The organism is Nannocystis pusilla (assembly GCF_020073745.1).
Taxonomy (GTDB): domain Bacteria; phylum Myxococcota_A; class Polyangia; order Nannocystales; family Nannocystaceae; genus Nannocystis; species Nannocystis radixulma.
Genome location: NZ_JAIRAU010000006.1, coordinates 1 through 56,576 on the forward strand (window position 1 = coordinate 1; position 56,576 = coordinate 56,576).

Here is a 56,576-nt window from a genome sequence, read left to right on the forward strand (position 1 = left end):
AAGACTGCCCTGACCTACGCCGCCCTGTTCAGCGTGGGCGCCGTGACCTCGGTCGCGTGCTTCGAGCCGGAGCTCAGTATCCCCTCGTTCCGCTGCAACCCCGCGCAAGCGCTCAAGAACGGCGACAACGGCTGCCCGGGCGAGGAGACCTGCTGCTCGGACGACCCGGCGGCCGTCGGCGGCAAGCTGCCCAACTACCACATGCCCGGGACCAACAACGACGTCTATGGCGCGCCGCTGTTCTCCGACAACAACAACGCGCTCAGCACCCAGGGCATGTGCGTGCAGACGGGCTTCGTGAGCCCGCTCGTCAACGGCTGCCCCATCCCGTGCAACCCGAAGTGGAGCGCGGGCACGATCGCCGAGATCTGCCAGGGCCAGCAGTGCTGCCAGACGCAGGAGCTCGACGCAGCCCGCGACTGCATCATGGTCGACGGCAAGTGGCGCGCCGCCAACGGCTCCGACATCCTCGCCAAGCGCACCGGCTGGGGCCCGCAACACGCCACCAACCAGGACCCGTTCGCCGAGGGCTGCACGGTCTTCTCCCAGGGCAACAACGACAGCCTGGTCGACTGCATCGAGCAGCTCGGCGTCGCCAGCTCGCGCGGCTTCTGTTTCGACGGCTGCCCCTGCATCGAAGACGTGTGCGAGCAGAAGAACCCGGACTACCAACTGCGCTGCGTCGGCGCGCCCGCGCCGGGCGTGTGAGCGCGTGGATGGGTGCGCGCCGCGCCCGTCGCTCGTCGGCGCAGCTCGCGAGAGCTGCGCTCTGCATTTTCGGGGCGTGAGGGCTCGGCGATCCTCGCCGACGAGATCCGCGCGCCGAAATCGCACGAACAGTTCCGCGCAGCGAGATCTTGCATCTCCGCTCGAGGGACCCAATGCTCCAGTCCTGGACCTGAACTCGCGCTCGGACCGCCGCCCGCGCTCGCCGCCTCCATGGCGTCGCATCTGCGTCTCGCTGGCGCCGCCGTGAGGCTTCTATTAAAGAGGTAGGCTCCGGTGGACCTGGCGGTGCCAGGTCCGGGGCTTTTTTATTGCCCCTCCTTCCTGTATCTCGTCTCACACGTGACCCCCATGGCGCGAGCTTCCTCTGCAGACGGCACCAAGACCGACGCCCCCACCAAGACCCGCAAGGTCGCCAAGGTGAAGGCGAAGGCGACCGAGGAAGCGGCCACAGCGGCAAAGCCAAAAGCCAAGCCGAAGGCCGCGGAGGGCGCCGCCAAGAAGGCCGCCGCCAAGAAGACGACCAAGGCCGCGAGCTCGAAGGCCGCGACCGCGAAGCCGGCCAAGGCGCCCAAGGCGACGAAGGCGCCCAAGGCCAAGGAGGCGGACGCGGCGGTCGAAGCGCCGGAGGACGGCGAGGAGGCCGGCACGGAGGGCGCGTCGGCGCGCGGCAAGCAGCTGGTGATCGTCGAGAGCCCCGCGAAGGCCAAGACGATCAACAAGTACCTCGGCTCGAACTTCGTGGTGCAGGCGTCGGTCGGTCACATCCGCGACCTGCCGACCAAATCGGAGAAGGGCGCCAAGCAGCCGGTGCCGGGGGTCGATCTCGAGCACGGCTTCCGCCCGACGTACGTGGTCCTGACCAATAAGAGCAAGACGGTCGCCGACCTCAAGCGCCTGGCGAAGAGCGCGTCGCAGGTGTGGTTCGCAACGGACTTGGACCGCGAGGGAGAGGCGATCGCCTGGCACCTCGCGGAGGAGCTCAAGATCCCGCCGCAGGCGGCCCGCCGGGTGGTGTTCAACGCGATCACGCAGCAGGCCGTGCACCGCGCGTTCGCCAACCCGCGGCCGATCGACGTCAACAAGGTCAACGCCCAGCAGGCGCGCCGCATCCTCGACCGCATCGTCGGCTACCAGGCGTCGCCGCTGCTGTGGAAGAAGGTGGCGCGCGGCCTGTCGGCCGGGCGCGTGCAGTCGGTCGCGGTCAAGCTGATCGTCGAGCGCGAGCGCGAGATCGCCGCCTTCGTGCCCGACGAGCGCTGGGAGGTCACCGTCCGCCTGTGCGTCGACCCCGGCCAGGCCGGCCCGCTGACGAACGCGTGGGCGCAGTTCCTCGCCACCGTCGACGAGAAGGGCAAGGGCCCGACCCTCAAGGCGCAGAACACCTGGATGTCGCAGCACGCCTCGATCGAGTCGGAGCTGGTCGAGCTCGGCGGCGAGAAGTTCGCGCTCACGGCCGCCTCCACCGCGCCGCGCGACCTGTCGGCCGACGTCACCCGCGTGGTCGAGGCCGTCGGCCTGCACGACATCAAGGTCACCGCGCGCGACAACCCGGAGGGCAAGGGCCCGCAGAAGACGCTGCGCACGGTCACCGGCGCGGTCGACCCGGCGGTGCGCTACCGCGTGAAGTCGGTCGAGACCAAGCGGACCACCTCGCGCCCGCTGGCGCCGTTCATCACCTCGTCGCTGCAGATCGCCGCGGCCAACCAGCTCGGGTTCACGACCCAGCGGACCATGCGGGCGGCGCAGCAGCTGTACGAGGGCATCGCCATCCCGAACGAGGGCCAGGTCGGTCTCATCACGTACATGCGCACCGACGCGACGGCGCTGTCGGCCGAGGCGATCACGCAGCTGCGCGGCTTCATCGGCTCGCGCTACGGCGAGCCGTACCTGCCGGAGAAGCCCAACATCTACACGTCGTCGAACAAGGACGCGCAGGAGGCCCACGAGGCGATCCGGCCGACCGACATCAACCGCCGCCCGGAGGACCTGCGCGAGGCGCTGACCGACGAGCAGTTCAAGCTCTACTCGCTGATCTGGGCCCGCACGGTGGCGTGCCAGATGACGCCGGCGCAGTGGGACGCGACCGCGGTGATGTTCGAGCGCAGCGACAAGCCGACCGGCGCGGTGGTGCGCGCGACCGGCCGTACGCTGGTGTTCGACGGCTTCCTCAAGGTGCTCGGGGTCCAGGCCACCGACGAGCAGACGCTGCCGTCGCTCGGCGAGGGCCAGGGGCTCGGGGCGTTCTCGATCGAGCCGGCGCAGAAGTTCACGAGCCCGCCGCCGCGCTACACCGAGGCCTCGCTGGTCAAGACGCTCGAGGCCGAGGGCATCGGCCGGCCGTCGACCTACGCGTCGATCATCTCGGTCATCCAGGAGCGCAAGTACGTCGAGCAGCTCGACCGCCGCTTCTACGCCACCGACCTCGGCGAGGTCGTGACCGACAAGCTGGTCGAGGCGTTCAAGGACCTGATGGACGTCGGCTACACGCGGGCGATGGAGGCCCAGCTCGACGAGATCGAGGACAAGGGCGCCGACTGGCAGAAGATGCTCGAGCGGTTCTACGGCGGCTTCCGCCGCTCGCTCGACATCGCCAGCGACACGATGACCCACGCCAAGGCCGAGGCGCAGCCGGCGATCTACAAGTGCCCGAAGTGCGGGTCGCCGACCTGCTACCGCTTCGGCAAGAACGGCCGCTTCCTGTCCTGCACGACCTACCCCGAGTGCGACTACGCGGCGCCGATCACCCGCGACGGCCGGCCGCTCCTGCCCGAGCGCGTCGACATGGTCTGCCCCGAGGACGGCTCCGACATGGAGCTCCGCAACAGCCGCTTCGGACCGTTCCTCGCCTCGGTCAACTTCCCGCACACCAAGTTCGTCATCAACCTCGACAAGAAGGAGGGCGTCAAGCTGCCGACGCCTCCGGCGCTCGAGGTCGACGTGCCCTGCCCCAAGTGCGGGGCGCCGCTCAACCTGCGCATGGGCAAGCGCGGGCCGTGGCTCGGCTGCTCGAAGTTCCCCAAGTGCCGCGGCCGCCTGGCCTGGACCTCGCTCGAGGACGACAAGCAGGCGACCCTCGGCAAGCAGCTCGCCGCGCACGAGAAGGCCCACCCGCCCGTCGTGCTCAAGCGCCGCGACGGCCGCGTGATCGCCGAGGGCACCCCGGTGGCCGAGCTGCTGATCCCCGGCGGGCTTGCCGAGCTCGAGATCCACCCCGACGCGCTCGCCAACAAGGCCGCCGCCGAGGCCGGAGCCGCGACGCCGCCCCCGCCGGCCGCGGCGCCCGAGAAGGCGCCGGCGCTGCGCAATTAGCGGCGGCCTCGTCGCTCTGCTTTGAAGAGCATGCTCGAAAGAGCATGCTCTTCAAAGCATGTTCGAGATGACATGCCCGAAAGAGCAGGTCTTCAGGGCCCTGCTTTTCCGGCCAGGTCATCGAGCAGCGCGGCGCAGGCGCGAGCGATCTGCTGGTAGGCGGCGAGAAAACCTTCGGGGCCGGAGCGGACGGGATCGGCGACGTCGAGGTCGGCGCCGCGCGCGGCGGGTGCGGCGACGGCGGCGAGCAGGCGGATCCGCGCGGGCCGACCCGGGCCGGCGATCGGGCCGAACGCCGAACCGGCGGTGAGGCGGCGGATCTCCGCGGCCACCAGGCGGTCGAGCACCAGGACCTCGTCGAAGTCGAACAGGTCGTCGCGGCGGAGCGGGCGGCTCGAGTGGACCAGCGCGAGCCCGTGGTCGGCGGCGACGCGGATGCTGCCGGCGTGCGCCGGGTTGCCGGGGTCGGCGGCGACGCCGGCGCTGTCGATGCGGAAGCGCGAGGCGAGCCCGCGCGCCGCCGCGAGCCGGGTGAACACGGCGGCGGCCAGCGGCGAGCGGACGATGTTGGCGTAGCAGACGAACAGCACGCCGACGGGGCGCTCGCTCATTTGATCAGCTTCTGGACCTCGGTGTCGTCCTTGACCACCTCGAACGTCGGGTCGAAGCCGACCTGCTTGAGCAGCGTCTTGCCGCCGCGCTTCGACACTTCCTTGAGCAGCTCGACGGTCGGCGCGACGTCGCCGGCGTTGGCGCTCTGCTTGGCGAGGTTGAACACCGGGTCGGGGTACGTGGTGTCCTTGTCCTTGGCCCACGTGAAGAACGCGGCCGCGCGCTCGGGGTCGTCGAACAGCGCGACGCCGCGGGCGTTGGCGGCCTCGGCGAGCTCGCGCGCGGTGGCGCCGCCCTTCTCGGCCTCCTCCAGCGCCTTCTTCGCGCGCGCGTCCGAAGTCTTCTTCGCCTTGGCCTCGTCGAGCAGCTTCTTGGTGGCTGCGGCGGCCGCGGCGGGATCGGCGGCGGGCTCGGACGGCGGCGGTGTCTCGCCGGCGGTCGCGGCTGCAGGCGGCGGCGTCTCGCCCGGGGCGGCGGCGGCGTCATCGCTCTTGGTGTCGCCGGACGGCGGCGTCACGGGGTCGCCAGCCGTCTTCGTCTCGGCAGATGGGGGCGGCGTGGCGCTCTTGCCGTCGGCGGGCGTCGGAGTCTGGATCTCCGGGGCGTCGGTCTTTCCTGCCACGACCGGCGCATCCTTCGTCGCCTTCTCGGGGTTGGAGTTGCACGCGAGGAGCGTCAGCGACGCGAGTGCGAGCCGGGTGAAAGCTGGGCGCATGGCGCGGATTTTATCGGAGAGTTTGGCGCCGCGCATTGTGGTAACACTCACGGTTGACGCACCGCCATGCTCGCGCCTCCACCACTCGTTCTAGCTGTCGTTACGGCGCTCGCGCCGGCCCCTGACCTCGAGGCGAAGGTCAAGGCGATCCTCGAAGACAGCTGCACCGCCTGTCACGACGACGGCGCCGACGAAGTGTCACTCGAAGGTCCGCCATCACGGCTCACCTCGGTGAAATCGAAAGCGACCGGCAAAGCCATGGTTGTCGCCGGAGACCCCGACGCCAGCTACCTCTACGCCAAGATCGTCGGCGCCAAGGGCATCGCCGGCGAATCGATGCCGCCCGGCGACTCGCTCGCCGCGGCGCAGAAGAAGACGATCAAGGACTGGATCGCCGGCATGAAGCCCGCGTCGGCGCCCGCCCCGGCGGCGACGCCGACGCCGGCCGCACCTGTCCCTTCGGGCAGCAGCGGCGGCGCGGCCGGCAACAAGAAGGCGGCCGACCTCGAGGTCAAGGTCCGCAAGCTGTTCGACGACAAGTGCAGCGCCTGCCACGAGGCCGGCGGCAGCGAGGTCGTGCTGGTCGGCGACCTCGGGCACCTGTCGCGCGACAAGTCGAAGGACGCGAACAAGCGCTTCGTCGTCCCCGGCGACCCGGACAGCAGTTACCTGGTCAACAAGCTGACCGGCAAGAACATCAAGGGCGACATCATGCCCATGGGCGACGACCCGCTGAAGGCCGGCGAGATCGAGCTGGTACGCTCGTGGATCGCGGCGCTCGGCGAGTCGTCGGGCGCGGGCGAGGGCGCGGCGGTCGAGACGCCGCCGCCCGCCGAGGGTCCGGAGACGGGCGGCGGCGCGGCCGACGGGGGCGAGGGCGACGAGCCGGCGCCCGAGCGCGGCAAGCCGCCGTTCCACGGCACGTTCCAGATCAACCTGCCGACCACGACGACGCTCGGCCGCCGCAGCTTCGAGTTCCGCATCGACCACCGCTTCGGTCAGGTCGGCACCGAGCGCGGCGCGTTCGGCCTCGACGCCGGCGCCAACATCTCGTACGGCTTCGCCTACGGCATCCTGAACGGCTGGGACGTGCTGATCCGGCGCACCAACTCGCGCAAGGGCTACGAGCTCGGCACCAAGTACATCCCGATCCGCCAGGAGGACGGCAAGAAGCTGAGCTTCGGCGGCTACGCGTCGGTCGAGTACCTGCGCGACTTCCCCAGCAACACCGCCAACCCGTGGGCCGGCAACTTCCAGCTGCTGCTCAGCCGGCTGTGGTTCGACCGCTGGAGCACGCAGCTGACGGTGGGCTACCACCTGCGCACCAACCACTCGGCGAACGTGCAGGTCGACCTGCCCGACGACGACGTGAACGGTCCGGTCAAGGTCCGCGACAAGCGCGGCACGCTCGGCATCGGCATCGCCTCGACGGTGTGGCTGGGCCAGAAGAAGCGCTGGGGCATCGACCTCGAGTACCACCTGCCGATCCCCGCCGACGTGTTCTTCTACCGCGGCGGCAACGCCGACCGGAACGGCAGCAACATCGGCTCGTGGGCGATCGGCGGCTCCGTCAACACCGGCAAGCACTTCTTCCAGATCTTCATCACCAACACCCGCGAGATCCACACCAACTTGTACGCCCCCGGCGGTCAGAGCAAGAACCCGTTCACCGACCGCGGCAACTTCTTCTTCGGCTTCAACCTCAGCCGCAAGTGGAGCCTTTAAGACATGTCCCGGAAGACATCCAAGTTGTACCTCGCCCTGGCGCCGACGCTCGCGCTCGCGGGCTGCAACCAGCTCGAGGCGATCGAGACCGAGGGCGGCGCCAGCGGCGGCGGCGGCGGCGGGGTCCCGCCGGCCGTGCGCATGGCCTTCGAGGGCAGCTGCGGCAAGGGCGGCTGCCACTCGCCCGGCGCGACCCTGCCGGTGCTCGCGGGGGACGAGCTCGACGGCATCCTCACCGGCGAGATCAACGGCGTGCCGCTCGTCACGCTCGGCGACACCGCGAACTCCTACCTGGCGCTCGTGATGCTGCCCAACGAGGTGCTGACGAGCCTCGACCTGTCCCGCACCGTGCCGCGCATGCCGGCCGACAACGACTTCTTGAACCCGAACAACCAGGTCATCCTGTCGTGGATCGCGGGGGCGGAGTTCGAGGGCGGCGGGCCGGTCACCACCGGCGGCGACGACACCGACACCGACACCGGCGGCACCGACACCACCGGCGCCCCGGAGCCGACGTTCGCCGCCGTGCAGGCGATCCTCGACGCCAACTGCTCGTGCCACTTCCTGGCCCCGTCCCCGGGGACCAACGGCAGCTTCACGATGACGATGGGCGACTCGTACGCCGAGATCGTCGGCGTGCCGGCGCCGTCGGTCCCGGTCAACCTGATCGAGCCGAACGACCCCGAGGCCAGCTACCTGTACCTCAAGATGGCCGGCGGCTTCGAGGGCGTCGGCGGCGCGGGCACGCTGATGCCGCCGGCGATGGGCCTGATGGACGACGCCAAGATCGCGCTGATCGAGGCGTGGATCCTCGCCGGCGCGCTCGACAACTGAGGACATGTCACCGAGGACAGGACCCATGGGACAGGAGCTCGAGGTGGTCCAGGCGCTCGTCTGCGTCGACGGGCGCGTCCAGGGGGTGTACTACCGCGCCAGCGCGCAGGCCCGAGCCCAGGCGCTCGGCCTGCGCGGGTGGGTCCGCAATCTGCCCGACGGCCGCGTCGAGCTGCGCGCCCAGGGCACCCGCGCCCGCGTCGAGGCGCTCGTCGAGTGGTGCCGCAAGGGCCCGCCGTCGGCCCGCGTGACGGCGGTCGACGTCGACTGGGAACCCGTCGACCCCGAGATGCCGCTCAGCTTCCTCGTGCTGCGCTGACGGGAGCGAGAACCGTGAACACGTCCCGCCGGTCGCCCGGCACGCGAGCATGAGGTTGGCTTCGGGCACCCGGTGACGCTCGGGCCCACCGACGCGCCAAGGGTACCGAACGTGGCGCGCTGGCAGATACCTGGGGACCGACCGCCCCATGCTTCTGCTGTGCGCCCACGATTACCTGTGAGGTGACGCAATCGGGAGCGTGTCGGGGGCGATGCGACGGTCTCGGCCGGCCGACATCTTCGAGACGAAGTCTCGCACCCCGGAGCCTCATGTCTGTCCTTGAGAAGCCCTTGTCTTGTCTCGTTCTCTCCTGTCCGCTCGTGCTGTCGGCCGTGTTCATGGCCGGAGGCGGCTGCGGGGCCGGCACCGTCGGCAAGGCGGTGCGGCCGACCGAGCCGACCGCCGGCGAGGCCCTCGGCGCGGTCGAGGTGTCCTGCCGCGAGGGGGCGAGCGACGCCCAGCCGCTGGTCGTCGACATGACCTCGTCCGAGCGCGTCGACCTCGAGGTCGCCATGAAAGAGGGCGTGGCGATCGTCGCCTACGACTGCAAGAGCATGCGGCTGCTCCCCGCGTGCAAGCTCGCCGGCACCTACAAGTTCGCCGGCGTCAGCCGCAAGGAGGAGGTGGTCAAGCTCAACGACCAGGGCGAGATCGCGGCCAACTTGCCGTTCAACGGGGTGAAGATCGCCGGCGGGGTCGACCGTGGCGCGGCCCTCGACCTCGCGCTGGTGTTGATCGGCAAGCAGAGCACGACGATCAGCAGCGCCGGCAAGCCGGAGTTGACCGGCCGCTGCGACGGGGCGACGCATTTCGTCCGCTCGGCGAGCGTGGGCGCGTTCGCGGTCGACGTCGGCACCAGGGGCGAGGCCCGGCTGGTCGCCGACGTGTTCGGCTACGGCGCCAACGCCAAGAGCGCGAGCCAGCGCCAGAGCCTCAACAAGGACGGCGAGCTCGGCGAGTGCCGGGCGGCGACGCCCGACGACCTCAAGCCGCCTGCGCAGTGCCGCTCGGCGGTCCGCCTCGAGCTGGTGCCGATCTCCGCCGACGCGCCGCCCGTCGTCGACGACTCCAAGCCGCCGCCGCCGCCCGAGCCCACGCCGCTGGCCGAGACCTGCCCCGCCGGCATGAGCATGGCCGGGGGCAAGTGCACCGCCGACACCGCCGTGCCGTTCGTGTGCGCTCCCAAGGACGAGGCCCAGTGCGAGGCGCAGTGCCAGAACGGCAGCGCCGGGAGCTGCCACAACCTCGGCAGCATCATCGAGGCGAGGCAGCTCGAGCGCGGCGCCGACGGCTCGTTCGTGCAGACGGCGCAGGCGCGCAACGACAAGCTGAACAAGCTGTACACGACCGCCTGCGACGGCGGCGTCGCCGAGGGCTGCGATCGCCTCGGCTACATCCGCATGGCTCTCCAGGCTCCGCGCGCCGAGCAGCTGGACGCCTGGCAGCGCGCCTGCCAGCTCGGCCACGGCCCCGCGTGCCGGACCCTCGCCGAGGAGGTCCTCCGCAGCACCTCCCCCGACCTCGCGCGCGGCCGCGGCCTGCTCGACCGCGGGTGCAAGCTCGGCGACCCGTTCAGCTGCGCCTCGCTCGCCGGCTCCTTCCTCAAGCCGAGGAGCGGCGCCGCCCCCACGCCCGACGAGGTCGCCCAGGGCGTCGTCGTGCTCAAGGACGCCTGCGACGTGAAGCGCCCGTTCGCCTGCCGCCAGCTCGCCAACCTCTACAGCGACGGCAAGCTGGTCGCCAGGGACGAGGCCGCCGGCCTCTCGTATTACGAGAAGAGCTGCGAGACCGGCGACACGCTGTCGTGCCTCAACGCCGGGCTGATGGTGTTCGCGGGCCGCGGCGCGACCAAGGACGCCGCGCGGGCCGAGGCGCTGTTCGAGCGCACCTGCCCGTCGACGGACGCCGGCCTCTCCTGCGCCGACCTGGCGAAGGCGTTCCGCGAGGGCAAGGTCGTGCCCAGGGACGTCCGCCGCGCCGCCTCGTACATGGAGCGCATGTGCACCGCGAAAGGCATCGGCTGCACGGAGGTCGCCGACATGTACCTCGCCGGCAAGGACGTGCCGAAGGACCGCGACCGCGCGCTCAAGATGTACGACGACATGTGCACCAAGGGCGGCGGTCAGAGCTGCATGAAGCTCGCCGACGAGATCACCCGCACCGACAAGGCGCGCGCGAAGGAGCTTTACGGCAAGGAGTGTGGGGGTGGCCTGATCGAGGCGTGCGACAAGTTCAAGAAGCTCGGCGGCGATCCGGCGACCGTCAAGCGTCCCTGAGCGTCCGCTCGCGGGGCGACCCCCGCCGGCGCAGGCCGAGCAGCAGCAGCGCGCTTCAGCCGTAGCCGTCCTCGCCGTCGCGCGGACGGGCCCACCGACTCACAACCGTTCAGCCGCAGGTATCTCCTCCCCTGTCTCCTCCTCGGCTCATTGTCCGCCTGTCAGAGTCCGCCCGCCCAGCCCGTCAGCAAGCCCGCGCCCGCTGACAGGCCCGCCGAGGTCGAGGTCGAGCAGCCCACGCTACGGCCCCCCACTCGCCTCTCGATGGACCTCGATATCCCGCTGCTCGAGCCCGGTGTGGCGATCGGTCACTTCAAGCTCGGCGCGACGTGGGACGCGCTCACCGCAGCCGGTCACGAGATCGAGCCGCATCCGTCCGGGCAGCTCGGGGAGACGGTCAAGGTCAGCGGCCCCTTCGAGCTCGTCTTCACGGAGCAGGGGCGACTGACCTCCATCGCGCTCGATCTGACCCGATCCCAGCTGCGCCAAGGGACCGCGCAGAGCCATGTCATCCTCTCGGACAAGACCCCCGTCGAGGAGCTGATGAAGACGCTCGGATGTGGTCCCATCGAGGTCCTGGATGGGGGCAATACGGCGACGTGCGTGGGCGGCACGCGCTTCGACCAGGCTGGCCCCGTCCTCCGGCCCTCCGTGCGGGTGTTCGTCGGGCCGTGAGTGTCGCGCCTCAGCACGGGCAGCCGATGTAGGGCACGGAGTAGCTGTCGCGGCGGGGGGTGTCGTCGGCGTCGCGGGTGTGCAGGACCGTCTCGAAGCCGTCGTCGGTGACGGCCTCGAGCACGCCGTCGCCTTCGAGGTCCATCAGCGCGGTGAGGCCGCGCCAGTTCGGCTGCTGGTCGAGGCGGACCAGCGCGTCGCCGCGGCGCTCCAGCAGCAGGGTCATGCCCCCGTAAAATTCGTCGCTGCAGGGCATGCGGTCGACGAGCTCGAGCTCGACGCTGACGATCTGACGCGGCCCGCCGACCTCGTGCCAGGCCGTGGCGGCGAAGTTGGTGGCGACGAACTCGTCCCACGTGCCGTGCGCGGCGCGGATGTCGGCGTCCCTCGGCTCGAGGTAGGCGGCGTACTCCGCCGCGAGCGCGGCGAACTCCGGCTGCGCGCGCACGGCCGCCAGCGCCTCGGCCGTCAGCGCCGCGGACGCCGGCCGCCGGCCGAACACGGTCGCCGAGGGCAGGTCGGCGCGGCGGGCCCACAGCCCGAAGCACGGCTTGCGCTCGCCGGCGTCCTGACGCGCGAGCAGGAGCAGGTCGCCGATCTCGTCGAACCGCTGTTTGACCATGTCCCGAAGGACAGCTTTCGAGGTCGGCGGCTCGTTGGTGTCGTACCCGTCCTCGTCGACCGTGGTGAAGACGTCGCCGGTCTGCTCGAGCTGGATCCGCGGGGCGCCGACCGCGGTGAGGCAAGTGCCGCCGTCGGCGGCGTGGACGATCATGGTCGCGCCGGCGAGGTCGCGCTGGGGCTCGGGCACGCTGTCCCAGCGGACAGATCGCGTGGCCAGCAGGTGACCCGGATCGGCCTTGATCACGGCGCGGCCTCTGGCCCAGGCGATGTTCGCGTGGGTGTGGAGGACCAGCGCGTCTTGATGCATGAGCACGGCCTGCGCCGGCTCGCCGCCGGCCCGCGCGACGACGGGTGCGACGACGGGCGCGGGCGCGACGACGGGCGCGGGCGCGGGCGCGACGACGGGCTCGGGCGCGACGACGGGCTCGGGCGCGACGGGCAGCTCGGCGACGGGCGCGGGCGCGGGTTCGGGGGCGCGCACCGGGGCCGCGTCTTCGACGGAGGGCAGCGCCTGCGAGACGAGGATCGCGGCGAGCGGGGCGACGAGGATGGCGGAGAGGGCGACGAGATCGCGGGTGCGGGCCATGACGGCGCTTCAACGAGGAGCATCACCGCGGTTATTTCGTCACGCACCTGCGCACGCGCGTGCACACGCGCGGGCGGTTCGTTCGCCGACGCAACTGCGTTTCGGCGAGAGCCGCGGTGAGTGCGGCGCGGCGATCACATCTGTGCGTTGCGGCCCGGGGCGTGCGGTCCGGGCCTCGCAGCCGGATCTGCCGGCCGAACTCGCTCAGAGGACCACGGCGCCGGCGTAGGCGACGACGCGCGCGAGGTCGCCGGTGACCTCGCCCGAGTGGGTGTAGCCGACCAGCTCGGCCCGGGTCGCGCCGAGCTCACCGGCGGCGATCAGCGCGACCGTGGCCGGCAAGATCCCGCACATCGTGATGTCGTGGCGGAGGACGGTGGTGTAGAGGCCCGCGGCGTCGAGCGCGAGCAGGCGGTCGAGGGCGAGGCTGTCGAGCTCGGCGGCCTCGTCGGCGTCGATGTAGTGGGACATGTCGCTGCTGGCGGCGATCAGCACGCGCGGCGCGGAGCCCGGCGCGGCGGCCTCGAGCTCGCGGATCGCCGCGGCGACGCCGGCGCCGACGGCCTCGCACTCGGCGAGGTCGAGGCCCCCGAGGCAGACGGCGGCGATCTCGGCCCGCGGGTTGCGGGCGTGGACGAACGGCAGGTGGACCTCGATCGCGTGCTCGCGCAGGTGCGCCGCCGTGTCGGGCTGCAGGCCGGCGTGGCGCAGCAGCGCCTCGGTGAGGTCGGCGGCGATCTTCACGGGGCCGGTCGGGGTGTCCCACTGGCCGCCGGGCCACAGCGAGCGCCGCGCGCCGCGGCCGGTGTGGTTGGGGCACAGGAGCAGCACGCGCTCCGGGACATGGACATGAGACCATGTCCTTCCGGCCAGGGCCCCGCTGTAGACGTAGCCGGCGTGCGGCGCGAGGAGCATGCGCGCGGGGACCGGCTGGAGGTCGCGGACGAGGCAGCGCTCGAGCTCGCGGCGGAGCGCGTGGGGATCACCGGGGTAGAAGCGGTCGGCGACGGCGGGCGGGCGGTGCGGCTCGAGGATGGGCATGGCAGGCTCCGGTAGCGAGAAGGATAGCGCCGGCCGTCGCGGTCGCGCGGCCACGACGACGGACGCCGGACGACAGGGGGGCGAGGGCGGTCGAGTCCGCCGGCGGCGCCGTGGTGACCGGGCGCGTCGCAACGGCGCGTCACAACAGATGGTAGCGCCGGCCGCCGGAGGTCGTCTGGCTGCGGGCATCGAACACGCCCGGCACTCTGGCGTTGCAGCCGGGGCAGGTGCCGTCGACCTTGACGCGGTTGGCGGCGACGGCGTGCCAGCGGCGCTCGATCAGCGGCAGCTCGCAGCTCGGGCACGAGGTGACCGAGCCGACGCGGTCCCAGATGTTCCCCGTATAGACGAAGCGCAGGCCGAAGCCGCGGGCCTCGTCGCGGGCGCGGATCAGCGTCTCGGGCGGCGTGGCGGGGATGTCCTGCAGCTTGTAGTCGGGGTGGAAGGCGGTGAGGTGGAGCGGGACGTCGGGGCCGAGGTGGTCGGCGATCCAGCGGAACTGGGCCCGCAGCTCCTCGGGGTCGTCGTTGTGGCCGGGGATCACCAGCGTGGTCAGCTCGACCCAGATGCCCTGCTTGACCGACCACTCGATGGTCTCGAGGACAGGTTGCAAGTGAGAGAAGGTCAGCTTGTGGTAGAAGCGCTCGGTGAAGCCCTTGAGGTCGATGTTGAGGGCGTCGAGCATCGGGTACATGTCGGCGCGGGCGGCGTCGGAGATGTAGCCGGCGGTGACGCCGACGGGCGCGACCCCGGCGGCGCGGGCGGCACGGGCGGCGTCGATGACGTACTCGGGGTAGATCGTCGGGTCGTTGTAGGTGAACGCGACCGAGGCGGCGCCCTCGCGGCGGGCCAGCGCGGGCACGTCCTCCGGAGCGAGCTCGAGCGCCCGCTTGTGGTGCGACTTGGCCTTGGACAGGTCCCAGTTCTGACAGAAGCGGCAGCCGAGGTTGCAGCCGGCGGTGCCCATGCTGAGGATCGTGGTTCCGGGCAAGAAGTGCCACAGCGGCTTCTTCTCGATCGGGTCGACCGCGACGGCGTTGGGTTTGCCGTAGGCGAGCGACACGAGCCGCCCGTCCTCGTGCTTGCGCACGTAGCAGAAGCCGTGCTGCCCCTCGGACAACGTGCACAGGCGCGGGCAGGCGGTGCAGACGATGCGCTCGCCCTCTCGGTGCCAGTAGCGAGCCGGATGGGTCATGAGAATCGAGCTTTGTCCCGGCGCGCACGGCATGCAAGTCCGCGCCGGGGTGTGTAAGCTTGCGCGGCCATGTCAGGACGCCCGCACGACGACCACGCCCGCGCCGACCGCCACGCCGAGCTCGCTCGCCTCGAACACGTGTTCGTCGCGCACGACGACGTCTCGCTCCATGTCGTCCGCAGCCGCCCGTGGGACCGCGACGAGCGCCGGGCGCCGGTGCTGTTCCTCCACGGCTACCCTGACACGTCCGACACCTGGTCGCTGCAGCTGGCCTCGCTCGGGCAGGCCCATCCGGTGGCGGCGTTCGACCAGCGCGGGGTCGGCCGCTCGAGCGCGCCGACGGGCCCGAAGGGCTACGCGTTCGCGCGCCACCTCGGCGACATCGAGGCGGTGATCGACGAACTGACAGGTCCCGAAGGACAGGTGCACCTGGTGGCCCACGACTGGGGCGGCGCGCTGGCGTGGATGTTCGCCGAACAGCCGAAGTACGCCCGCCGCCTGCGCTCGCTGTCGGTCATCGCCGGCCCGCACCCGGGCCTGATGCTGCGCCGGGTGGCCCGCGCCGTCCGCTCGCCGCGCGAGCTGCGGTTCCTGTTCGATCAGCTGCGCAAGAGCTGGTACATCTTCTTCTTCCAGCTGCCGTGGCTGCCGGAGCAGTTCATCGCGCGCCAGTTCCCCGGGACGTGGATCCGGGCCCTGCGCGCCGGCGGCGTGGCGAAGGACGATCCGCTGCTGCGCGAGTTCGAGGTCGAGGGCACCCGCCGCGCCGCGCTCGCGCCGCTGGCCCTGTACCGCCAGATCCCGCGGTACAGGCCGACGCTGCGGCCGGTCGAGGTCCCGACCTGCCTCGTCGTGCCGCTCCGCGACTTCGCGCTGCGCCCGGAGATCTACGACGACGTGCCCGAGGTCGCCGCCGACCTCGAGGTGCACCGCCTCGACGCCAACCACTGGGCCCACCGCGAGCGCGCGGCCGAGGTGTCGGCGATCCTCGAGGCGTTCGTGCGCCGCGTCGAGCACGACTCGTAGACTGCGAGTCGCCGTGCGGGCGGGGCTTCGCGCAGCGGTTCAGGCGGCCGCGGCGGGGGCGGGGGCGAATTCGACGCTGGGGCCGGCGCGGAAGGCCTCGGTCCAGGCGTCGACCGCCTGTGCTTCGGGACAGGCGAAGGGGTCGGCCCAGAACACGCACGTCCGGTAGCGCGGGTCGGGGTACGGGTGGATGCCGAGCGTGTCGTCGACGACGGCGCCGAAGCGGCGGTAGAGGTCGATGACGTGCTGGTGGGCGCAGCCGACGATCGTCACCGCCCCGAGCGCGCGGGCGACGGCGAGGGTGGCGCTGGTGAGGGTCGCGGCGAGGTCGGTGCGGCGGTACACGGGCGCGACCCAGGTGCCGCACAGCTCGACCAGGGGGGCAGGAGCGCGGGCGACCGCCTGGCTGATGGGACAGGTGGCGGCGAGGGCTCGCTCGATCGGCAGCGGCGTGTCGGGGCGGTGCGGGTGGACGCGCATCCCGCCGGCGGCGGTGCCGTCGCGGGCGCGCGCGAGGACGACGAAGGCGTCGGCCAGGTTGACGGTGAGGAGGGCGGCGACGCTGCCGGGGTGGCGGCGGTAGCTGTCGGCCTGACCGAGGCAATAGAGCTCGGCGAGGTCGGGCCGCTCGGCGGCGCAGAAGGCCTCAAGGGTCAGCGAAGAGGGGTGGGGTGAAGAGGGTGAGATAGTCGGCATAGGCGTCATAGCTGGCGGTGAAGGCGTCGGCGGCCAGGTGAAGGGCGGCGAGGAAGCGTTGCTGGGTGGTGTCGTCGCGCAGCAGGCGGGCGAGGACGGCGAGCGTGGCGTTCCAGTGGCCGTCGTCGCCGCCGTCTTCGCGGGTGTGGCTGACGAGGAAGCGAGTGGCGCGCGCGGGCTCGCGGTAGCCCCAGCGGCGGATGTTGCCGGCGAGCGGGGCGAGGACGGTGGGGCCGACGTGGGCGGCCAGGCCCTCGGCGACGAAGGGGGCGGCGATGAAGCAGGCGAGGTCCTCGTGGAACGCGACCATGCTCTCCTGCACGGCCATGAACGCGAGCGTCGGGCCCCACGGGACCATCGCGTGGACGACGAAATCGACGTCGGCGTCGAGGTAGCGGAGGTCGGCCTCGATGAGGCGGTCGTGCTTCTGTTCGCCGCGGAAGTGGCGGGTGAAGTGATCGCGCAGCGATTCGTCGTCGCACACGGAGATCGCGCGGGCCAGGAGGCGCGGGGTGTAGCGGACGTATTGATGGGTGTTGGCGAGGGCCGCGACGTACTGCTCGCGCGCGAGGCGATCGGCGTGGACGGCTCGACACCAGGCGTTGCCGGCGAACGCCTCGGCGTGGCGCGTCAGACCGGCGGTCGCCTCGGCGACGTAGCGGGAGATCAGCAGCGCGCGGCCGTCGTCGTCGCAGGCGGCGTGCAGGCGGTGCATCGCGGCGTCGAGCGTGGCCGCGCGCAGCTCACCGCGGGCCAGCGCCGACAGCTGCAGCGGCGCGGCGGCGAGTCGCGGGTCGTGGCTGACCACGGCGCTGCGCCGCCACACCCGCGCCCGCTGCAGGGCGACGTAGAGGAGCGGCGCCAGCTCGGCCGCGGCGGGCGGGCCGTCGAGGTCGCGCAGGACGCAGGTCCGCCCGGCGCCGGGCAGCGCGGCGAGCGAGGGCTCGAGCTCCGCCGGGGCCACGGTGACGCCGAGCGTCAGCTCGCCGCGTTGCAGCTCGACGCGCACGACCTGCGGCGCCGCGTCGAGCTCGACGGGCGCGCCGCGAGTGTCTCGCTCGCGCACGACGAAGCTGGTCTGAAGGACATGTGGTAGGTGGATCTCGCGGTGGTGCATGACGGCGCCGGGCTGGCGCCCTGGGTTGCAGATCACATTCCAGGCGCGCAACGCGGCGCCCGCGGTTGTGGGCCGACTCGTTGTCCAGTGCGCGAGACGTCGCCTGTCGCCGGGTGTCCATTCGAGTGGACACGGCGCGCTCTCGGGCCCGGCCCGGTCTGCTGGATCTCCGCAGGATCGAGCGGGGTCGCGGGGCCCTGCGGGGACGGCCGGGGCGACGAACCGCGCGGCCTCGCCCGCCGCGGGCCTCCGGCTTCGCGGATGTCATGTGGCGTGGACACGGTCCCCACAGGCCGACGCGTGGGACTCGTTTCGCACCCGAGGTGCGTCGACCTCCGTCGCGCGCACGCATGGGTGGTCGCGCGGTCGCGGGGCGCTCGACGCGTGGACCCTTCGTCGGACTCGTCGACGTGAGGACGCGGTCATGCGCTCACGGGCGCGAGCGTCGATGGGGCTGCTTCAGGTCGTGAAGACGAGGCTCGTGCTCACGGCGCGAGGTGTGGGGCGCTGCATCGATTCGTCGAATCGACGCCGAGGCTCGTGCTCACGGGCATGAAGCGTCGAGGTGAGGACGACGGCCGCGCGCTCACGGGCGCGAGATGTCGAGGCTCTGCATCAAGTTATAGATGTGCGCGCGGGTGAGGGCGAGCCGGCGGGCGGCCTCGGCGACGTTCCAGTTGCTGTCCTCGAGGGTGCCGCGGACCAGCTGGGTCTGGAAGCGGCGCAGGGCCTCGCGGTAGTTGAGCGGGGCGGCGGCTTCCTCCCTGTCCTCTCGGTCAGGGAAGAGGTGGCGCACCTCGACCTCGCGGGCGTCTTCGCCGGCGGCGCGGATGACCGCGGCCTCGACGGCGTTGGCGAGCTCGCGGATGTTGCCGGGCCAGCTGGCGGCCTGGGCGGTGAGGAGTGTCCATTGGGACAGGTGCAGCGGGGGCAGGCGGTGGCGGACGCAGGCCTTGATGCAGAAGTGCTGGGCGAGGTCGGGGATGTCGTCGCGCCGCTCGGCCAGCGAGGGCACGCGGATGGGGACGACGTGGAGGCGGTAGAACAGGTCCTCGCGGAACTCGCGGCGGGCGACGCGGGCCTTGAGGTCGCAGTTGGTCGCGGCGATGACCCGCACGTCGGCGGCGCGCGGGCGGTTGGCGCCGAGCGGGTAGTACTCGCGCGACTGCAGCAGCTGCAGCAGCTTGGCCTGGGCCGGCAGCGAGAGCTCGGCGATCTCGTCGAACAGGAGCGTGCCGCCGCGGGCGGCGGACACCTTGCCCTCGACGGCCTTGATCGCGGTCGAGTGGGCCCCGGGCGCGGCGCCGAAGAGCTCGCTCTCGACGAGGTTGTCGGGCAGGTTGGCGCAACTGAGCTCGACGAAGTTGCCGGCGGCGCGCGGGCTGCTGGCATGAATGACCCGGGCGACGTGAGTCTTGCCGGTGCCCGACGGACCGGTCAGCAGGACCGAGACGTCGAGGGGGGCCAGCAGCGCGAGCTGGCGCAGGAGCTCCGCCATCGGCGGCGAGCGCCCGATCAGGTCCTCCGCTCGCAGCGCGCTGCGGAAGCGGAGCGTCGGGTCGCGCTTCTCACTCGGCGAGAACAAAGGATCGAGCTCCCCGCGGGCCTCGGGATGCGCGCTGTCCATGCCATCATAGTAGACGCGGAAGCGCGGCGGCCGCTGGGCCGGCGGGGAGCATGACATGTCCTTTGGGACATGATGAAGCGCACCTCATGCGCGGGTCTAGGTGCTCGCTCACGAGAGCGCGCGTTACTTCGTCGCCGTGGCGAGCCACCCGTCGCGCAGTTCGCGGACGTCGGCCGCCGCCGTCGGTGAGACACTGAAGCGGAACGTCTTCCGCGGGTCCTCGGCGATCGTGAGTGTGCGGCGTTCGAGGCGACCGCCGCGGAAGAGGGCGACTTCGACCGATTGGCCGGGGACGTGGTCCATCAGCCGCTCCACGGCCTCGTCACCGCTGCGGGTGCGGCGAGCCGCGACGGCGATGACCTCGTCACCGGGCATGAGGCCGGCGAGCTCAGCAGGTGAGCCGGGGGCGACGCTGCGGATGGCGTTGTCGGTGAACGCGATCCCGGTCCAGCTGCGCTTGCGGCGAGCTGCCAGCGGAGAGGACTCACCTTCCCACGGCGCGCGAATCTCGACATCGACGCCCATCCGCGTCAGCTGCGCGGGAAGCGGAAGTTCGTCGGTGCCCTCGATGTATCTGCGGAAGAAGTCGTGCATGTCCGCGCCCGCCTCGGCCGAGGCGGCGGCGACGATGTCGTCGGCCGTGATGCCGTGACCCTTGACGCCGTGGCTGGCCATGAGCCGGCGGAACAGCCCGACGAGCGAGCCCTTGCCGCGCGAGCGCAGGCGCAGCTCGAGGTCGAGGCACACGCCGGCGAGGTGGCCCTTCTCGTAGTAGCTGATCGAGGTGGTGTGGTGGCCCGGCGAGGGCTTGTAGTGCTTGACCCACGCCTCGACGCTGTTCTGCGTCAGCGGCACGTGGTTGCGCCCCGGCTTCTGCAGGTAGGCGGTCCACGAGGTGCCGAGCTCGCGCAGGAACTCGTCGGGGCTGGTCACCCCGGCGCGCACGAGGATCTGGTTCTCGACGGTCTCGGTGAAGCCCTCGTGGAACCACAGCAGCTCGCTGTAATCCTCGCGGCTGTAGTCGTAGGGCACGAGCGCCGCGTCGCGCAGTCGCTTGGCGTTCCACAGGTGGAAGAACTCGTGGCTGGCGAGGTGGAGCGCGCGGCGGTAGCCGGCCTCGTCGTGGAACGAGTCGCGCGCGAGGCGCATCAGCGTGCTGTCGGCGTGCTCGAGGCCGCCGTCGCTCCTGTCGTCGGCGAGCAGCAAGAACACGTAGCGCCGGGTCGGCAGGCCGCCCATCGCCTCGGCGAAGGCGTGGACGACGGGCTTGAGGTCGCGGACCAGCCGCTCGACGTCGGCGTTGCTGCCGGCCGGGGCCGAGAACACCAGCTCGACGCGCGTGCCGCCCTCGTCCCACGCGTGGACCACCGGGGTGCCCAGCTCGAGCGGCGAGTCGACCAGGACGTCGTAGGAGGCGGCGCGCAGGACCCCGGGGGTCGGCTGCGGCAACGCGCCATGGACGGTCCAGTCGGGCGGCAGGGCGTTGAAGTGCAGCTCGGCCGGGCGCGCGGTCTCGCCGACGAGGTAGAGGAACAGGCCGGCGGGGTTGAGGGTGGCGTGGCGGTCGTCGACGCTGCTGGTGCGCACCCCGGGCTCGTCGGCCCACACCCGGTAGGTCGCGCGAATGCCCTTTCCGCCATGTCTGATGCGCCATGTCTGTTTGTCCAGGCGCTCGACCGGCAGCGAGACGCCGGCGAGGTCGGTGACGACCGGGCCGTCGAGGTTGCGGGCGAAGTCGCGGACGAGGTAGGAGCCGGGGATCCACGCCGGCAGGGCGAGGTCGCTGCGCAGGCCGCCGGGGCGCTCGACGGTCATGACGATCTCGACCCACCGCGACTCGGGGGCGGAGATCGTCACCTCGTAGCGGACGAGCTGCTTGCGCTCGCGCGCGGACCAGTCGGCGGGGGCAGGCGCGGGGGCGGCGACGGCCGTCGCACACGCGCCGCCGAGCGCGAGGGCGAGGAGGAGCGGCAAGGCACGCATGAGCCGGCGAGTGTAGCGAGGCAGCGCGCCGTCCGGCGACCGGCGATCGCTCGCCGATGTCACGCGGGCGCCACGCGTCCGGGACCGGCGGGGCGCGCGTTCCGCTATCCTGGCGGCGCATGACGTCCCCGCCCAGGCCGCCGCGAACCAGAGCTCGCACCGCCCCGACGCGCCGCGAATTCCTGTGGCAGGTGGTCGCCGCAGCCTCGGCGAGCGCGTGCGGCGGGGGCTCCGGGGGCGGCGAGGGCACCGAGGGGGACAGCCCCGGCAGCGGCACGAGCACGGGTTCGTCGACCGGGGGCGAGCCGACGACGACCGCGCCGACCACGACCACCGGCGAGCCGGCGCCGGAGCTGCCCGGGCCGCCGTTCACGCTCGGCGTGGCGTCGGGAGATCCGCTCGCGGACCGCGTGATCCTCTGGACCCGCCTCGCGCCCGACCCGATCGGCGGCGGCGGCATGCCCGAGGCCGCGTTCGCGGTCGCGTGGGAGGTCGCCAGCGACGAGGCGTTCACCGACGTGGTCGCCGGCGGCGAGGCGATCGCCGAGCCGGCGTTCGCCCACGCGGTCCACGTCGACGCGACCGGACTCGCGCCGGACCGCTGGTACTTCTACCGCTTCCGCGTCGGCGAGCACACCAGCGCGGTCGGCCGCACGCGCACGCTGCCGGCGCCGGACAGCGCGCCCGAGCGGCTGCGCCTGGCCTCGGCGAGCTGCCAGCGGTTCACCACCGGCTACTACACGGCCTACGCCCACCTGGCCGCCGAGGACCTCGACCTGGTGCTGTTCCTCGGCGACTACATCTACGAAAACGGCGACAAGGGGCCGGTGCGCGACCACGTCGGCGAGGAGTGCCGCACGCTGCTCGACTACCGCAACCGCTACGCGCAGTACCGCGGCGACCCGAATCTACAGGCGGCGCACCACCGGTTCCCGTGGGCGGTGATCTGGGACGACCACGAGGTCGACAACAACTACGTGGCCGACATCTCCTCGGTGGATGACCCGAAGTTCATGGCGCGAAGGACAGCCGCGTACCAGGCGTTCTACGAACACATGCCGATCCGCGTCGCGCCGCCGGCGGCCGACGGGTCGCTGGCGATCTACCGCAGCTTCGCGTGGGGCGACCTGGCCGAGGTGTTCCTGCTCGACACGCGCCAGTACCGGACCGACCAGCTGTGCCTGGACGAGCCGGGCGAGGACTGCGGCGAGCTGGCGACCGAGGACGGCGACATGCTCGGCCCGGAGCAGGAGGCGTGGCTGACCGAGGGCCTGGCGGCGTCGCCGGCGATCTGGAAGCTCGTGGCCCAGCAGATCGTGTTCTCGAAGGTCGACTTCAGCGGCCTGCTGATCAACTGGGACCAGTGGGACGGCTACCCGAAGGCGCGCCAGCGGATGCTCGACTTCCTGGCCGGCGAGCAGCTGGCGAACGTGGTGATCCTGGCCGGCGACCTCCACGTCGGCGGGATGGCCGACGTCAACGCGGTCGCCGGCGACACCAACACGCCGGTGGTGGCGGTCGAGATCGTGACGACGTCGATCACGTCGAGCTCGGAGACCGACATCCCGCCCGAGACGATCGAGCAGCTGGTCGGCACGATCCCCCAGATTAAACACTTCAACGCTCACTCGCGCGGCTACGTCTCGCTCGACCTTACCCGCGAGGCGCTGAGCGCCCGCTTCATGATCGTCGACACCATCGAGTCCGAGACGGCCAGCGTCGACGCCGAGGCCGAGCTGACCGTGCTCGCCGGGGTGCCCGGGGTGCAGATGCCCTGAAGGGCATGCCCCCAAGGGCATGCTCGTGAGGGCATGCTCCTCAGGGCATGTTTAAAAAGTCAGGCGAACGCGACGGGCTCGGTGGCGGCGCCGAGGCCGTGCAGCAGCTCGCGGTAGTAGGCGGCGGTGGTGGCGGCGAGGCCGGGCAGGGCGGTGGTGCCCCAGACGATCGAGAGGGTGCGGCGGGTGCCGGGGTGGGTCTTGGTGCGCTGCGAGTCCTTGACCGGGCCGGCGCACGGGCCCTCGGCGTCGATCAGCGACACGAGGCCGCCGATGTCGATGACCTGGCCGCCGGCGTTGAAGACGTAGCTCGAGCCGGGCGCGGGCACGCCGATCGTCAGCGGCGCGGCGGCGCGGTCGAGGTCGACGACGCTGATCGGCAGGCCGCTGTGGAGCGAGGCGACGTTGCAGGCGTCGACCGCGGCGTTGATGCTGCCGAGGCTGCCGTCGCCGGCCGCCCTGAGGAGGTACTCGGAGGCGGGCTTGCTGCGCCCGGTGGGCTTGAAGCCGGCCTTGCGCAGCAGGTCGCGGACGGCGGCGCGGATGCGGTCGTCGGCCGGCGGTAGGGGCGTGGCTGCCCCGAGGGACAGGCCGGCTCGCAGCGCGTCGGACGCCGCGATCTCACCGAGGGCCCGGTCGAACTCGGTGGTGAACGCGACGATCTCGATGAGCGGCGAGACGGGGGCGAGGGAGCAGTCGGCGGTCACCTGCATGCAGCGGGCGGGAGTATACGCGGCGCGGCCCGCCGTGGTACCGTGGCCGTGATGTCCGATCGGGCCCGCATCACACGTCGCGGCCTCTTCCGCGGGATCGGCACGGCGGGTCTGCTCGCCGGCTGCAAGCCGAGCGAGCGGCCGCCGACCACCACCGAAGACGGCGAGCAACCACCACCGGCCGGCAGCGCGGGCGCGCTGGGGCCGGGGCCGAGCCCGCTCGAGTTCACGCTCAACGGTCAGCGCCAGGTCGCCGAGGTCGCGCCCCACGTGACGCTGCTGGCGGCGCTGCGCGAGCAACTGCGGGTCACCGGCCCGAAGGTGGTGTGCGACCGCGGGGCCTGCGGCGCGTGCACGGTGCTGGTCGACGGGGTGGCGCGCAACAGCTGCATGATGCTGGCGCACGACGTCGACGGCGCGGCGGTGACGACGGTCGAGGGCCTGTCGCAGGGCGGCAAGCTGTCGGTGCTGCAGGAGGCGTTCATCCGCCACGACGCGCTGCAGTGCGGGTTCTGCACCTCGGGCATGTTGATGTCGTGCCAGGCGCTGCTGGGGCGCACGCAGCTCGAGCGCGAGGATGTCGAGGCGGCGATCGCCGGCAACCTGTGCCGCTGCGGGACCTATCCGAACGTGGTGGCGGCGGTGCTCGACGCCGCGAAGGGGAGCGCGTAGCCGTGCCGGACGACAGCAAGGTCACACTCAAGGTCGGGTTCGCCGAGCAGCTGCGCGACATCGAGGTGCAGCTGCCGGCGGGCGAGCCGAAGCCGTGGGACGCGCGCGCCGAGCTGAAGGTGGTCGGCAAGCCGCACCCGCGCGTCGAGGCGCCGCTCAAGGTGTCGGGCGCGGCCAAGTACACCCACGACATCGTGCCGCAGGGCGCGTTGTGGGCGGCGGTGCTGCGCTGCCCGCACGCGTGCGCGCTGGTCGAGTCGATCGACGTCGCGCCGGCGAAGTCGCAGCCGGGGGTGGCGGCGGCGCTGGCCCTGGTCAAGCCGGGCGAGCGGATGATCTTCGCCGGGCAAGACGTCGCGGCGGTGGCGGCGAAGACGGCGGAGCAGGCCGAGGCGGCGCTGCAGGCGATCGCGGTCCAGTACAAGCCGGAGGCGTTCGTGATCGACACGGCGGCGGCGATGCAGGACGGCGCGCCGCTGGTCCACCGCGGCAAGGTCGAGGAGCGCAGCACCGAGGGCGACGAGCCGGGCGCGGGCGGCAGCGCGGGCCAGCGCGGCAACGTCCGCACGTCGCCGTCGATGAAGAAGGGCGACGCGCACAAGGGCCTGCGCATGGCCAAGGTCTCGCACGAGGCGACGTACACGACGCAGGTGCACACGCACTCGGCGCTCGAGACGCACAGCATCGTCGTGCAGTGGGACGGGCCGAAGCAGGCGACGTTGTGGTGCTCGACGCAGGGGATCTTCAGCGTGCGCGACGAGTTCGCGGAGATCTTCGAGCTCAAGCCGACCGACGTGCACGTGCACACCGAGTTCCTCGGCGGCGGCTTCGGGGCCAAGTTCGGCGCCTCGGCCCCGGGCTCGCGCATGGGCTTCATCGCCGGCGAGCTGGCGCGCCAGGCGGGGGCGCCGGTGCGGTTGCTGCTCGACCGCAAGGAGGAGCACCTGTGCACCGGCAACCGCCCCGACTCGCGCCAGCAGGTGAAGCTCGGGGCAGGTGCGAACGGCCAGCTGACGGCGATCCACGTCGTCGCCCACGGGACCGCGGGGATCGGCACCGGCGCGGGGGTCGGGCGCAACGCGTTCGGCGTGTACTCGCGCTGCCCGAACATCCTGGTCGAGAGCCACGACGTGTTCACCCACGCCGGGCCGGCCACGGCGATGCGCGCGCCGGGACACCCGCAGGGGGCGTTCGCGCTCGAGCTGGCGCTCGACGAGCTGGCGAAGAAGCTGAAGCGCGACCCGCTCGACCTGCGCCTCGCCCACGACGAGCACCCGGTGCGCCGCCACCAGTTCGAGCTCGGCCGCAAGCAGTTCGGCTGGGACGAGGGCAAGAAGCGCGCGGCGGCGCTGCGCGACAAGCAGGCCCGCGTGCGCCGCGGCTTCGGCGTGGCCGGGTCGATCTGGGGCGACTTCGGCCGCGGCAAGGCGGTCGTCGCCACCGTCAGCGTGATGCGCGACGGCAGCGTCGAGGTCAAGAACGGCCTGCAGGACATCGGCGGCGGCATCACCACGGTCGTCGCGCAGGTCGTCGCCGAGGTGCTGCAGCGCCCGATCGAGGCGGTGCGCGTGCGCCTCGGCGACAGCGAGCTCGGGCCCTCGGTCGGCAGCGGCGGCAGCGTGACCACGGCCAGCGTGACGCCGGCGGTCCGCGCGGCGGCGGAGGCGGTCAAGACCCAGCTGACGGCGCTGGCGGCCAAGCAGCTCGGGCGCAAGCCGGAAGAGATCACATGGTCCGAGGGACAGGCGCGCGCGGGCAGCAAGTCGATCGCGTGGGCCGAGCTGTGCAAGAAGATCGAGGGCGAGGCGATCGTCGCCACCGGCACGCGGCCCGAGACCTACGGCGCCTACCCGGTCAAGTTCATGGGCGGCAACAGCTACCAGATCGCCGGGGTCCAGTTCGCCGAGGTCAGCGTCGACACCTGGACCGGCGTGGTCACGGTCGAGCGCGTGCTGGCGATCCACGACTGCGGCAAGGTGATGAACCCGCTGACGGCCCGCTCGCAGGTGCAGGGCGGGGTGATCCTCGGCACCAGCTACGCGCTGACCGAGCAGCGGATCATGGACCGCGTCCGCGGGGTGATGCTGAACCCCAACCTCGAGACCTACAAGATCGCCGGCGCGCGCGACGTGCCGCGCGCGATCGACGTCGTGTTCACGCCGGTCGACACCGGCGCCAACAACACCGGGGCGATCGGGATCGGCGAGCCGGCGACGATCCCGACCGCGGCCGCGATCGCCTGCGCCGTCCACGACGCGCTCGGCGTGGCCGTCCGCGACCTCCCCCTCACCCCCGACCGCGTGCTCGCGGCGCTCGGCGTGGTGCCCGCGCGCGGGGCCAGCTGAGGCAGTCTTCGGGACATGTCTCTTCGCACCTGAAGGAACGACCATGCGACCGTTCGTGATCCGCCGCCCCAAGAGCCTGGACGAGGCGCAAGACGCCGCCCGCGAGCGCCCGCAGGACGGGGTGCTGCGCGCCGGCGGCATCGACCTCATCGACCGCATGAAGGAGGGCATCGACGCGCCGGCCGAGCTGGTCGAGCTGCGCGGGCTGGCCGACGAGACCGGCGAGCTGATGCGCGCGCTCGGGCCGGCGGGCGACGGGATGCAGGTCGGCGCCCTGGTGACGCTGGCGCAGCTGGCCGCGCACGAGGGCTTCGGCGCGGCCCGGGCGGCGCTGCGCGAGGCGGCCGGCTCGGCGGCGACGCCGACGATCCGCAACGCGGCGACGCTCGGCGGCAACCTGCTGCAGCGGCCGCGCTGCTGGTACTTCCGCCACGCCGACCTGGTGTGCCTGAAGAAGGGCGGCACGGCGTGCCTGGCCGTCAGCGGCGAGAACAAGTTCCACGCGATCCTCGGCGGCGGGCCGAGCTTCATCGTCCACCCGTCGACGCTGGCCTGCGCGCTCACGGCCCTCGACGCGCAGGTCGAGGTCCGCGGGGCCGAGGCGCGCACGATCGCCATCGGCGAGCTGTTCCTGACGCCGAAGCAGGACGCCAGGCGCGAGCACACGCTCGAGCCCGGCGAGGTGCTGGTGCGGGCGATCTTGCCGAAGGCGGGCGACGACCAGCGCTCGGGCTACGCGGCGGTCAAGGAGAAGCAGTCGCACGACTGGCCGATGGCCGAGGCCGCGGTCAAGATGTCCCTTCAGTCAGGTGTGATGACCGACGTGCGCGTGGTCCTCGGCCACGTGGCGCCGATCCCCTGGCGCAGCCGCGAGGCCGAGGCCGCGCTCGAGGGCAAGCCCGCGAGCGCGGCGCTGTTCGCCGAGGCGGCCAAGGCCGCCCTCGCCGAGGCGCGACCGCTGCGCGACAACGCCTACAAGATCCCGCTGGCCCAGGGGCTGCTCCGCGAGGTGCTGCACCGCGTCGCCGGCGTGCCGCTCCCGGAGTGAGAGAAAGCGAGCCCGCCATGCCGACCTATCTGCGCGTCGTCGACACCGATCAGCCGGTCTGCCGGCACCTGCGGACCAAGGGGATGCACGTCTACGGGCGCGACACGCCCGACGCGTTCAGCACCAGCCGCTCGAGCCACTACCACTGCCTGCGCACGCAATTCGTGACCGGACCCGACGGCGACCTCAGCGTGCCCGAGCGCTGCGGGTCGGGCCGCGAGTGCTTCGAGGCGCGCTGAAGGCGTCGCGCCGGCGGATATCCGCTCCGCGAGCTCGCGCCTGCGACGATCGGCCCGAGTTTCAGTACTGAGCGGCCAGCCACACGAGCAGGGCGAGCTCGGCGCTCGCGAGCAGGGTGGCGAACACGGCGAGGCCGAGGCCGGGGCGGCGGCGCGGACGGATGGCGTGGCGCAACATGGCGGCGAGGCCGAGCAGCACGGCGAGGGGCACGCCCAGCAGGGTGCACATGAACATCTTCGAGACGGCCTCGCCGGCCTCGCCCGTGGCGGCGAACAGCGGGAGGAAGACGAGGTGGCTCGCCACCGCGACGATGGGCACGACCGCGAGCACCGTGGCCGTGAAGGACAAGCGACAACAATTCGCCCTCAATTGGGACTGCTCGCTCGACATGCCTTGGATAGAAGCACATCCGCGGCTGTGAGGCGATCAGGAGGCGGCCCCGCTGCTACGTTCCTACGCGCCGAGCCGAGCGGCCGCGACGGCTCCACCGCGTTCCGGACTGCACGCCGCACGTGTTGTCGCCGGAGGGCAGCGAGAATCATCGCGCTCGTGTTCGCCGGTGGGAAACTCAGAACTCGGCGTTGGCGAGCTTCACGAGGAAGGCCAGCTCGGCGCCCGCGATCACCGTGGCGAGCAGCGCGAGCGCGAGGCCGGGGCGGCGCGGGCCGGTGGCGTGGCGCCAGATCGCGGCGAGGCCGAGCGGCAGGGCGAGGGGCACGCACAGCAGGGTGAGCTCGACCAGCGACGAGACGACGTCGCCGAGGATGCCCGCGCCGGTGAAGAGGTCGTTGAGGGCGAGGCGGATCGTCACCGCGACCACCGGCACGACCGCGAGCACGGCGGCCGTGAGGGACAGGCGGCACCACTTGGTCATCGGTTCGAGCGGCTTGTCCGACATGGCGACGATGACAGCACATCCGCGGCGGCGCGGCGATCAGGAGGCATCCCCGCTGCGACCCTCGTAGGAGGCGATCCGATCCTCCAGGACGCGCTCCATCGCCGCGAACGCGCCCGCGGCGTCGCCCTGGCGGCGGCGCGCGGCCGCGAGGGTGAGCTTGAGGCCCGAGTCGTCGATCAGGCCGGAACGCTGGTAGTGGGGGCCGAGCGCGGCGAGGCCGTCGTCGACGAGGTCGAGGGCGCGCGCGAGGTCGCCGGCGCCTGCGGCCGCGCGGGCCTCGGCGAGCGACTCGACGGCGATCCGCATGGGCGAGCGAGACTCCACGAAGCTCAGTATGACGGGCTGCGGGCGCTCGGGTAGATTGGCCGGCGTGACCGAGATCGCCTGCTTCCACGTCGATGCCTTCACCGACCGACGCTTCGCCGGCAACCCGGCCGCGGTGTGTCCGCTGCGCGCGTGGTTGCCCGACGCGACGCTGCAGCAGATCGCGGCCGAGAACGCGCTGTCGGAGACCGCCTTCTACGTGCCCCGCCCCGGCACGGACGACTTCGACCTGCGCTGGTTCACGCCGGAGGTCGAGGTCGATCTCTGCGGCCACGCCACCCTCGCCACCGCGTTCGTCCACTCGCGACTGCGCGCCGGCGCGCCGACCCGCCTGCGCTTCTGGACGCTCTCGGGCCCGCTCGACGTCGCCCGCGACGGTGAGGACTTCACCCTCGACCTGCCGTCGCGGCCGGCTGTTTCAAGGGACATGTCCGATGAGATAGCGAAGGCGCTCGGCGGACGGCCGCTCGAGCTGCTCAAGGCGCGCGACGTGGTGGTCGTGTACGCCAGCGCCACCGAGGTCCGCGCGCTGCAACCCGACCTCGCCGCGATCGGCCGGCTGCCCGGCGTGTTCGCGGTGATGGCCACCGCCCCGGGCGGCGAACCCGACGCGGACGTCGACTTCGTGTCGCGCTTCTTCGCCCCGGCGCAGGGCATCCCCGAAGACCCGGTCACCGGCTCGGCCCACTGCACGCTGGCCCCGCTGTGGGCCCCCCGCCTCGGCAAGGCAGTGCTGCGCGCCCGCCAGGTGTCCCGCCGCGGCGGCGAGCTGACCTGCGCGCTGCACGGCGACCGCGTCCTCCTCACGGGCCGCGCGGTGCTGGTCAAGTCGGGGACGTTCTACCTCGACGACGCGCCGAAGCACCTGGCCTGAAGAGCTGCCAAGCGCGGACGACGCGCGCGCCGGAGGAGATCCAAAATTTGTCTACTCTGGGGCAGAGAGTAGACAAATTTTGGATCTCGCTCGATTCTGAGCGTGAGATTTTTTGTGAAATTCTAGGGAGTTAACATGAGAACACTCAATGGGTGTGAGTTTTCCCGGCCATCAAGCTGCCGGGTCGGGGTCTCCAAATTTTGTCTACTCTGGGGCGCATAGTTTACAAATTTTGTATTGACGGAGCGAACGACCCAGTCGCGCATTCGGGAACTGGCAGCCGAGGACCGGTTGCTGCAGCCGTCAGAACTTGAAGCCCCGCCGGAGTCGATGGCCTACGCGGAGCGGAGCGGGGTTCTTCGGCGGATCATTGTCGGCGTGTACATCGGTGCGCAACACAAGTTGCATCCACTGGTAGAAGCGGCAGCATGGACCCTTCGGAGCTCGGAGGCAGTCGCCTGCCTCCTGACGGCCGCGATCTACGAGGGTCTGACCGATGCATTCGAGCGCGGCACGTGGTTGTACGTCCCGAAGGGAAGTTCGCCGCCCCGTAGCCGAACACACCCTGTCCATGCGATCCAGACGAGCGAGCGCTTCATTGACCGAGCGCATGACGCCGACAACGGCATCATCGCCGTACAAGTACACGGAGTCGCCGTCCGAATCACGGGGCCCGATCGCACGGTGCTCGATCTGTTCCGCTACCCGAAGCACATCCCTGGGGAGTACGCGCTCGAGGCGTTGCGCCGAAGGGCCTCGGCCCAGGATTTTCGGATCCCCGTGTTCGCCCGGCTCGCACGTCGCCTCGACATCCGCAGAAAAATCGATCCTCTGCTACAGGGGCTGGTGTTGAGATGAGTTCGACGAACGAACGGAGCAAGTCGGTGAGTCAGCGGGTGGCGAACCGCGGACGCGAGCTGCAATTGTTGCGAGAAGACGGGTTCACCGCCTACGCCATGGACCGCCTCCTCTACCGGCTCGGGAGGAGTAGGCACGCCAAGAGGTTCTACCTGAAGGGCGGTCTACTCGTCGCCAACTTCCTGGAGAATCCTCATCGCTTTACGCGAGACATCGACATGCTGTGCAAACATGCTCCCGCCAAGCCGGACGCGATCCGGCAGAAGTTCCGGGAGGTCGTCGCGGTGAAGGTCGACGACGGTATCCTCTTCGAGCCGGACGGGGTGCGGGCGGAGATCGCCAGGCGCGAGCTCGAAGGCTACGAAGGGGTGACGGTGTGGATCCGAGCCGAAGTCGGCAATGTCGTGGTCGACCTGAAGATCGACATCGGTTTCGGTGATGCGGTGATCCCGGACCCGCGACACATCGAGCTCAAGTCGTTCTTGAGCGGGGATCCGCCGCCCCGGGTTTACGCGTATCCGCTCGGGCCCGTGCTCGCCGAGAAGATCGAGACCATCGTCGCCAAGTTCCCCGCCATCGAGCATCGGCTGAAGGACATCCTCGACGTCGTGACCCTGACCGGGGCCCAAAGCGTACCGGAGGACCTCCTCGCGTCCCTGCGCGCCACGTTCGAGCGCCGCGGGACGAGGCCGGATCTCATGGTGCTCGACGACATGCGCACGGAGCTCAGGGGGTAGGAAGTGGGAGGTCAGTTGGGCGGCCATGCGCAGAGAGAAGGCGGTCGCGCTCGACATGACATTGCAGGCGGCGGTAGACGGCTTCGATCGGTTCGTGCGTCCCTTGCTCTCCGCGCTATCCGAGGACTGACTCGCAACAAGTCTCGATGAACGTGATCGAGCTCGGTGACGACGACGCTCCCCGGTGTGAGGTCGGCGAGCCGCGGATAAGCTTGGTCGAGCTCCATCACGCCGAGGTGCTGATCGGGGTCGTTGACGAGGTCGACGCCGCGGTCGCGCAGAGCCGCGTAAACGGCGCGATAGGTGGCGGGTTCGGGGATCGTGCCGACCCACACGGCGGGTTCGCGGCGCTCACGCACGGCGAGCTCGGCGATGGGCGCGAGCAGGTCGCCGCGATGGTCGGCGTCGGGGGGCAAGTGCAACGCCGTAAAGCCCGCGAGCCGCGCGGCGCGGGTCGAGGCGACGATGTCGTCGCCGTCGTCCGGCAGGGGATCGGGCGCCTGCGTCAGCAACAACACGTGTCGCCACCGTACCACTCCGGCCGGGCGACCGGCGCAGGTCCTGGCCAGGTGAGCCGGCTCCATGGCGCGCGCGTCGACTCCAGCGCGACGGCGTCATCCGAGTCGGCACCTCGCGTCGCTCAGGATGTGCGTGTCGACCCTCGTCCACTCGCTCGTCGCGCTGCGCGGATGCGATCTCCCCGGGCTCGTCGTCATCGGCGACGACGGGGACACGCAGATCCGCAGCTTCGCCGAGCTGGTCGCCGCGGTCGAGGGCTTCGCGGCGCGACTGGTGGCCCGCGGGGTCGGTCGCGGCGAGCGGCTGGCGATCGCGGCACCTGACCCGGAGTACATGGTCGTTGCGACACTCGCGGCGCTGCGCGCGGGGGCGGTGCCGATCGCCCTCGCCGACCCCGCGGGCGGATCGGCGGAGGCGTGGGCCGCGGGCGCGCTGCAGGTCGTGCGCGCGAGCGGGGCGCACCGGGTGATCCGGCCGTCGCCGACGCGCGGCCCGCTGCCCGCGTTGCCCGGCGCGCGCGAGCTGATGGTCGACGACCTCGGCGAGCACCCGCTCGGCGGGGCGTTCCTGCCCGACCCGGACAGCTTCCGCGCCGACGACCTCGCGCTGGTGCAGTTCAGCGGCGGCGGCCAGGTCGCCCTGCGGGCCACGCCTTACAGCCACGCCGCGCTGGCGGCCGCCTGCGAGGCGCTGCTCGGGGCGGCGTTGCGGGCCCGACCGGGCGATCGCGTGCTCAGCTGGATCGGCCTGCACCAGGGCCTGCTCGGGGCCGTGCTCGCGCCGCTGCGCCACCGCGTGCCCTTCGTGATCGCCCGCCCCGATCCATTCGACGCCGCCCGCTGGCTGCGGCTCGTCGACAACCTCGGAGTGACGATCACGTTCGCGGGGGCGGCGACGCTCGAGCAGCCGGCGCGGCCCGACCCGCGCCTCGACCTCCGGCGCGTGCGGGCGCTGGTGTGCGGCGGCGACGTGCTGGCGCTCGAGGCCGTGCGCACCTTCGTCGACGTCCACGCGGCCGCCGGCCTCGACCCGCGCACGCTGGTGCCCTGCTTCGGCGCCGCGGCCAGCGAGACGCCCGGCCAGCCGCTGCGGGTCGACCGCGTCGCGCCCGAGGCCTACAGCCGCGACGGCTTCGCCGCGCCCATCGGACATGTCCTGGGGGACATGCCGCGAAAAGCCCTCGAGTTCGTGGCCCGCGGCCGGCCCCTGCCGGGGCACCGGGTCGAGGTGGTCGACCGCGCCGGCGAGCCGCTCGGCGAGCGCGAGGTCGGCGAGGTGGTGGTGTGCGGCCCGAGCGACGACCCGGCCGGACGGCGCACGGGTCTGCGCGGCTACCTGGCCGAGGGCCGGCTGTACGTGACGGGCCGGGTCGACGACGTGATCGTCGTGCACGGCTGCAGCTACGACCCGCAGCCGATCGAGCGCGAGGCGGCGCGGGTGCCGGGGATCTGCGCGGGCAAGGTGGTGGCGCTGGCGCGCCCCGGCAAGCTGACCGACGAGCTGGTGGTGATCGCCGAGGGCCGCCCCGTCGACCCGGCGGTGCTCAACACCATGACCGCGACGCTGCGCCGCCGGATCCAGGCCGCCCTCGGGCTCCGCGTCGCCGCCCTGGTCCAGGTGCCCGTGGGCGCCCTGCCGCGCACCTCCAGCGGCGAGCTGCAGCGGGCGGCCGCGCGGGCGCAGTACCTGCAGAACGCATAAACATGTTCACTCGGACATGTTCGCGGGAGCATGTTCGAGGCAGCAGGCCCTTTCAGGCATGTCCTTAGAACCAGCCGAACTCGAGCATCACCATGCCCATGGGGCCGCCGAGGTTCTGCGGGCCGGTCCAGGTGCGGGCGGCGACGAGGCGGTAGCCGACGGCGAGGTGCAGGCGCACGATCGGGGCCAGGACGACGCGCAGGCCGGCGCGCGGCTCACCGACGAAGAAGGCGGTCTTGTCGGCGCAGCGGCCGTTCTCGGGGTTCTGGACGCAGCCGCCACCGCCGCCGAGGAGGCCGCCGAGAGTGCCCGCGACCCGCTTGCCGCGCACGTAGGCGACGTCGACGACGAGGCCGCCGTAGTTGATGTTGATCCGCGTCGCGCCGCCGCGGGCGAACGCTCCCGCGTCGACCGGGTTGAGGAGCCACTGCAGCGTGGCGCCGACGGTCACCCGCTGGACGATGTTGATGCCGCCCTCGAGCCCGACGAAGGCCGCGAACGCGCCGTGCAGGCCGGACAGCCGCAGCGTCGGTCCGCCGTAGCCGCTGACCTTGGGCCGCGGATCGGGGCCCCACCAGCGCGGGCGCGTGGGGGTCGGGGCGGGTGCGGGCGGCGGCGCGGGGTCGGAGGCCGCGGGCGGCGGCGCGGGGTCGGAGGCCGCGGGCGTCGGCGCGACGTCGTTGCTGGTGGGCGGGGCCTCGGGGCTCGCGGGCGGTGGCGCGACGTCGGGGGGCGCGGGAGCAGGCGGCGATGTGGGCTCGGGTTCGGTCGCGAGTGTGTCGGGGCTCGCGGGCGGCTCGGGAGCCGGGGTCGCGGCCGCGAGTCCGAGCGCGAGGAGGGGAGCGTACACGCGCGCGATGATACTCCGGGATCGCGCTTGCGCACGCCTCGCCGGGGTGGGAGCCTGCGGCCATGCGTGCACCTGTGACGGTGGCGGTCTGCGGGCTCGTGGCGCTGGCTTCGGGCCCGGCGGTCGCCGGCGAACTGAGCGACGTCCCGCCGCCGCAGCTGCCGATCTTCAACGGGCTCGAGGCGGGCGAGTGCGACTTCCCGAGCGCGGTGGCGATGCTCGACCGCGACACCGGCCAGCTGTTTTGTACCGGCACTCTGGTCCATCCGAGCGTGGTCGCGTTCGCGGCCCACTGCATGGACCCGGCGACGTCGTGGGCCACGCCGGGCAGCGTGCTGTTCGGCGAGGACGTCGACGCGCCGGTGCGCGTGGTGCCGGTGCTCGAGTGCGCGACGCACCCGGAGTGGGACCCGGGCGTGACCTCCAACGACCTCGCGTTCTGCACCCTGGCCAAGGCGGTCCCCGAGGTGCCGGTGGTGCCGCTGATCATGGGCTGCGAGACCGAGGCGCTGCTCGACTCGCAGGTGACGATCGTCGGCTTCGGCGCGACCAACGCGACGCTCGACCCCGAGGGCAACCCGCTGCCCACCGGCGCCGGCAAGAAACGCTTCACCACCCAGACGATCACCCAAGTGTCGGTCGACGACAACGAGGTGATCATGATCGGGCCCGACCAGGGCGGGTGCTTCGGCGACTCCGGCGGACCTGCCTTTGCGCGCATGTCCGATGGGACATGGCGGCTCGTCGGCGCGGCCTCGACGCTGCACCCCGACTCGTTCCCCGGGCCGGACGGCGAGATCTGCGGGCTCGGCACGGTGTACGAGATCTTCTGGCCGAACATGGACTGGCTCGAGGGCTCGGTCGGCGTCGACCTGTCGCCGTGCTTCGACACGGCCAACAACTGGGCCCCGACGGCCAGCTGCGGCGGCTTCCCCGGCGATCTCGAGGATCCGCAGAGCACGTGGAGCGACGGCTGTTCGACGACCGCGGTCGGCTCGTGGAGCGCGGTGTGCGGCCAGCCGTTCGACGAGGGGCCGTTCCCGGGGCCGCAGCCGGAGCCGGAACCACCGCCGCCCGAACCGGAGCCCGAACCCGAGCCGCCGCCGCCCGAGCCGCCGCCCGAACCCGAACCACCGCCGCCCGAGCCGCAGCCGCAGCCGCAGCCGCAGCCCGCCCCGCCGGTACCCGGGCCGGGGCCGGTCGATCCCACCGGTGACGACACCGGCGACGGCACGGGCGACGAGACCGGCGCGGGCGCCGACGGCGGCGACTTCGCGGAGCGCGGGTGCACATGTTCTTCGGGTCAGGATGACTGGAAGGACAGGTCTTGGCTGCTCGCCGGGTTGCTGCTGCTGGTCCGCCGGCGGCGGCGCTGAAGAGGTCGCGGGCGTGATCGCGGCGCTACTGGGCAGCATGGCGGTCGCCGGGCTGGCGCTGGCGGCCGAGCCGCTGACGCCGGCGGAGGCCGAGGCGTACAACGAGGCGGCGAAGGTCGCCCAGTCGGGCGACCCGGCGCGCGGGCACGAGTGCGCGGTGACGCTGACGGAGCTGGCGCAGCGGCTCGGCGACAGGCACGCGCGCACGGTCGAGGCGCTCGAGCTGGCGGCGCGCTGCCACGAGGCCGCGGGCGAGTACGAGGCGATGGTGGCGACGCGCGAGCGGCTGGTGGAGAAGTTCTCCGCCGAGCCGACGGCCCGGGTGGCGACGCTGGCCCTGGTGCGCCACCACCGGGCGACGCTCGCGTTCGAGAAGGCGGCGGCGGCGATGGAGCGGTACGCCGAGCGCTGGCCGGGCGAGCCGGAGGCGCTCGATCTGCTGCAGGAGGCGTTCGTGCTGCGCGCGCAGCTCGGGCACGACAAGCGGGCGCTCGAGCTGGCCGAGCGGATGGAGAAGCTGTACGCCGGCAAGGATCCGCAGCGCCTCGCCATGATCTACTGGGCCCGCGCCGACCTGCTCCCGAAGACATTGCCCGACGACCAGGCCAGGCAGGCGCACGCGGCCGGCTACCTCCAGCGCCACGGCAGCAAGGGCGGGCCGGCGCGGCGGATCGTCGCCGAGGTGACGTTCGCGGCGATCGAGTGGCGGCGCGCGTGCAAGCTGAAGGACGGGCTGATGGACCTGTGCGTCAGCGTGAAGCCGGCCGCACCCGACGCGCCGAAGAGCGGCAAGGCGCCGAAAGTGACGTGCGCGGGGCCGGCGGCGCAGGCGGTCACGGTGCACCCGCGCGACCGCAAGCTGGCCGAGTCGGCGCAGCGACGCCTGCGCGAGGCGGTGGCGCTCGGCGAGATCTTGCCGCCGGTCGAGGACCCATGGCTGCGCGCGAAGGTCGACGAGGTGCTCGACCAGGCCGAACTCATCCTCGCCGACGCCAGGCTCGAGGAGGCGCTCGCGGTGCGTCCTCCGGCCGACCTGAGCTTCTTTCGCGAGGACTGGCGCGCGTCCTCGGACGACGCGCGCGACCGCAAGATCTTCGCCGAGCAGAAGCGCAGGTCGGAGGACTCGACGCGGCGCTTCCTCGACTACTGGGGGAAGTCGCAGGAGCGCATGAACGACCTGAACCGCCGCTACGAGAAGGTGGCGGCGCGCAAGCGCAGCGCCCGCGGGATGTTCGCCGCGGCCGCGCGGCTCGGCGTCGTCTCGCAGACGCAGGTCGACACGCTGATGGCCGCCGAGGTGCCCGCGGGCCTGAAGTCGGACGCGGCGATCAAGGCCTACTGCGGCGCGCTCGCCGACTCGACGGGGCCGATCGCGGCCGCGGCGACGCAGGCGTTCGAGTACTGCTGGCAGCGGTCGGCGATGTTCGCGTACACCGACCCGTCGGTCGAGTTCTGCGGGGCCGAGCTGCAGCGCCGGCAGCCGCGCGCCTACCCGCCGCAGCGCGAGCTGTTCGGCTTCATCGAGCCGCCGCCGCTCGAGCCGGTGTCGGCGCCGGTGCAGGTCGAGCCGCCGATCTTCGAGCAGGAGTGAGCGACGGGCGGAGATGTCTCTCGGGACAGTCGAGCGCGCCGCTCGCCCGGAGACGGGATGGGCATCACCCCGCGGTGATGTCGCGGAGCTCGCGCGCCAGGATCAAGCCGCCGCGACTCCCCAGGCGCGGCGGTACGTGGGCCGCTCCTGGAAGCGCCGCAGCCAGTCCTTCACGTGCGGGTGGTCGGCCACCGGCACGCCGCAGAAGGTCGAGTAGGTGATCGCGCTGGCCACGATCAGGTCCACCAGCGTGAACGCGTCGCCGAGCAAGTAGCGGCGTGTCGCCAGCCGCTGGTCGACCAGGCCGAGCAGCGCCTGGAGCTCGCGATGGGTGTGCTCGGCCATCGCGGGGCTGTGCAGCTCTCGGGGGACGCGATCGCTCGTCGCGTAGTTGAGGCGCGCGATCGCGGGCGTGAACGTCACGTACCCCCACGTCGCCCACGACATCGCCTCGAGCCGCTCCGGTGCGTCCGCGGCGGGCCACAGACCGCGCGCGACCCCGAAGCTCTCGCCGAGCCACGTGATGATCGCAAGCGCCTCGAACATCGGCGTGCCGTCGACGACGAGGGTGGGCACCTTGCCGTTGGGGTTGAGCGCGAGAAACTCGGGCCTGCGCTGGTCGCCGGCGGACAGATCGAGCGACACGCGCTCGTGCGGTACGTCGAGCTCGGCGAGGGCGTGCACGACGGGGGTCGCGCTGGACATGGGTGCGGCATACAGGAGGATGGACATGTGGCGAGGCTACGACCAATTGAGGACAGGTCCTGTCCTCAATGAACGGCTATCCTCGTGGCCATGCTCGAGGCCTCCGCTCGACTCCTACGGCTGCTCGGACTGTTGCAGGCGCGTGGGTTCTGGACCGGCGCGGACCTTGCCGAACGTCTGGAGGTCACGCAGCGGACGGTGCGTCGCGACGTCGAGCGACTGCGTGCGCTCGGATATCCGGTGCACTCGAGCACGGGGGTGGCCGGCGGGTATCAGCTCGGCGCGGGCGCGTCGCTGCCCCCGCTGCTCCTCGACGATGAGGAGGCGCTGGCCGTCGCGCTCGGTCTGCGCACCGCCGCGTCGGGATCGGTGGCCGGCGCGCAGGAGGCCGCCCTGCGTGCGCTGGCCAAGCTCGATCAGGTGCTGCCCGCGCGGATCAGAACTCGCGTCGCCGAGCTGTACTCGGTGGTGGCGCCGCTCTACTGGACCGGGCCAGTCGTGCGGCCGCAGGTCCTCTCGCGCCTCGCCACCGCCTGTCGCGATCACCGGCAGGCCGAGCTCCGCTACACGGACCGAGGCGGGCGCCCGACCGCGCGGACGATCGAGCCGCACGGCCTCGTGCACACCGGTGCGCGCTGGTACCTCGTCGCGTGGGACGAGGCGCGCGCCGACTGGCGCACGTTTCGGGTGGATCGCATCGAGGGCGACATCGAGCTCGGCCGGCGCTTCTCCCCGCGCAAGGTCCCGGGCGAAGACATCGCTGCGTACGTGTCGCGCTCGCTGGCGACGCGTCCCTACTCGTTCCGCGCGCGCGTCGTCTTCCACGCGCCGGCCGCCACGATCGCCGAGCGGGTCCCGCCGCTCGCGGGCTTCCTCGCGGCGCTCGGAGCGGATCGCTGCGTGCTCGAGTCGGGCGCGCATTCTCTCGACGTGCTGGCGATGCACCTCGCGCTCGTCGGAGAGGACTTCGAGATCGAGGAGCCGCCGGAGCTCCTCGACAAGGCCCGCGAGCTCGCCGCCCGCCTGCGCCGCGCCGCGCGACCCGGAAGCTCGAGGACGGCGCGAACGGACCCGAAGCGCCGCCGGACGCGGTGATTCGCGCAGGCCCGGGTCAGGCGGCACATTCGCCGCGGCCGATGGCGACGTCGAAGGTGCGCTCCTGGCCGAGGTCGAAGATGTCGTCGTCGCGGAGGTTGGTGAACTGGCTGTCGAGCAGCGCGTCGCCGAGGGCCTCGACGACGTCCTCCTTGGCGACGCGGCGGAAGAACGCGCGCGCGTCCTCGCCGTCTTCGCGCTCGTCGCGGTAGAGGTCGAGCAGGCGGAGCAGCGCCTCGCCGGCGCGGCGAGCGGGGATCTTGACGATGTGGCGGCCGAACTGCACGCCGTCGGCGTCGAAGCCGCCGCCGAGGTGGAGCTGGTACTCGGGGACCTGCTTGCCCTCGCCGACGTGACGCACGGTGCCGTGGAAGCCGATCGCGGCGACGTGGTGCTGGCCGCACGAGTTGGGGCAGCCGGAGATCTTGATGTCGGCGGAGCGGGCCAGCTCGACGCTGTCGGCCGACCTGCCGGGGCTCTTGAGGAAGCGCGTGAGGTGCTTGGCCAGGCTCATGCTGTGCGTGACCGCGAGGTTGCAGCTGTCGGCGCCGGGGCAGCTGACGACGTCGTGGATCGTGTTGGAGCCGAGCTCGGCGAGGCCGATCTGCTGCAGCGCGCTGAACAGGTGCGGCAGGTACTCGGTGCGGACCCAGCGGACGATGAGGTTCTGGCGGTTGCCGGCCCGCAGGGTGCCGTCGGTGAAGGTCTCGGCGAGGTCGGCGAGCTGGTCGAACTGGTCGGCCGCGATGTCGCCGCGGTCGAGCTTGATCGTGACTGCGGCGAAGCCGGGCTGCTTCTGCGGGTCGACGGTGCGCAGCCACTCCTTGTACTGCGGGTCGTCGTCGGCCGCGCGCGGGCCGGCCAGGGCGCGGTCGTTCCACGCCGGCGCGGTCTCCTCGGGCGGCAGCTCGATCGGCCGCTGCAGCGTGCCGGCGGCGACGAGCTTGGCGACCTCCTCCTCGTAGGCCGCGACGAAGCCCTGCTCGCCGAGGTTCTTCATGACGTACTTGAGGCGGGCGCGGGCGCGGTTCTTGCGGTTGCCGTGCTTGTCGAACACGCGGATGATCGCCTCGGCGCGCGCCAGCATCTCGTCGGCCGGGATGAATTCGTGCAGGCGATAGGCCGGGCGCGGGGTGGTCGACAGGCCGCCGGCGACGAACACCTCGAAGCCGCGCACGCCGTCCCTGAGCTTGGCGCGGAAGCCGATGTCGTTGATGGCCGTCTGCGCGTGGTCCTCGTGGGTGCAGCCCTCGAAGGCCATCTTGAACTTGCGCGGCAGGTTGTTGGCCCACTCCTCGCGCAGGCACATCCGCACGAGCGCGTGCATGTACGGGGTGATGTCGTAGGCCTCGGTGGCGCTGATGCCGGCGTACGGGCAGCCGGTGACGTTGCGGACGGTGTTGCCGCAGGCCTCGCGGGTGGTCGCGCCGGTGAGGTCGAAGCGGCCCATCACCGCGGGCATGTCGGCCAGCTTGACGAAGTGGAACTGGATGTTCTGCCGGGTGGTGATGTGGCCCTTGTGATACTGCGTGTACTCGCGGGCCACCCCGGCCGCGGTGCGCAGCTGGGCCGCGCTCATGATGCCGCCGGGGAACTTGACCCGCAGCATGTTGACGTCCATCTGCCGCTGGCCGTACACCCCGCGCTTCAGCCGGAACGTCCGGAAGTCCTCCGACGAGATCTCGCCGCGCTCGAATCGCTCGAGCACCGCGACGAACTCCTCGACGTCCGCCGGGCTCGAGAAGTGAGTATCATAACGTGCTTCTTGGGACATGTGCGGCCGCTCCGACGACTTTGCTAGACTGAAGCGCTGTTCAGCATACGGGACAAGGGCGTCCAGTTCAACGAAAAATGTTCAGGAAATTTTACACGTGTCAAGCCGTAGAACATGGATACAGCCGATCGATGGCTCGCCCTGCGGGCCGCGTGCGCGCGTTGCTATTGCGACATGACCGAAAGGCCAGGTGACGCCGTACACCCGTCCGCGACGCAGCGCACGAGCCATCCGCCGGTGGCTTCGTGGACGTAGACCCACCCGGCGGCGAACAGGAACGCGACCCCGAGCAGCACGCGGATCTGGTTCCAGTAGCGGTCCGGGCGGCCGAGCGGCAGGGTGACTCCGATCAACGGCGGGACGGCGGCGAGCGGGTGGATCGCGACGGCCGCGGCGGCGGCGCCGAGGACCAGGAGGGCGCGCGCGAGCGCGAGGGTGCGCGGGACACCGAGGACGACGGCGGTCGTGCGCACGCCGGTGTCACGATCGGCGTCGTGGTCGCGGATGACCTGGATCGTCTCGAACACCGCCGAGTCGAGCGCGAGCAGGCCGGCGAGCGCCCAGCCGAGCGCGTGCGTCGGCGGGAACGCGACGGTCAGCATCGCCGCGCCCCACACCATCATCGCGGTGATGTCGGCCCCGGCGACGTGCTTGAGCCGCGCCGAGTAGAGCCAGCACACGCCGCCGCCGACGACCAGCGGGATCACGAGGCCGAGGTCCCACGCCGCGGCGACGGCGACGAGCACGGCGACGAGCCCGAGCTGGGCCGCCAGCGCGGCGCCGCGGTGGTCGCGGAGGAAGCGGGTGTTGCCGTCGTCGCGCTCGGGCGAGCGCAGGTCGGTCGGCAGGTCGAGGTAGTCGTTGTTGAGGTAGACGAGCAGGTTGAGCAGGAACGCGAACCCGAGCCGCACCGCGACGTCGGCCGGCGACAGGCGCAGCGCGAGCATGATGATCAGCGCGCCGCCCATGTTGGCCATCTCGAGCCGCTGCAGCCGGTACTGCGCGACGTTGAAGAGGATCCGCAGCGCCGCGCTCATCGGCCGGCCTCTCCGTAGCGGTTGACGAGCTCGAGGTCGGCGGGGTGCGGGGCGGGCACGCGGATGAAGCCGACGTGGTCGAGGTCGTCGATGCGCTCGCGGCGGACCTCACAACCTGGCTCACAGACCAGGTACTCCATCCAGTGGAAGCGCAGCACGAGGTCGATGTTCGGGTCGCTGCCGGTGACGGTGAGCTTGTTGGGCGCTGCGACCACCTGCCCGCCGCCCTGCTGGATCAGGTGCGGCTCGATCGTGGTGCGGAAGATCCGGTGGTGGCCCACCTTGCCGGCCGGGACGAGCAGGTCGGGCCGCTGGTTCCACCAGGTCGCGTTGCTGGTGACGATGACCCAGCGGACCGCGTAGGTCTCGAAGTAGGTGCGCAGCTGGTCGTCGCCGGCGACGCCGAACTTGTGGCGCCGGTAGAGGTTGGCCATGCTGTGCTCGAGGTTGCGGAAGCGGAAGCCGCCGATGATCTGGGCGTCGGTCTGCCAGTGCAGCCGCTCGCCCACGGCTGGCTCTTCGACCAGGAAGCGGCTCTGCCCGTCGTCGACCTCGCGGGCCCACTTCGTCACCTCGCCGTGCTCGGGCCGGGCCGGGAACAGGCGGTAGTCGGGGTGGGGCGGGTAGCCGCTGGCGGCCAGCAGGACCTTCTCGCCGCTGTACAGCGGGGCGACCTCGGGCAGGTGGGCCGGGGTGAAGTAGAGGATGTCGCGCGCGAGCGCCTGCAGGGCCGGCAGGGCCAGGACGACCACCAGGAGGCGCCCCGGCGCGGCGAGCGAGCGCCACGCCTCGCGCAGCCGGGTCGACTCGAGCGCGGCCGCGGCGGGGATGACGGCCAGGAAGGCGAGCGGGAGGACGTGGCGGTACGGCTGGATCTGTCTGAAGAGCCAGATGTATCCGGACGCGTAGGCGAGCAGCGCCATGACGAGCATGGCCGTGGCGAGCGGGAGGGTCCGCGGGTCGCGGGCCCTTCGCCAGCGCCACAGACCGACCAGCGCGGCGCCCAGCACGAGGAAGCGGAAGCCGGTGCGCGTGCCGAGGAGGCCCGAGGTGGCGGTGTCGAGGACGAGGCCGAGGTAGTCGGCGAGCAGCCACTCCGGGCCCGACTGGCCGAAGAAGCCGGAGTCGAGGATGTAGTGCCAGAACTGCAGCGCGACCGAGAGCCACCAGGTGTTGAGCACCAGCGTGAAGACGGCCATCGCCAGGACGGCGAAGTGGCCGCGCGCGTCGAGGCGGCGGAGCGCTCGCAGGTACAGCACCAGCATCGGCGCGACCAGGACGATGAAGGTGTAGGGGTGGACGAGGTGGGCGACGCCGAGGGCGAGGCCGGCGGCGAGGCCCTGCCACGGCTTGCGGTCGCGCAGCCAGCGGTAGAACAGGGCCAGCGGCAGCAGCGAGAGGTAGCCGCAGATCGCGTAGGCGACCATGCCGATCCACCAGCACCAGTGCGAGAACGAGTCGAAGAACCACAGGCACGAGGCCAGGAAGGCGGCCCACAGCGCGCCGCGGCGCGACAGGTCGAACAGGCGCGCCGAGGCGTAGACGACCGGCAGGACGCCGAGGTGGGCCAGGGCGACGAACAGGTTGAAGGCGAAGCCGGCCGGGACGCCGAGATGGCTCAAGAGCCAGGTCCACACCTCCCAGCCCTTGTTGTCGGCGTCGAAGATGACGCCGTGCAAGTAGCCGGCGAGCAGGCGCGGGTCGTACATCCAGCTGTGACCCCAGCCGTCCATGGCCTCGATGAAGCGCCAGGTCTGGCCGACGTGGGTCTCGAAGTCGACGCCGGTGATCGGCGTGCTGGTGTACCAGGCGTCCGGCGGGACGAAGTAGGCGAACCACGCCAGGTGGAAGGCGACGATCGCCAGGGCGGCGAGGACGAGCCGCACCGGCCGCTCCGACGCCGATGACCCAGGTGGCTCGGGCCCGGTCGGGCGCGCGGCTGGGTCGTCGGGAGCGGGCATGCGCGCGCGGATGATACGAGAAAACAAACTGGTCCGGCGCGTCATGACGGATCGCGGAGCCCGCGTGTCGGCCGCCGGCATCCGGGCTCGGCCCCGTGAGCACTCGCGGACCCTGGTGTAAGGTCGTGGCGAGGACCATGACCAGCGCGAACAGGACAGGAGCGGCGGCAGATCTCGCGATGGTCTCGGACCTCACCTCGCCGTGCCATGTCTGCGGGATCGCGTGCAGCGGGACCGTGCTGATCTGGCTGCTCCGCGCCGGGGTCCGCCGCGCGATCCGGGTCGACCGGCCGGCGCTCGAGGAGTTGTTCGCGGCGCTGTGGCGCGGCGAGCCCAGGAGTGACGCGATGCCGGCGCTGATGCGCGACTACTTCGAGGGGACGGGATGGTTCGGCGCCGAGGCGCCGCCGGACGGCACGCCGATCACGTACGAGGCGGTGGCGGCGTTGCTGGCGCTGGCGGACGGGGCGGCGCTCGACGAGCACGCGCGAGGGGTCTGCGCGGCGCTCCGAGGGCTCGCCGCCGACGCCGATGCGACCGCGGCGCCGCTGTTCATCTACTACGATTGAATTCGCGCGGGTTCGCGCATCGACACGCGCCCGTGATCGCGGTACCCGGCTGGGGTGAGCGCTGCCCGCCCCCGCAGGTTCGTCGCCGTCGCCGGCAACATCGGCGTCGGCAAGTCGACGCTCGTCACGTTCCTCGCGCGTCAGTTCCGGCTCACGCCGCACTTCGAGCCGAACGAGCAGAACCCGTACCTGGTCGACTTCTACTCGGACATGCCGCGGTGGGCGTTCCACTCGCAGGTGTTCTTCCTCGCCAAGAAATTCCGGATCCACCAGGAGCTCATCCGGGCGACGCAGCCGGTGATCGGCGACCGCACGATCTACGAGGACGCGGAGATCTTCGCCGAGAACCTGTACCGCCGGCGACAGATGACGAAGCGCGACTATCAGACCTACCGCGAGCTGTACGAGGCGATCGTGCAGCAGCTGCCGCCGCCGGACCTGATGATTTATTTGAAGTGTTCGATGCGGACGCTGAAGAAGCGGATCGCGCTGCGCGGGCGGCCGGAGGAGCAGGCGATCCCGACGACGTACCTGCGGCGCCTGCAGGAGCTCTACGACGCGTGGTTCTCGCGCTACGACCTGTCGGAGACGGTGGTGATCGAGACCGACAAGCTCGACTACCTCCACGACCTCGTCGACCGCATCGACCTGTTCGACCGCATCGAGAAAATTTTGAAATTGCGGCGCGACCCCGGGGCGGCGCTCGGCGAGTGATTTCTTAAAATAGAAGAAACCGGGCGGAGCGCGGGGCTCCGCCCGGTGGGGCGAGGCTATCTTTCAGGTCAGCCGGGCTGGAGGATGAACGGGTAGGTCACGATGGCCGCGCCGCCCGAGGCCGGCTTGGGGAACGACCAGCGCTTGACCGCCTGGGCGATGCAGGACCCGACGGCGCGGTCCTTGAGGTCGGTCTCGCCGACGACGGCCTGGGTGACCTTGCCGGTGCCGCCGATGGTGAACTGCACGGCGACGCGGCCCTTGAGGTTGGCGTCCTTGGCCAGGCCCTGGTTGTAGCAGTAGCGCACCTCGTTGATGTGAGCCCGCACGACGCGGCGGATGAGGTCCTTGTCGAGGCCGCCGACGACCTCGGCCTTGGTGGCGAGGACCTGCGGGGTGCGGGTCTTGCGGGTCTCGAAGCCGGCGGAGCGGCGGAGGAGGCCGCCGTCGCCGTCGCCGGGGCGGTTGTGGCCGATGAGGCCGACCGAGGTCAGACCGACGGTGCCCTCGCCGGTGCCGCCGCCGCCGCGGCCGTTGCCGACGAGACCGATCCCGCCGACGCCGAAGGACTCGGCGGTGTGGTTGCCGACGAGCTGACCCCACACGTCCTGGTCGTCGTTGCCGACGGCGTACGTGTCGCCGAAGGGCGAGGCCATGACGTGACCCGCGTCGGCCTTCATCAGGCCGAGGATGCCGGTGTTGCGCGCGTCCATGTCGGGGTCGAAGTTACGGGCCAGCTTCGGCATCACCGAGGCCTCGCCCTTCATGGCGTAGCGGCCGCTGACCTGCTTGCTCTCCTTCTTGCCGGCCTGGCCCTCGTCGCCGACGTGGCGCTCGCCGGCCACGCCGCCGGGCTCGTCGGTCTGCTCCTCCTCGGTGGGGATCGCGTCGTCCTTCATCTGGTTCGGCTGGGCGAGGTAGCCGACGAAGCGGCTGTCCCCGAGCTCCTCCTGGAGGGCCAGCGCGCCGGCCTCGTTCGGGATCATCTGCGTGAGCAGGATGAGGCTGCCGATCGCGGCCGCCGAGATGCCGTTGTGGAACCAGAACGGCTTGTCGATCTCGCTCTTGCGCGCGATCACGCGGCCGGGGGCGACCGAGTGGATGAAGAAGGTGAGGCCCTGGAAGCGGATCCGGGCCTTCGCGCCGGCGGCGAGCGGGTAGCTGTAGACGCCGGCCTCGATCGGACGGGCGTGACCGTTGCGGATCAGCTCCTCGAGGGTCACGTGGGTCTCGCCGATCCGCACCTCACCGGCCATGTCGGCGGTGAACTGCAGGCTGTGCTCGCGCTCGCCGTGGACGATCGGCAGCTCGCGGTGGCCGGGGACGGACACGTGGAACGCGGCGTCGTGGCCCTCGCCGAGGGTGTAGGCGGTGCGGGCGCGGTCCTGCATGCGCATGGCGGCGACGCCGAAGGGGATCAGGCCGAGCATCGCCAGGCCGAAGCCGAGGCCGCCGAGGCCGGTGCCCGGGGCCCGGGGCGCGGGGGCGCTGACCTCGGCCGCGGCCTTGACGGCGGCGGCGTGGCCGTCCCAGTCCTGGGCGGCGTCGTGGCCGAACAGGGCCAGGCCGCCGAGGACCAGCGCGCCGCCGGCCACGAGCCACTTCGGCGCGCTGCGCCGGCCGTCGCGGTTCTGGCCGAGGTGCTGCACGTCGAGGACGGTGTCGTTGTACATCGCCACGACCTCGGCGACCCGGCCGCCGTCCTGCACCTCGGACTCGTTGTTGACGTTGCTGGCTTCGATTCGATGGTCGCGGGTCGTCATGGCGTCACTGGCTTTCATATTCGCGGGGCGAATTGCTGATTGATGGGACATGTTCTTGCGGCTCGCTCCTGACGAGCAGGCGTGCCGAGCCGCGCGGGGGTCCGTCGCGGCGGCAGCGAGGGGCTTGTCAGCCGCCCGTCCTGCTTCGCCGTCGCAGCACCGTCGACGCGGCTACAGACAGAGGCCCGGGGCCGCGGTTCCTCGGGCGGCGAAAAATTGTGCGGGCCGCACACGACGAACCCGCCCGGGAACCTGCGTCAGGCCGCGTTGTCGCGGGCGGGAGCTCGTGATTGCCCGGGAACCCCGGCGACGAGGCGATGTCGGCGGCGGAGAAAGTGACAGCGCGGCCGCGTGTGCGACAGCGTGGGCGCGGGGAGGGCGGCGGAGCGGCGCCGGTGCGGGCCGGCGCCGCTGTCACTTTCTCAGGCGGCCAGCTGCAGCGCCGCGAGCGTCGGGCGGACCAGCTCGCGCAGGCCCTCGCGCCACAGCGCGGCGCGCAGGGGCGCGTCGATGACGCCGTGCTCGTGCAGGTCGGGCTCGCCGGCCTGTTGGGTGAGCCCGGCGAGGGTGAGCTCGGCGTCGGCGATCGCGGCGGCGAACACGGCCTCGGCGCGGGCGCGCTGGTCCGCGCTCGCGTCCGCGAGGGCCCATTGCACGAAGCGCCAGCCGAGCTCGGCGTGGCGCTGCTCGTCGCCGGCGATCCGCTCGAGCGTGCGCCGCAGCGACGGGTCGACGGCGCGGAGCGCCGCCTCGCGGGCCTCGAGCGCGGACAGCGTCTCGCCGACGCAGGCCTCGCGGATCACCGCGGCGAGCACGGCGTCGAGGTCGATGCTGCCGAGCGCGCCGGCGGCGGGCAGCGGGCCGGGGCCGACGCCTGTCCCCTGGTACAGGCTGGCGAGCGCGAAGCAGAGCCGCGCGTGCTCGACCTCGTCGGCGAGGGCCCGCTGGGCGCCGTCGACCAGCTCGGCCGGCGCGCCGACGGCGAGGAGCTGGAGGATGAAGCGCGCGAACGAGGCCACCGAGGCGTGCTCGTACAGACCGATCTGCGTCCAGTAGGCGGCCAGGCGCGCGCGCACCGGCGGGAGCGCGACGGGGGCGCGGACGAGGGCGCGCCAGTCGTCGCGGGCGCGCGCGGGCGCGACGACGGCCTCGTCCTCGACGAGGAAGGGCCGGCCGCAGGCCGCGTTGGCGCAGCTCCACGCCTGGATGTCACCGTCGAAGCGGCACGGCGGGCTGTCGCAGTCGCCGTCGCCGGCGCACAGGTCGTTCGGGGTGGTGCAGTGCGAGGAGAACACGCCGGGCTCGCAGATGTCGGGCGAGAAGCCGCACAGCGCGCCGGGGCAGTCGGCGTCGGTGATGCACGCGGCGGGGACGCACTCGGTGAAGAAGCCGAGGCCCTCGCCGGCGCAGCGGCAGACCTCACCGGTGGCGCAGTCGGCGTCGGTCTGGCAGCCGTACACGCAGCCGCAGGTGTCGCCGGGCGCGAGGATGCCGCCGAACACCATATTGAGCTGGCACGAGCCGAACGGCTTGTCGGTGCAGTCGGCGTCGACGAGGCACTCGCCGTCGGGCGAGGCGTCGGCGGGGCAGCTGCTCGGCGTGACCGGGGACAGGCACTCGCGCGGCTCGGGGCGGTGGATGATGCCGCCGTCGCACTGCACGAAGCCCGAGGGCGTCGCCGGGTCGACGAAGGCCTGCATGATGTCGGTGACGGCCCCGTCGCAGGCGGGCGGCGGGACGACGCCGGTGGTCGAGGTCGGCGACTCGGTGGTGGTGGTCGGCGCGGTGGTCTGACCGCCGCTCTCGCTGCCGGTGCCGGGGTCGGTGGCGCCGTCGGTCGTCGTCGGGCCGGTGGTGCCGGCGGTGCCCGTGGCGGTGTTGTCGGTGCTCGCGCCGGACTCGGAGGCGGTCACGGTGCCGGTCTCGGTCTCGGTCTTGCCGGGGGCGCAGGCGACGAGGAGGCCGAGGGCGGCGAAGAGAGAGGCGCGGAGGGGGTCTAAGGAGGTTCGGATAAGCGTCATGGGTGCCAAGGAGACGCCGAGGCGCGGCCCGGGTCAAGCGGCGTTGCCCTCGACGGGCCCGGCTCGTAGTGTCGGCGGGATGACGGACCGCGCCGCGCCGCTCGCCCGCTTCGCGGCGGTGTCGCCCGACTCGGGGCCGGTGGTGGCGCGGCTGTTCCACGCGGCGCTCGGGCTGGTGTTCGTGATCGCGTTCGCGTCGCTGCGAGTGCAATTGGTACCGCTGCTCGGCGCGGACGGGCTGGCGCCGGCCGCCGAGGCGGTCGCGCAGGCGCGGCCGGGCGGGTGGTGGGCCACGCCGACGCTGTTCTGGTGGTGGTCCGGCGACGCGGCGCTGCGCGGGGCGGCGACGCTCGGGATCGTCGCGGGGGCGCTGGCGCTCGTCGGCGTGTGGCCGCGCGCGTGCCTGGCGATCGCCACGCTGCTCTATTTGAGCTTCGTCAGCGTCGGCGCGCCTTTTTTACAGTTCCAGTGGGACAGCCTGCTGGTCGAGTGCGGGGCGCTGGCGCTGCTGCTGCCGCGCGACCGGCCGTCGCCGACGGCCCACCTGCTGCTGCTGTTCGCGGCGTTCAAGCTGTACTTCGAGTCAGGTCTGGCGAAAGGATGGTCGCCGATCGGCGACTGGTGGGACGGCAGCGCGATGTATTATTATTACGAGACGGCGCCGCTGCCGGGGCCGCTGGCCTGGTACGCGCATCACCTGCCGGGGTGGTGGCACGCGCTCGAGAGCCGGGCGACGCTGGTGCTCGAGCTGGTGGCGCCGGTCCTGCTGTTCTGCGGGCGCCGCGGGCGGCTGGTCGCGCTCGTGGTGCTCACGGGGTTCCAGCTGATCAACCTGGCGACCGCGAACTACGGGTTCTTCGTCTACCTGGCGCTGGCGCTGCACCTGTTCATGCTGCGCGACGCGGACCTGCTGCGCCTGTACGCGCGGCTGCCGGGGCGACGGGCGTGGGGGTGGGTGCTGCTGCCGCGCGAGGGGGTGCCGGCGCCGCGGTGGCCGCGGCTGCGCGCGGGGCTGTTGGGCGGGTTCGCGGTGGTCTATCTCGTGCTGTCGCTGGTGACGGCGCGGGTCGAGCTCGGCGGCCGGGCGGGCCCGTGGGCGACGGCGCTGCAGCGGCGCACAGGACCGTTGCACGTGTTCAACGCGTACCACCTGTTCGCGCAGATCACCCGGGTGCGGGTCGAGCCGGCGTTCGCGGCGTACGCGGACGGGGCGTGGCGCGCGTACGACATGCATGACAAGCCAGGTCCGCCGGACCGCGCGCCGCCGCTGGTCGCCCCGCACCAGCCGCGGCTCGACTTCATGCTGTGGTTCCACGGGCTGAGCGCCCGCCGGGCCCCGCCCGGCTACGTGCGTCGGCTGCTGCGGCTGCTGTGCGAGGACCCGGAACGGGCGCAGTACTTCTTCGCGACGCCGCTGCTGCCGCGGCCGTCGCGGGTGCGGGTGCAGTACTGGCGCTACACGTTCACGCGGCCGGGCGAGGTCGGGTGGTGGCGGCGCGAGCCGGCGGCGCCGGAGCTGATGATGACGTGTACGACGGGACAGGTGTTGCGGTAGGCGGTCGACGTGCTCTGCCCCGATGCGCTCGGGGCGAGGAACCGCCATCTCTCGTCATTCACGGCGTGTCATTCCCCCGCGACGGCGCTCGCCGCGGTCTGGGCGCGGGATTCGTCTGCCGACTTCCCGTCGAATGACCATCACCTGTTCGGCGGACCGTGGGGGAACGCGAGGCGATGTGTGCGAAGGGACAGGTCGCGTGCCTGGCCGGCGGGCGCGGCCGCGCGGGGCTCGGGTCCGCGCCGGGTGTGGGTCGGTGCTTGACTTCGCCGGGCGCTGCCCGTAACTTCCTGGCCTTCCGCGGCTGCTGAGCGGAAATCTCTGGGCCCTGGTGCGCGGCTGTCCGCTGCGCCAGGGTGGATAGGACCTGTGCGAAGGGACACGGCCCGAAGGTCATGTCGCACAGGCACGTGGCGCGCGCCTCGAACGGCGCGACGCAGCGCGCACGCGCGGGCCGACGCGTGCGCAGGAGCCCAGTGTCATGCAGCCAAAGAACTTGCAACGGGTCTTCGCCGCGCTCGCGCGCGAGGGCCTCCATGTCGAGCGCGACGGTCGCGTCTACCGTGTGCGGCTCAAGGACGTGCCCGACGCGCCGGCGGGCGAGGTGCTGTTGCCCGACGACTTCCCGGTCGAGGCCAAGGCGCTGCGCCAGCTCGCGGGCCTCGCCGCGCTCCGGCACCCGGCCGGCGGCGGGATGGCGACGGTGCGCGCGTCGCCCGACTTCCACCCGGGCGACGCGGGCGTGGCGATCGGCTCGATCGTCGAGACCGAGGGGATCGTCGTCCCCGCGGCCGTCGGCACCGACATCAACTGCGGCATGCGCCTGCACGTGGTCGACCTCCCGGCCGAGCAATTGCTGGCGCACCGCGATGTCCTGGTCGAACGGCTCAAGGGCGACTACTTCTTCTCGACGCGCGACCTGCCGATGACGGCCGAGGCGATGCAGGGGCTGTTCCGCGAGGGGCTGCTCGGCTGGCTCGAGGCGGTGCGGCGGCGCCCGCTCGGGCAGCTGGCTCGCGCGGACCTCGATCAACTCGAGCGGGAGATCGATCGGGTGCACCTCGGCGGCGCGCTCGACGGCGACCCGCGCTGGGCGCCGGAAGACCTGGCGCCCGCGGAGGGGGTGGTGCGCGACGGCGGGCTGGCGACGATCGGCGGCGGCAACCATTTCGTCGAGATCCAGGTCGTCGAGGCGGTCGTCGACCGCGCGCGGGCCCGGCAGTGGGACGTCCGCGCGGGGCAAGTGGCGATCATGATCCACTCGGGCTCGCGCGGGGTCGGCAAGCACGTCGGCGCGCTGTGGCGCGACCGGGCCCGCAGCATGTGGCCGAAAGGCCAGAAGTTCCCGCCGGAGGGGCTGTTCTCGCTGTCGCTGGCGGACCAGCCGGAGGCCGTCGCCGGCTACATGCAGGCGGAGGCGACGGCGGCGAACTACGGGTTCCTCAACCGCCTGCTGCTGGCCGAGCTGCTGCGCCAGCGCCTGCGTGAATTGTTCGGCGAGGTCGCGGCGCCGCTGGTGTACGACCTGCCGCACAACATCACGCTGCCGGTCGACGGGCCGGCGAAGCGGTGGATCACCCGCAAGGGCGCGTGCCCGGCGGGGGCCGAGCAGCCGGTGATCATCCCGGGCTCGATGGGCGCGGCCTCGTACCTGCTGGTCGGGCGCGGGTCGCCGCAATTGCTCGGCTCGGCCTCGCACGGGGCCGGGCGGGCCACCTCGCGCTTCGAGATGGGCCGGCGCGGGCGCGACACCGAGGACCTCGGGCTCGCGGGGGTCGACTGCATCACGCTCCGCGAGGAGCGGCGGATCGAGGAGGCGCCCGCGGCCTACAAGCCGATCGGCCCCGTGATCGCCTGCCAGGTCGAGGCGGGGCTGTGCGACGTGGTCGCCCGCATGCGGCCGCTCATGACCTTCAAGGCGTGAGCGGCCGTGGCGGGCGCCGCGGTGGATCCGTGGGTGTGCACATTCGCCGGGCGCGGCGAATGTTCACATCGGCACGAAGCAGCTGATCGAGGTGTCGATGCGGAAGTTGCTGCCGGCCTCGCAGCGCTCGGCGTGGAAGGCGTCGAGGGTGTAGGTCTGGTTGGGGGTGAGGCCGAGGGTGTCGAGGTTGATGGTGCCCTGGACCGGCGGGTGGAGGCCGCCGAGGTCCATCGCCAGCTTGCCGTCGATGAAGACCCACACGTCGTCGTCGCCGCTGAAGCTGAAGGTCTGGCCGGCCTCGTAGACGAAGTTGGTGTGGATCTCGGTGGTGAACGAGCCGTTGCGGTCGGGGTAGGTCTCGCCCGCCCAGTTGGGCGTGACGTTGTTGCCGAAGCCCTGATCGGTCAGCGGGAAGAACTCGTCGCTCTCGAAGCTCCAGATCCCCGGCTGGATCTCCGTCAGGACCAGCTCGCCCGCGATCTCCATGCTGACGTCGGCCTTGGTGTTGTACCAGTCGGAGAACGAGGCGGCGCTGGTGATCTGCGGGTTCGACCCCTGGTAACCCGGGGCCGGCGGGGGCTGGGGATTGAAGACCGGCTTGCCGTCGCCGCCGAGCGTGCTCTGGACCAGGCCGGGGCGCGCCATGTTGCCCCACATGTGACAGCCGAAGTCGTTGTGATTCGGCTTGAGGTCGCGGTAGGTGACCTGCAGGGTGCCGCATTCGAGCGGCGGCTCGCCAGTGGTCGTGGTGGTGGTCGAATCGTCGATCGTGGTGTCGCCGGTGGTGGTATCGCTCGTCGACGTATCGGTGGTCGTGGTGGTCTCGTCGCCGGTGGTGGTCGTGGTGGTCTCGTCGCCGGTGGACGAGGTGACCGGGAGCGTGGTGCTGTCGGTGGTGGTGTCCGAGGTGTCCGTCGCGCTCGTGTCGGTGACGGTGGAATCCGTGGTGGTGGGCGTCGAGTCGCTGGCGGTGCCGCTGTCGGTGCCCTCGGTGGTCGAGCTGTCCGTGGCGGTGCCGCTGTCGGTCGGGTTGCTGGTGCTGTCGGTGGTGCCGGTGTTGGCGCCGGAGTCCGAGTCGGTGCCCTGAACCGCGCCGTTGTCGCCGCACGCGACGGTGAGGGTCATCGCCGCCACGAGCGACGGAGCGCTTGCCCATGAAGGTATGCTGAACATCGCTCGAGCGTACCGGATCGCTGCGCGGGGACAAGCGCCGGACGTGGATGGCCGGCCCGCGCGCATGAGCGTGAACTCGCGGAGCTACGTGGCGGTGGCCGTCGGCTGGGCGGCCGCTCGTCCCCGCGGCGGCGCTTCAGGTCGAGGTCGGACCTGCGGCCGCTCGTGCGTGAGCGGCCGCGGTCGATTCGCCGGTGCGAACATTGCCGCCGAGCGGACGATCACATCGGGATGAAGCAGCTGATCGAGGTGTCGATGCGGAAGTTGCTGCCGCTGTCGCAGCGCTCGGCGTGGAACACGTCGAGGCTGTAGCTCTGGAACGGGGTGAGGCCGAGGGTGTCGAGGTTGATGGAGCCCTGGACCGGTTCATGGAGGCCGCCGAGGTCCATCGCCAGCTTGCCGTCGATGAACACCCACACGTCGTCGTCGCCGCTGAAGCTGAAGGTCTGGCCGGCCTCGTAGACGAAGGTGGTGTGGAGCTCGGTGGTGAACGAGCCGTTGCGGTCGGGGTAGGTCTGGTTGCCCCAGTTCGGCGTGACGTTGTTGCCGAAGCCCATGTCGGTGAGCGGGTAGAACGAGTTGCTCTGGAAGCTCCAGATGCCCGGCTGAATCTCGTTGAGCTCGAGCTCACCGACGATCTCGAAGTTGATGTCGGCCTTGGAGTTGTACCAGTCGCTGAACGAGTCGGCGCTGGTGATCTGCGGGTTGGTGCCGGTGTAGCCCGGCGGGGGCGGGGGCGGGGCGGGGTTGTAGACCGGCTTGTCGTCGCCGCCGAGCGTCTGCGTCACGAGGCCCGGGCGCGCCATGTTGCCGCTCATGTGACAGCCGAAGTCGGTGTGCTTCGGCTTGAAGTCGCGATAGGTGACGATCAGGTTGCCGCACTCGAGCGGTGGCTCGCCGGTGGTGGTCGTCGTGGTGTCGTCGGTCGTCTCGCCGTCGGTGGTGGTCGTGTCGGTGGCGTCGCCCGTCGTGGTCGTGGTCTCGCCGTCGGTGGTCTCGGTGGTCTCGCCCGTGGTCGCGGTCACCGGCGACGTGGTGTCGGTCGTGTCCGAGGTGTCGGTGGCGCTGGGGTCCGTGCTCGTGGTGGTCGGCGAGGTGGTGGTCGGCGACGATTCGGAGCCGCTGGCGGTGCCCTCGGTGCTCTCGGTGCCCTCGCTGGCCGAGCCGGCGGTCGGGTCCTCGTCGGTGGTGGCGGCGGTGTCGGTGATGGTGCCGGGGGTCAGGCCGGCAGTCTCCGAGTCGCCGATGGTCCCCTGCATCGCAGGGTCGCCGCACGCGACGGAAAAGGTCATCGCCACCAGGAGCGTTTTGACGCCCCCACGAGAAGGGATGCTAGACATTGCGCGAGGGTACCGGATCGGCGTGCCGCCGCAAGAGTTGTTTCAGGGGCGGAGCCGCTGAGGGCCGACCCGAGGGCGGTCCATCGGCGCGACTCGGAAGCCGGGTCGTCCGATTGTTGCGAGGCCGAGAGCTGCCGTCATTGTCGGGCCGCGCGCGTCCGCGCGACCGAGGAGGTCGGACGTCGGCTGATTCGGGGCGATGTACGGCCACGGTCGGGATGTGCCCACGTGTCATTCCTCGGACGCCCACCGATTCACGTCTCGGACGGCGGCCGGCGCGCGCGGTGCCGCCGTGAACCCGCGTACGCGGCGCCCGATCGCCGCGCAGGGTCGATCGCAGACGCCTGCACGCCGCCGCGGGGACGCGTGAATCGTCACTCACAATTCGCCGATCGTGTTCGGTCGAAGCGGCGCGGCGCGATCAGAGGATGCAGCCGATCCGGGCGCTGTCGACGGCGACCTCGTCGATCCAGATGTCGTAGTGGTCGGGGTTGGGGCCGCCCTGGTAGAGCCACCAGCCGACCCACATCGATTCGAATTGCGGCATGATGTAATCGGCGCCCTGGTTGCCGCCGTGGTCCTTGGCGGTGGTGGCGAGCGAGGGGTGCTCGTCGGCGTCCCACCAGAATTTTGTCTCGTCGTTCTGGCCGTCGTGCAGCCATTCGAGGCACACCCAGTCCTGGACGACGACGGCCTTGGCCTGGCCCGGCGGGTCGTCGTCGAGGTTGGTCCAGTCGCCGGTCGGGCCGCCGTCGGTGCCGACGCCGAACAGGTTCTTGCCGGCGAACGGGTTGTATTGCCCGCCGACGCGGATCTCGCCGGGCTCGCCGGAGCCGACGGCGCCGACGAGGGTCCAGTGGGCCCAGTCGGGGGCGATCGGGACGGCGTCGATCCACACGAACATGCGGCCGTAATAGGTGTTGTCGGGGGCGAGGAAGGTGACGACCTCGCGGAGATAGGAGAAGCCGTTGCCCTCGGTGTGGATATGGGCCGCGCTGGCGCCGCGCGCGGCGTGCTGCGAATCGATGGTGACGGTGCCGGTGACCTGCCATTTGCCGAGGTCGATCGCGCCGCCCTCGAAGGAGTCGCACAGCAGGACGTCGGCGCCGTCGCAGCGGGCGTCGCCGAAGAACTTGCGGCGATCGTTGGAGTAGTCGCGCGCGGGCTCGCCGGTGGTCCCGCCGGTGCTGTCGTCGGTGGTGCCGGTCGGGTCGACCGCGGTGGTCGAGGACGGGTGCGAAGTGGTGGGAGAGGTCGTGGTCGGCGACGAGGTGGCGGTGGAGGTCGTGGTGGCGGTGGAGGTCGGGTCGGGGACGTCGGTCGACGCGGTGG

Annotated in this window: 48 protein-coding genes (1 of these 48 running past the window's edge); 24 read left to right on the plus strand and 24 right to left on the minus strand. The window is 71.9% G+C overall.

The window, feature by feature from the left end; genetic code table 11:
* Positions 1–708: hypothetical protein (locus tag K7C98_RS09365; RefSeq protein ID WP_224191248.1), on the plus strand; the 708-nt coding region annotated here is incomplete at its 5' end.
* A 369-nt stretch (positions 709–1,077) separates the two neighbouring features.
* Complete coding sequence (locus K7C98_RS43450) at positions 1,078–4,038, plus strand: DNA topoisomerase (RefSeq protein ID WP_263429377.1); 2,961 nt, start codon at positions 1,078–1,080, stop codon at positions 4,036–4,038.
* Between the two features lie 92 nt (positions 4,039–4,130).
* On the opposite strand, the gene K7C98_RS09380 is transcribed toward K7C98_RS43450, so the two are convergent.
* On the minus strand, positions 4,131–4,649 hold the full coding sequence (locus K7C98_RS09380; protein WP_224191249.1) for a hypothetical protein: 519 nt from the start codon (positions 4,647–4,649) through the stop codon (positions 4,131–4,133).
* Positions 4,646–5,365: a hypothetical protein gene (locus K7C98_RS09385; protein WP_224191250.1), complete on the minus strand. Its 720-nt coding sequence runs from the start codon at positions 5,363–5,365 to the stop codon at positions 4,646–4,648. Before K7C98_RS09385 ends, K7C98_RS09380 begins: the two co-directional genes overlap by 4 nt.
* Before the next feature lie 258 nt (positions 5,366–5,623).
* Here K7C98_RS09385 and K7C98_RS09390 point away from each other — a divergent pair, with 258 nt between their 5' ends.
* The 5 genes from K7C98_RS09390 (at position 5,624) to K7C98_RS09410 (ending at position 11,194) form a co-directional block, all read left to right on the plus strand.
* A complete protein-coding gene (locus tag K7C98_RS09390) occupies positions 5,624–7,090 on the plus strand; it encodes a DUF5777 family beta-barrel protein (RefSeq protein ID WP_224191251.1) in 1,467 nt (488 codons plus the stop codon).
* Positions 7,091–7,093: 3 nt separating this feature from the next.
* Positions 7,094–7,924 carry a hypothetical protein gene (locus tag K7C98_RS09395; RefSeq protein ID WP_224191252.1) on the plus strand — a complete coding sequence of 277 codons (831 nt, stop codon included), beginning with the start codon at positions 7,094–7,096 and terminating at the stop codon, positions 7,922–7,924.
* A 25-nt stretch (positions 7,925–7,949) separates the two neighbouring features.
* Entirely contained in the window at positions 7,950–8,243 is a 294-nt protein-coding gene (locus K7C98_RS09400) for an acylphosphatase (RefSeq protein WP_224191253.1), read from the plus strand.
* A 290-nt stretch (positions 8,244–8,533) separates the two neighbouring features.
* Positions 8,534–10,519: a tetratricopeptide repeat protein gene (locus tag K7C98_RS09405; protein ID WP_224191254.1), complete on the plus strand. Its 1,986-nt coding sequence runs from the start codon at positions 8,534–8,536 to the stop codon at positions 10,517–10,519.
* A 264-nt stretch (positions 10,520–10,783) separates the two neighbouring features.
* The gene (locus tag K7C98_RS09410; RefSeq protein ID WP_224191255.1) at positions 10,784–11,194 is read left to right on the plus strand and encodes a hypothetical protein; all 411 of its coding nucleotides are present in this window, start codon (positions 10,784–10,786) and stop codon (positions 11,192–11,194) included.
* 10 nt (positions 11,195–11,204) lie between these two features.
* Here K7C98_RS09410 and K7C98_RS09415 read toward each other — a convergent pair whose 3' ends face one another.
* From K7C98_RS09415 to amrS, 3 genes are all read right to left on the minus strand, one after another.
* Positions 11,205–12,404 carry a hypothetical protein gene (locus K7C98_RS09415; protein WP_224191256.1) on the minus strand — a complete coding sequence of 400 codons (1,200 nt, stop codon included), beginning with the start codon at positions 12,402–12,404 and terminating at the stop codon, positions 11,205–11,207.
* Between the two features lie 204 nt (positions 12,405–12,608).
* The gene (gene amrB / locus K7C98_RS09420; protein ID WP_224191257.1) at positions 12,609–13,445 is read right to left on the minus strand and encodes an AmmeMemoRadiSam system protein B; all 837 of its coding nucleotides are present in this window, start codon (positions 13,443–13,445) and stop codon (positions 12,609–12,611) included.
* Between the two features lie 139 nt (positions 13,446–13,584).
* Positions 13,585–14,640 carry an AmmeMemoRadiSam system radical SAM enzyme gene (amrS, locus tag K7C98_RS09425; protein ID WP_224191258.1) on the minus strand — a complete coding sequence of 352 codons (1,056 nt, stop codon included), beginning with the start codon at positions 14,638–14,640 and terminating at the stop codon, positions 13,585–13,587.
* Between the two features lie 69 nt (positions 14,641–14,709).
* On the opposite strand from amrS, the gene K7C98_RS09430 reads away from it, so the two are divergent.
* Complete coding sequence (locus K7C98_RS09430) at positions 14,710–15,666, plus strand: alpha/beta fold hydrolase (RefSeq protein ID WP_224191259.1); 957 nt, start codon at positions 14,710–14,712, stop codon at positions 15,664–15,666.
* Positions 15,667–15,705: 39 nt separating this feature from the next.
* Here the strand turns inward: K7C98_RS09430 and K7C98_RS09435 are convergent, their stop codons facing one another.
* The 4 genes from K7C98_RS09435 to K7C98_RS09450 form a co-directional block, all read right to left on the minus strand.
* Complete coding sequence (locus K7C98_RS09435) at positions 15,706–16,362, minus strand: GNAT family N-acetyltransferase (protein ID WP_224191260.1); 657 nt, start codon at positions 16,360–16,362, stop codon at positions 15,706–15,708.
* A complete protein-coding gene (locus tag K7C98_RS09440) occupies positions 16,313–17,479 on the minus strand; it encodes a hypothetical protein (RefSeq protein WP_224191261.1) in 1,167 nt (388 codons plus the stop codon). The genes K7C98_RS09435 and K7C98_RS09440 overlap by 50 nt, the downstream gene beginning before the upstream one ends.
* Positions 17,480–18,065: 586 nt before the next feature.
* Positions 18,066–19,163, minus strand: coding sequence for a sigma 54-interacting transcriptional regulator (locus K7C98_RS09445; RefSeq protein ID WP_224191262.1), 1,098 nt, complete (start codon positions 19,161–19,163; stop codon positions 18,066–18,068).
* Between the two features lie 66 nt (positions 19,164–19,229).
* Complete coding sequence (locus K7C98_RS09450) at positions 19,230–21,089, minus strand: M61 family metallopeptidase (protein ID WP_224191263.1); 1,860 nt, start codon at positions 21,087–21,089, stop codon at positions 19,230–19,232.
* 119 nt (positions 21,090–21,208) lie between these two features.
* On the opposite strand from K7C98_RS09450, the gene K7C98_RS09455 reads away from it, so the two are divergent.
* The gene (locus tag K7C98_RS09455; RefSeq protein ID WP_224191264.1) at positions 21,209–22,867 is read left to right on the plus strand and encodes an alkaline phosphatase D family protein; all 1,659 of its coding nucleotides are present in this window, start codon (positions 21,209–21,211) and stop codon (positions 22,865–22,867) included.
* Between the two features lie 59 nt (positions 22,868–22,926).
* On the opposite strand, the gene K7C98_RS09460 is transcribed toward K7C98_RS09455, so the two are convergent.
* Positions 22,927–23,580 carry a hypothetical protein gene (locus K7C98_RS09460; protein ID WP_224191265.1) on the minus strand — a complete coding sequence of 218 codons (654 nt, stop codon included), beginning with the start codon at positions 23,578–23,580 and terminating at the stop codon, positions 22,927–22,929.
* 51 nt (positions 23,581–23,631) lie between these two features.
* Here K7C98_RS09460 and K7C98_RS09465 point away from each other — a divergent pair, with 51 nt between their 5' ends.
* Genes K7C98_RS09465 through K7C98_RS09480 form a run of 4 tightly spaced genes read left to right on the plus strand, consistent with a single transcriptional unit; the run spans position 23,632 to position 27,884 of the window.
* A complete protein-coding gene (locus K7C98_RS09465; protein WP_224191266.1) occupies positions 23,632–24,252 on the plus strand; it encodes a (2Fe-2S)-binding protein in 621 nt (206 codons plus the stop codon).
* Positions 24,253–24,254: 2 nt separating this feature from the next.
* Positions 24,255–26,597: a xanthine dehydrogenase family protein molybdopterin-binding subunit gene (locus K7C98_RS09470; protein WP_224191267.1), complete on the plus strand. Its 2,343-nt coding sequence runs from the start codon at positions 24,255–24,257 to the stop codon at positions 26,595–26,597.
* A gap of 43 nt (positions 26,598–26,640) precedes the next feature.
* On the plus strand, positions 26,641–27,645 hold the full coding sequence (locus tag K7C98_RS09475; RefSeq protein ID WP_224191268.1) for an FAD binding domain-containing protein: 1,005 nt from the start codon (positions 26,641–26,643) through the stop codon (positions 27,643–27,645).
* 17 nt (positions 27,646–27,662) lie between these two features.
* The gene (locus K7C98_RS09480; protein WP_224191269.1) at positions 27,663–27,884 is read left to right on the plus strand and encodes a hypothetical protein; all 222 of its coding nucleotides are present in this window, start codon (positions 27,663–27,665) and stop codon (positions 27,882–27,884) included.
* A gap of 61 nt (positions 27,885–27,945) precedes the next feature.
* Here the strand turns inward: K7C98_RS09480 and K7C98_RS09485 are convergent, their stop codons facing one another.
* The 3 genes from K7C98_RS09485 to K7C98_RS09495 all read right to left on the minus strand — a co-directional run bounded on the left by K7C98_RS09485 (position 27,946) and on the right by K7C98_RS09495 (position 29,107).
* Entirely contained in the window at positions 27,946–28,233 is a 288-nt protein-coding gene (locus K7C98_RS09485) for a hypothetical protein (protein ID WP_224191270.1), read from the minus strand.
* Positions 28,234–28,453: 220 nt separating this feature from the next.
* The gene (locus K7C98_RS09490) at positions 28,454–28,783 is read right to left on the minus strand and encodes a hypothetical protein (RefSeq protein WP_224191271.1); all 330 of its coding nucleotides are present in this window, start codon (positions 28,781–28,783) and stop codon (positions 28,454–28,456) included.
* Positions 28,784–28,819: 36 nt separating this feature from the next.
* Positions 28,820–29,107 carry a hypothetical protein gene (locus K7C98_RS09495; RefSeq protein ID WP_224191272.1) on the minus strand — a complete coding sequence of 96 codons (288 nt, stop codon included), beginning with the start codon at positions 29,105–29,107 and terminating at the stop codon, positions 28,820–28,822.
* Between the two features lie 46 nt (positions 29,108–29,153).
* On the opposite strand from K7C98_RS09495, the gene K7C98_RS09500 reads away from it, so the two are divergent.
* From K7C98_RS09500 to K7C98_RS09510, 3 genes are all read left to right on the plus strand, one after another.
* A complete protein-coding gene (locus K7C98_RS09500; protein ID WP_224191273.1) occupies positions 29,154–29,981 on the plus strand; it encodes a PhzF family phenazine biosynthesis protein in 828 nt (275 codons plus the stop codon).
* Between the two features lie 237 nt (positions 29,982–30,218).
* Entirely contained in the window at positions 30,219–30,839 is a 621-nt protein-coding gene (locus K7C98_RS09505; protein WP_224191274.1) for a type IV toxin-antitoxin system AbiEi family antitoxin domain-containing protein, read from the plus strand.
* Between the two features lie 98 nt (positions 30,840–30,937).
* Positions 30,938–31,576, plus strand: coding sequence for a nucleotidyl transferase AbiEii/AbiGii toxin family protein (locus K7C98_RS09510; protein WP_224191275.1), 639 nt, complete (start codon positions 30,938–30,940; stop codon positions 31,574–31,576).
* An 11-nt stretch (positions 31,577–31,587) separates the two neighbouring features.
* Here K7C98_RS09510 and K7C98_RS09515 read toward each other — a convergent pair whose 3' ends face one another.
* Positions 31,588–32,094 carry a hypothetical protein gene (locus K7C98_RS09515; protein WP_224191276.1) on the minus strand — a complete coding sequence of 169 codons (507 nt, stop codon included), beginning with the start codon at positions 32,092–32,094 and terminating at the stop codon, positions 31,588–31,590.
* A gap of 133 nt (positions 32,095–32,227) precedes the next feature.
* Here K7C98_RS09515 and K7C98_RS09520 point away from each other — a divergent pair, with 133 nt between their 5' ends.
* Entirely contained in the window at positions 32,228–33,796 is a 1,569-nt protein-coding gene (locus K7C98_RS09520; RefSeq protein WP_224191277.1) for an AMP-binding protein, read from the plus strand.
* 64 nt (positions 33,797–33,860) lie between these two features.
* On the opposite strand, the gene K7C98_RS09525 is transcribed toward K7C98_RS09520, so the two are convergent.
* Positions 33,861–34,646, minus strand: a complete 786-nt coding sequence (locus K7C98_RS09525) for a hypothetical protein (protein ID WP_224191278.1) — start codon at positions 34,644–34,646, stop codon at positions 33,861–33,863.
* 62 nt (positions 34,647–34,708) lie between these two features.
* Here K7C98_RS09525 and K7C98_RS09530 point away from each other — a divergent pair, with 62 nt between their 5' ends.
* Together K7C98_RS09530 and K7C98_RS09535 are read left to right on the plus strand one after the other, a co-directional pair.
* On the plus strand, positions 34,709–36,022 hold the full coding sequence (locus K7C98_RS09530; RefSeq protein WP_224191279.1) for a S1 family peptidase: 1,314 nt from the start codon (positions 34,709–34,711) through the stop codon (positions 36,020–36,022).
* A 13-nt stretch (positions 36,023–36,035) separates the two neighbouring features.
* Positions 36,036–37,613, plus strand: coding sequence for a tetratricopeptide repeat protein (locus K7C98_RS09535; protein WP_224191280.1), 1,578 nt, complete (start codon positions 36,036–36,038; stop codon positions 37,611–37,613).
* A 102-nt stretch (positions 37,614–37,715) separates the two neighbouring features.
* On the opposite strand, the gene K7C98_RS09540 is transcribed toward K7C98_RS09535, so the two are convergent.
* Positions 37,716–38,345 carry a glutathione S-transferase family protein gene (locus K7C98_RS09540; RefSeq protein ID WP_224191281.1) on the minus strand — a complete coding sequence of 210 codons (630 nt, stop codon included), beginning with the start codon at positions 38,343–38,345 and terminating at the stop codon, positions 37,716–37,718.
* A gap of 63 nt (positions 38,346–38,408) precedes the next feature.
* Between K7C98_RS09540 and K7C98_RS09545 the strand changes: the two genes are divergently transcribed.
* On the plus strand, positions 38,409–39,413 hold the full coding sequence (locus tag K7C98_RS09545; RefSeq protein WP_224191282.1) for a helix-turn-helix transcriptional regulator: 1,005 nt from the start codon (positions 38,409–38,411) through the stop codon (positions 39,411–39,413).
* Between the two features lie 16 nt (positions 39,414–39,429).
* Here K7C98_RS09545 and K7C98_RS09550 read toward each other — a convergent pair whose 3' ends face one another.
* From K7C98_RS09550 to K7C98_RS09560, 3 genes are all read right to left on the minus strand, one after another.
* Positions 39,430–41,187 (minus strand): nitrite/sulfite reductase, encoded by a 1,758-nt coding sequence (locus K7C98_RS09550; RefSeq protein WP_224191283.1) that lies wholly within the window; start codon positions 41,185–41,187, stop codon positions 39,430–39,432.
* A gap of 164 nt (positions 41,188–41,351) precedes the next feature.
* Positions 41,352–42,224 (minus strand): UbiA family prenyltransferase, encoded by an 873-nt coding sequence (locus K7C98_RS09555; RefSeq protein WP_224191284.1) that lies wholly within the window; start codon positions 42,222–42,224, stop codon positions 41,352–41,354.
* On the minus strand, positions 42,221–44,185 hold the full coding sequence (locus K7C98_RS09560; RefSeq protein ID WP_224191285.1) for an ArnT family glycosyltransferase: 1,965 nt from the start codon (positions 44,183–44,185) through the stop codon (positions 42,221–42,223). Before K7C98_RS09560 ends, K7C98_RS09555 begins: the two co-directional genes overlap by 4 nt.
* Before the next feature lie 137 nt (positions 44,186–44,322).
* On the opposite strand from K7C98_RS09560, the gene K7C98_RS09565 reads away from it, so the two are divergent.
* Together K7C98_RS09565 and K7C98_RS09570 are read left to right on the plus strand one after the other, a co-directional pair.
* Positions 44,323–44,754, plus strand: coding sequence for a hypothetical protein (locus K7C98_RS09565; protein WP_224191286.1), 432 nt, complete (start codon positions 44,323–44,325; stop codon positions 44,752–44,754).
* Positions 44,755–44,808: 54 nt separating this feature from the next.
* Complete coding sequence (locus tag K7C98_RS09570; RefSeq protein ID WP_224191287.1) at positions 44,809–45,468, plus strand: deoxynucleoside kinase; 660 nt, start codon at positions 44,809–44,811, stop codon at positions 45,466–45,468.
* A 68-nt stretch (positions 45,469–45,536) separates the two neighbouring features.
* Here K7C98_RS09570 and K7C98_RS09575 read toward each other — a convergent pair whose 3' ends face one another.
* Entirely contained in the window at positions 45,537–47,231 is a 1,695-nt protein-coding gene (locus K7C98_RS09575) for an AgmX/PglI C-terminal domain-containing protein (RefSeq protein ID WP_224191288.1), read from the minus strand.
* A gap of 422 nt (positions 47,232–47,653) precedes the next feature.
* The gene (locus K7C98_RS09580) at positions 47,654–49,252 is read right to left on the minus strand and encodes a ferritin-like domain-containing protein (protein WP_224191289.1); all 1,599 of its coding nucleotides are present in this window, start codon (positions 49,250–49,252) and stop codon (positions 47,654–47,656) included.
* Positions 49,253–49,331: 79 nt separating this feature from the next.
* Here K7C98_RS09580 and K7C98_RS09585 point away from each other — a divergent pair, with 79 nt between their 5' ends.
* Together K7C98_RS09585 and K7C98_RS09590 are read left to right on the plus strand one after the other, a co-directional pair.
* Positions 49,332–50,807 (plus strand): lipase maturation factor family protein, encoded by a 1,476-nt coding sequence (locus tag K7C98_RS09585; protein ID WP_224191290.1) that lies wholly within the window; start codon positions 49,332–49,334, stop codon positions 50,805–50,807.
* A 481-nt stretch (positions 50,808–51,288) separates the two neighbouring features.
* Entirely contained in the window at positions 51,289–52,731 is a 1,443-nt protein-coding gene (locus K7C98_RS09590; protein ID WP_224191291.1) for an RtcB family protein, read from the plus strand.
* A 63-nt stretch (positions 52,732–52,794) separates the two neighbouring features.
* Here the strand turns inward: K7C98_RS09590 and K7C98_RS09595 are convergent, their stop codons facing one another.
* The 3 genes from K7C98_RS09595 to K7C98_RS09605 form a co-directional block, all read right to left on the minus strand.
* Positions 52,795–53,856: a fibro-slime domain-containing protein gene (locus K7C98_RS09595; RefSeq protein WP_224191292.1), complete on the minus strand. Its 1,062-nt coding sequence runs from the start codon at positions 53,854–53,856 to the stop codon at positions 52,795–52,797.
* Positions 53,857–54,125: 269 nt separating this feature from the next.
* Positions 54,126–55,196, minus strand: a complete 1,071-nt coding sequence (locus K7C98_RS09600) for a fibro-slime domain-containing protein (protein ID WP_224191293.1) — start codon at positions 55,194–55,196, stop codon at positions 54,126–54,128.
* Positions 55,197–55,665: 469 nt separating this feature from the next.
* Positions 55,666–56,576, minus strand: partial view of a hypothetical protein gene (locus K7C98_RS09605; protein ID WP_224191294.1) — the 3' portion only. 103 nt of this gene lie beyond the right edge of the window; only the last 911 of its 1,014 coding nucleotides appear in the window; the start codon falls outside the window, past its right edge; its stop codon occupies positions 55,666–55,668.

Bases quoted from the DNA above. Each gene is read 5' to 3' on its own strand.
- K7C98_RS43450 (WP_263429377.1), top strand. From the start codon at position 1,078: ATGGCGCGAGCTTCCTCTGCAGACGGCACCAAGACCGACGCCCCCACC.
- K7C98_RS09380 (WP_224191249.1), bottom strand. From the start codon at position 4,649: ATGAGCGAGCGCCCCGTCGGCGTGCTGTTCGTCTGCTACGCCAACATC.
- K7C98_RS09385 (WP_224191250.1), bottom strand. From the start codon at position 5,365: ATGCGCCCAGCTTTCACCCGGCTCGCACTCGCGTCGCTGACGCTCCTC.
- K7C98_RS09390 (WP_224191251.1), top strand. From the start codon at position 5,624: ATGGTTGTCGCCGGAGACCCCGACGCCAGCTACCTCTACGCCAAGATC.
- K7C98_RS09395 (WP_224191252.1), top strand. From the start codon at position 7,094: ATGTCCCGGAAGACATCCAAGTTGTACCTCGCCCTGGCGCCGACGCTC.
- K7C98_RS09400 (WP_224191253.1), top strand. From the start codon at position 7,950: ATGGGACAGGAGCTCGAGGTGGTCCAGGCGCTCGTCTGCGTCGACGGG.
- K7C98_RS09410 (WP_224191255.1), top strand. From the start codon at position 10,784: ATGGACCTCGATATCCCGCTGCTCGAGCCCGGTGTGGCGATCGGTCAC.
- K7C98_RS09415 (WP_224191256.1), bottom strand. From the start codon at position 12,404: ATGGCCCGCACCCGCGATCTCGTCGCCCTCTCCGCCATCCTCGTCGCC.
- amrB (WP_224191257.1), bottom strand. From the start codon at position 13,445: ATGCCCATCCTCGAGCCGCACCGCCCGCCCGCCGTCGCCGACCGCTTC.
- amrS (WP_224191258.1), bottom strand. From the start codon at position 14,640: ATGACCCATCCGGCTCGCTACTGGCACCGAGAGGGCGAGCGCATCGTC.
- K7C98_RS09430 (WP_224191259.1), top strand. From the start codon at position 14,710: ATGTCAGGACGCCCGCACGACGACCACGCCCGCGCCGACCGCCACGCC.
- K7C98_RS09435 (WP_224191260.1), bottom strand. From the start codon at position 16,362: ATGCCGACTATCTCACCCTCTTCACCCCACCCCTCTTCGCTGACCCTT.
- K7C98_RS09440 (WP_224191261.1), bottom strand. From the start codon at position 17,479: ATGCACCACCGCGAGATCCACCTACCACATGTCCTTCAGACCAGCTTC.
- K7C98_RS09445 (WP_224191262.1), bottom strand. From the start codon at position 19,163: ATGTCATGCTCCCCGCCGGCCCAGCGGCCGCCGCGCTTCCGCGTCTAC.
- K7C98_RS09450 (WP_224191263.1), bottom strand. From the start codon at position 21,089: ATGCGTGCCTTGCCGCTCCTCCTCGCCCTCGCGCTCGGCGGCGCGTGT.
- K7C98_RS09455 (WP_224191264.1), top strand. From the start codon at position 21,209: ATGACGTCCCCGCCCAGGCCGCCGCGAACCAGAGCTCGCACCGCCCCG.
- K7C98_RS09460 (WP_224191265.1), bottom strand. From the start codon at position 23,580: ATGCAGGTGACCGCCGACTGCTCCCTCGCCCCCGTCTCGCCGCTCATC.
- K7C98_RS09465 (WP_224191266.1), top strand. From the start codon at position 23,632: ATGTCCGATCGGGCCCGCATCACACGTCGCGGCCTCTTCCGCGGGATC.
- K7C98_RS09475 (WP_224191268.1), top strand. From the start codon at position 26,641: ATGCGACCGTTCGTGATCCGCCGCCCCAAGAGCCTGGACGAGGCGCAA.
- K7C98_RS09480 (WP_224191269.1), top strand. From the start codon at position 27,663: ATGCCGACCTATCTGCGCGTCGTCGACACCGATCAGCCGGTCTGCCGG.
- K7C98_RS09490 (WP_224191271.1), bottom strand. From the start codon at position 28,783: ATGTCGGACAAGCCGCTCGAACCGATGACCAAGTGGTGCCGCCTGTCC.
- K7C98_RS09510 (WP_224191275.1), top strand. From the start codon at position 30,938: ATGGACCGCCTCCTCTACCGGCTCGGGAGGAGTAGGCACGCCAAGAGG.
- K7C98_RS09530 (WP_224191279.1), top strand. From the start codon at position 34,709: ATGCGTGCACCTGTGACGGTGGCGGTCTGCGGGCTCGTGGCGCTGGCT.
- K7C98_RS09540 (WP_224191281.1), bottom strand. From the start codon at position 38,345: ATGTCCATCCTCCTGTATGCCGCACCCATGTCCAGCGCGACCCCCGTC.
- K7C98_RS09545 (WP_224191282.1), top strand. From the start codon at position 38,409: ATGCTCGAGGCCTCCGCTCGACTCCTACGGCTGCTCGGACTGTTGCAG.
- K7C98_RS09550 (WP_224191283.1), bottom strand. From the start codon at position 41,187: ATGTCCCAAGAAGCACGTTATGATACTCACTTCTCGAGCCCGGCGGAC.
- K7C98_RS09555 (WP_224191284.1), bottom strand. From the start codon at position 42,224: ATGAGCGCGGCGCTGCGGATCCTCTTCAACGTCGCGCAGTACCGGCTG.
- K7C98_RS09560 (WP_224191285.1), bottom strand. From the start codon at position 44,185: ATGCCCGCTCCCGACGACCCAGCCGCGCGCCCGACCGGGCCCGAGCCA.
- K7C98_RS09565 (WP_224191286.1), top strand. From the start codon at position 44,323: ATGACCAGCGCGAACAGGACAGGAGCGGCGGCAGATCTCGCGATGGTC.
- K7C98_RS09575 (WP_224191288.1), bottom strand. From the start codon at position 47,231: ATGACGACCCGCGACCATCGAATCGAAGCCAGCAACGTCAACAACGAG.
- K7C98_RS09580 (WP_224191289.1), bottom strand. From the start codon at position 49,252: ATGACGCTTATCCGAACCTCCTTAGACCCCCTCCGCGCCTCTCTCTTC.
- K7C98_RS09585 (WP_224191290.1), top strand. From the start codon at position 49,332: ATGACGGACCGCGCCGCGCCGCTCGCCCGCTTCGCGGCGGTGTCGCCC.
- K7C98_RS09590 (WP_224191291.1), top strand. From the start codon at position 51,289: ATGCAGCCAAAGAACTTGCAACGGGTCTTCGCCGCGCTCGCGCGCGAG.
- K7C98_RS09595 (WP_224191292.1), bottom strand. From the start codon at position 53,856: ATGACCCTCACCGTCGCGTGCGGCGACAACGGCGCGGTTCAGGGCACC.
- K7C98_RS09600 (WP_224191293.1), bottom strand. From the start codon at position 55,196: ATGACCTTTTCCGTCGCGTGCGGCGACCCTGCGATGCAGGGGACCATC.